This is a genomic window from Paenarthrobacter sp. NPDC092416 (assembly GCF_044755025.1).
Taxonomy (GTDB): domain Bacteria; phylum Actinomycetota; class Actinomycetes; order Actinomycetales; family Micrococcaceae; genus Arthrobacter.
The window spans coordinates 337,508-378,435 of the sequence record NZ_JBIVQG010000003.1 but is presented as its reverse complement, the minus strand read 5'-3'; the positions used below and the strand labels follow the sequence as shown (position 1 = coordinate 378,435).

General features: G+C 62.9%; 46 protein-coding genes (1 of these 46 cut by a window edge). 21 read left to right on the top strand and 25 right to left on the bottom strand.

Annotated features, from left to right (window positions below):
- Positions 1–157 precede the first annotated feature (157 nt).
- Positions 158–1,090 (top strand): class C sortase, encoded by a 933-nt coding sequence (locus tag ACIQC5_RS09575; protein WP_400280868.1) that lies wholly within the window; start codon positions 158–160, stop codon positions 1,088–1,090.
- Positions 1,087–1,866 (top strand): SDR family NAD(P)-dependent oxidoreductase, encoded by a 780-nt coding sequence (locus ACIQC5_RS09570; RefSeq protein ID WP_400280865.1) that lies wholly within the window; start codon positions 1,087–1,089, stop codon positions 1,864–1,866. Before ACIQC5_RS09575 ends, ACIQC5_RS09570 begins: the two co-directional genes overlap by 4 nt.
- On the opposite strand, the gene ACIQC5_RS09565 is transcribed toward ACIQC5_RS09570, so the two are convergent.
- Entirely contained in the window at positions 1,829–2,947 is a 1,119-nt protein-coding gene (locus ACIQC5_RS09565) for an FUSC family protein (RefSeq protein WP_400280862.1), read from the bottom strand. The genes ACIQC5_RS09570 and ACIQC5_RS09565 overlap by 38 nt on opposite strands.
- Positions 2,948–3,094: 147 nt before the next feature.
- Between ACIQC5_RS09565 and ACIQC5_RS09560 the strand changes: the two genes are divergently transcribed.
- Complete coding sequence (locus ACIQC5_RS09560) at positions 3,095–3,562, top strand: SRPBCC family protein (protein ID WP_400280859.1); 468 nt, start codon at positions 3,095–3,097, stop codon at positions 3,560–3,562.
- Positions 3,559–4,074, top strand: a complete 516-nt coding sequence (locus ACIQC5_RS09555) for a GNAT family N-acetyltransferase (protein WP_400280856.1) — start codon at positions 3,559–3,561, stop codon at positions 4,072–4,074. Before ACIQC5_RS09560 ends, ACIQC5_RS09555 begins: the two co-directional genes overlap by 4 nt.
- Here ACIQC5_RS09555 and ACIQC5_RS09550 read toward each other — a convergent pair whose 3' ends face one another.
- The 3 genes from ACIQC5_RS09550 to ACIQC5_RS09540 are packed head-to-tail and all read right to left on the bottom strand — an operon-like array spanning position 4,075 to position 6,069.
- On the bottom strand, positions 4,075–4,476 hold the full coding sequence (locus ACIQC5_RS09550) for a VOC family protein (RefSeq protein ID WP_400280854.1): 402 nt from the start codon (positions 4,474–4,476) through the stop codon (positions 4,075–4,077). It abuts the gene before it with no gap.
- Between the two features lie 9 nt (positions 4,477–4,485).
- Entirely contained in the window at positions 4,486–5,109 is a 624-nt protein-coding gene (locus ACIQC5_RS09545; RefSeq protein ID WP_400280851.1) for an FMN-binding negative transcriptional regulator, read from the bottom strand.
- 27 nt (positions 5,110–5,136) lie between these two features.
- Positions 5,137–6,069, bottom strand: coding sequence for a DMT family transporter (locus ACIQC5_RS09540; RefSeq protein ID WP_400280848.1), 933 nt, complete (start codon positions 6,067–6,069; stop codon positions 5,137–5,139).
- On the opposite strand from ACIQC5_RS09540, the gene ACIQC5_RS09535 reads away from it, so the two are divergent.
- Complete coding sequence (locus ACIQC5_RS09535; RefSeq protein WP_400280845.1) at positions 6,068–7,483, top strand: PLP-dependent aminotransferase family protein; 1,416 nt, start codon at positions 6,068–6,070, stop codon at positions 7,481–7,483. The genes ACIQC5_RS09540 and ACIQC5_RS09535 overlap by 2 nt on opposite strands.
- A gap of 136 nt (positions 7,484–7,619) precedes the next feature.
- On the opposite strand, the gene ACIQC5_RS09530 is transcribed toward ACIQC5_RS09535, so the two are convergent.
- Positions 7,620–9,239 carry an MFS transporter gene (locus ACIQC5_RS09530; protein ID WP_400280842.1) on the bottom strand — a complete coding sequence of 540 codons (1,620 nt, stop codon included), beginning with the start codon at positions 9,237–9,239 and terminating at the stop codon, positions 7,620–7,622.
- A gap of 219 nt (positions 9,240–9,458) precedes the next feature.
- Positions 9,459–10,295, bottom strand: a complete 837-nt coding sequence (locus ACIQC5_RS09525; RefSeq protein ID WP_400280839.1) for a putative protein N(5)-glutamine methyltransferase — start codon at positions 10,293–10,295, stop codon at positions 9,459–9,461.
- 402 nt (positions 10,296–10,697) lie between these two features.
- On the opposite strand from ACIQC5_RS09525, the gene ACIQC5_RS09520 reads away from it, so the two are divergent.
- Together ACIQC5_RS09520 and ACIQC5_RS09515 are read left to right on the top strand one after the other, a co-directional pair.
- Positions 10,698–10,904, top strand: coding sequence for a hypothetical protein (locus tag ACIQC5_RS09520; RefSeq protein WP_400280836.1), 207 nt, complete (start codon positions 10,698–10,700; stop codon positions 10,902–10,904).
- A gap of 106 nt (positions 10,905–11,010) precedes the next feature.
- The gene (locus tag ACIQC5_RS09515) at positions 11,011–11,271 is read left to right on the top strand and encodes a hypothetical protein (RefSeq protein WP_400280833.1); all 261 of its coding nucleotides are present in this window, start codon (positions 11,011–11,013) and stop codon (positions 11,269–11,271) included.
- Between the two features lie 104 nt (positions 11,272–11,375).
- Here ACIQC5_RS09515 and ACIQC5_RS09510 read toward each other — a convergent pair whose 3' ends face one another.
- Positions 11,376–13,910, bottom strand: a complete 2,535-nt coding sequence (locus ACIQC5_RS09510; RefSeq protein WP_400280830.1) for an ATP-dependent DNA ligase — start codon at positions 13,908–13,910, stop codon at positions 11,376–11,378.
- A 38-nt stretch (positions 13,911–13,948) separates the two neighbouring features.
- Between ACIQC5_RS09510 and ACIQC5_RS09505 the strand changes: the two genes are divergently transcribed.
- Complete coding sequence (locus ACIQC5_RS09505; protein ID WP_400280828.1) at positions 13,949–14,815, top strand: Ku protein; 867 nt, start codon at positions 13,949–13,951, stop codon at positions 14,813–14,815.
- 49 nt (positions 14,816–14,864) lie between these two features.
- Here ACIQC5_RS09505 and ACIQC5_RS09500 read toward each other — a convergent pair whose 3' ends face one another.
- The 4 genes from ACIQC5_RS09500 to ACIQC5_RS09485 form a co-directional block, all read right to left on the bottom strand.
- Positions 14,865–15,701, bottom strand: a complete 837-nt coding sequence (locus ACIQC5_RS09500; protein ID WP_400280825.1) for a carbohydrate ABC transporter permease — start codon at positions 15,699–15,701, stop codon at positions 14,865–14,867.
- A complete protein-coding gene (locus ACIQC5_RS09495) occupies positions 15,698–16,657 on the bottom strand; it encodes a carbohydrate ABC transporter permease (RefSeq protein WP_400280822.1) in 960 nt (319 codons plus the stop codon). The genes ACIQC5_RS09500 and ACIQC5_RS09495 overlap by 4 nt, the downstream gene beginning before the upstream one ends.
- A 6-nt stretch (positions 16,658–16,663) precedes the next feature.
- Positions 16,664–17,959, bottom strand: a complete 1,296-nt coding sequence (locus ACIQC5_RS09490) for an ABC transporter substrate-binding protein (protein WP_400280819.1) — start codon at positions 17,957–17,959, stop codon at positions 16,664–16,666.
- A 119-nt stretch (positions 17,960–18,078) separates the two neighbouring features.
- The gene (locus ACIQC5_RS09485; RefSeq protein WP_400280817.1) at positions 18,079–19,233 is read right to left on the bottom strand and encodes an aminotransferase class V-fold PLP-dependent enzyme; all 1,155 of its coding nucleotides are present in this window, start codon (positions 19,231–19,233) and stop codon (positions 18,079–18,081) included.
- A gap of 309 nt (positions 19,234–19,542) precedes the next feature.
- Between ACIQC5_RS09485 and ACIQC5_RS09480 the strand changes: the two genes are divergently transcribed.
- Positions 19,543–20,235, top strand: a complete 693-nt coding sequence (locus ACIQC5_RS09480; RefSeq protein ID WP_400280814.1) for a FadR/GntR family transcriptional regulator — start codon at positions 19,543–19,545, stop codon at positions 20,233–20,235.
- Positions 20,236–20,238: 3 nt separating this feature from the next.
- Here ACIQC5_RS09480 and ACIQC5_RS09475 read toward each other — a convergent pair whose 3' ends face one another.
- Positions 20,239–20,505, bottom strand: coding sequence for a Rho termination factor N-terminal domain-containing protein (locus tag ACIQC5_RS09475; RefSeq protein WP_400280812.1), 267 nt, complete (start codon positions 20,503–20,505; stop codon positions 20,239–20,241).
- Positions 20,506–20,694: 189 nt separating this feature from the next.
- Between ACIQC5_RS09475 and ACIQC5_RS09470 the strand changes: the two genes are divergently transcribed.
- Entirely contained in the window at positions 20,695–20,880 is a 186-nt protein-coding gene (locus tag ACIQC5_RS09470) for a hypothetical protein (protein ID WP_400280809.1), read from the top strand.
- A 30-nt stretch (positions 20,881–20,910) separates the two neighbouring features.
- Here ACIQC5_RS09470 and ACIQC5_RS09465 read toward each other — a convergent pair whose 3' ends face one another.
- On the bottom strand, positions 20,911–21,036 hold the full coding sequence (locus ACIQC5_RS09465) for a DUF6766 family protein (RefSeq protein WP_400280920.1): 126 nt from the start codon (positions 21,034–21,036) through the stop codon (positions 20,911–20,913).
- Positions 21,037–21,039: 3 nt separating this feature from the next.
- Positions 21,040–21,549: a DUF6328 family protein gene (locus ACIQC5_RS09460; protein WP_400280806.1), complete on the bottom strand. Its 510-nt coding sequence runs from the start codon at positions 21,547–21,549 to the stop codon at positions 21,040–21,042.
- Positions 21,550–21,663: 114 nt separating this feature from the next.
- Between ACIQC5_RS09460 and ACIQC5_RS09455 the strand changes: the two genes are divergently transcribed.
- Positions 21,664–22,002 carry a hypothetical protein gene (locus tag ACIQC5_RS09455; RefSeq protein ID WP_400280804.1) on the top strand — a complete coding sequence of 113 codons (339 nt, stop codon included), beginning with the start codon at positions 21,664–21,666 and terminating at the stop codon, positions 22,000–22,002.
- A 126-nt stretch (positions 22,003–22,128) separates the two neighbouring features.
- On the opposite strand, the gene ACIQC5_RS09450 is transcribed toward ACIQC5_RS09455, so the two are convergent.
- Positions 22,129–22,299 (bottom strand): hypothetical protein, encoded by a 171-nt coding sequence (locus tag ACIQC5_RS09450; protein ID WP_400280802.1) that lies wholly within the window; start codon positions 22,297–22,299, stop codon positions 22,129–22,131.
- Positions 22,300–22,608: 309 nt separating this feature from the next.
- On the opposite strand from ACIQC5_RS09450, the gene ACIQC5_RS09445 reads away from it, so the two are divergent.
- Positions 22,609–23,088 (top strand): Dps family protein, encoded by a 480-nt coding sequence (locus ACIQC5_RS09445; protein ID WP_400280800.1) that lies wholly within the window; start codon positions 22,609–22,611, stop codon positions 23,086–23,088.
- 34 nt (positions 23,089–23,122) lie between these two features.
- The gene (locus tag ACIQC5_RS09440) at positions 23,123–24,085 is read left to right on the top strand and encodes a DNA topoisomerase IB (protein ID WP_400280798.1); all 963 of its coding nucleotides are present in this window, start codon (positions 23,123–23,125) and stop codon (positions 24,083–24,085) included.
- Between the two features lie 66 nt (positions 24,086–24,151).
- Here ACIQC5_RS09440 and ACIQC5_RS09435 read toward each other — a convergent pair whose 3' ends face one another.
- From ACIQC5_RS09435 to ACIQC5_RS09405, 7 genes are all read right to left on the bottom strand, one after another.
- Complete coding sequence (locus ACIQC5_RS09435; protein ID WP_400280796.1) at positions 24,152–24,430, bottom strand: HPr family phosphocarrier protein; 279 nt, start codon at positions 24,428–24,430, stop codon at positions 24,152–24,154.
- 58 nt (positions 24,431–24,488) lie between these two features.
- Complete coding sequence (ptsP, locus tag ACIQC5_RS09430; protein WP_400280794.1) at positions 24,489–26,201, bottom strand: phosphoenolpyruvate--protein phosphotransferase; 1,713 nt, start codon at positions 26,199–26,201, stop codon at positions 24,489–24,491.
- 60 nt (positions 26,202–26,261) lie between these two features.
- Entirely contained in the window at positions 26,262–28,328 is a 2,067-nt protein-coding gene (locus tag ACIQC5_RS09425) for a fructose-specific PTS transporter subunit EIIC (RefSeq protein ID WP_400280792.1), read from the bottom strand.
- Between the two features lie 2 nt (positions 28,329–28,330).
- The gene (locus ACIQC5_RS09420; RefSeq protein ID WP_400280790.1) at positions 28,331–29,317 is read right to left on the bottom strand and encodes a 1-phosphofructokinase family hexose kinase; all 987 of its coding nucleotides are present in this window, start codon (positions 29,315–29,317) and stop codon (positions 28,331–28,333) included.
- Entirely contained in the window at positions 29,314–30,105 is a 792-nt protein-coding gene (locus ACIQC5_RS09415; protein ID WP_400280788.1) for a DeoR/GlpR family DNA-binding transcription regulator, read from the bottom strand. Before ACIQC5_RS09415 ends, ACIQC5_RS09420 begins: the two co-directional genes overlap by 4 nt.
- A gap of 583 nt (positions 30,106–30,688) precedes the next feature.
- Complete coding sequence (locus ACIQC5_RS09410) at positions 30,689–30,940, bottom strand: hypothetical protein (protein ID WP_400280786.1); 252 nt, start codon at positions 30,938–30,940, stop codon at positions 30,689–30,691.
- A 42-nt stretch (positions 30,941–30,982) separates the two neighbouring features.
- Positions 30,983–31,414 (bottom strand): hypothetical protein, encoded by a 432-nt coding sequence (locus ACIQC5_RS09405; protein ID WP_400280784.1) that lies wholly within the window; start codon positions 31,412–31,414, stop codon positions 30,983–30,985.
- 145 nt (positions 31,415–31,559) lie between these two features.
- On the opposite strand from ACIQC5_RS09405, the gene ACIQC5_RS09400 reads away from it, so the two are divergent.
- The 3 genes from ACIQC5_RS09400 (at position 31,560) to ACIQC5_RS09390 (ending at position 34,205) form a co-directional block, all read left to right on the top strand.
- Positions 31,560–32,297, top strand: coding sequence for a GAF and ANTAR domain-containing protein (locus ACIQC5_RS09400; protein WP_400280782.1), 738 nt, complete (start codon positions 31,560–31,562; stop codon positions 32,295–32,297).
- A 252-nt stretch (positions 32,298–32,549) separates the two neighbouring features.
- Positions 32,550–33,008, top strand: a complete 459-nt coding sequence (locus tag ACIQC5_RS09395; RefSeq protein ID WP_400280780.1) for a hypothetical protein — start codon at positions 32,550–32,552, stop codon at positions 33,006–33,008.
- Positions 33,009–33,044: 36 nt separating this feature from the next.
- On the top strand, positions 33,045–34,205 hold the full coding sequence (locus ACIQC5_RS09390; RefSeq protein ID WP_400280778.1) for a glutamate--cysteine ligase: 1,161 nt from the start codon (positions 33,045–33,047) through the stop codon (positions 34,203–34,205).
- Positions 34,206–34,306: 101 nt separating this feature from the next.
- Here ACIQC5_RS09390 and ACIQC5_RS09385 read toward each other — a convergent pair whose 3' ends face one another.
- Together ACIQC5_RS09385 and ACIQC5_RS09380 are read right to left on the bottom strand one after the other, a co-directional pair.
- The gene (locus ACIQC5_RS09385; protein ID WP_400280776.1) at positions 34,307–34,711 is read right to left on the bottom strand and encodes a VOC family protein; all 405 of its coding nucleotides are present in this window, start codon (positions 34,709–34,711) and stop codon (positions 34,307–34,309) included.
- Positions 34,712–34,759: 48 nt separating this feature from the next.
- Positions 34,760–35,206 carry a helix-turn-helix transcriptional regulator gene (locus ACIQC5_RS09380; protein WP_400280774.1) on the bottom strand — a complete coding sequence of 149 codons (447 nt, stop codon included), beginning with the start codon at positions 35,204–35,206 and terminating at the stop codon, positions 34,760–34,762.
- 25 nt (positions 35,207–35,231) lie between these two features.
- Between ACIQC5_RS09380 and ACIQC5_RS09375 the strand changes: the two genes are divergently transcribed.
- The 4 genes from ACIQC5_RS09375 (at position 35,232) to ACIQC5_RS09360 (ending at position 40,205) form a co-directional block, all read left to right on the top strand.
- Positions 35,232–35,855 (top strand): alpha/beta hydrolase, encoded by a 624-nt coding sequence (locus ACIQC5_RS09375; RefSeq protein ID WP_400280772.1) that lies wholly within the window; start codon positions 35,232–35,234, stop codon positions 35,853–35,855.
- Positions 35,856–36,073: 218 nt separating this feature from the next.
- Positions 36,074–37,075, top strand: a complete 1,002-nt coding sequence (locus ACIQC5_RS09370; RefSeq protein ID WP_400280770.1) for a LacI family DNA-binding transcriptional regulator — start codon at positions 36,074–36,076, stop codon at positions 37,073–37,075.
- A gap of 8 nt (positions 37,076–37,083) precedes the next feature.
- Entirely contained in the window at positions 37,084–37,815 is a 732-nt protein-coding gene (locus tag ACIQC5_RS09365) for an HAD family hydrolase (protein ID WP_400280768.1), read from the top strand.
- A 29-nt stretch (positions 37,816–37,844) separates the two neighbouring features.
- A complete protein-coding gene (locus ACIQC5_RS09360; RefSeq protein WP_400280766.1) occupies positions 37,845–40,205 on the top strand; it encodes a glycoside hydrolase family 65 protein in 2,361 nt (786 codons plus the stop codon).
- 41 nt (positions 40,206–40,246) lie between these two features.
- Here ACIQC5_RS09360 and ACIQC5_RS09355 read toward each other — a convergent pair whose 3' ends face one another.
- On the bottom strand, positions 40,247–40,627 hold the full coding sequence (locus ACIQC5_RS09355; protein ID WP_400280764.1) for a hypothetical protein: 381 nt from the start codon (positions 40,625–40,627) through the stop codon (positions 40,247–40,249).
- A 161-nt stretch (positions 40,628–40,788) separates the two neighbouring features.
- Between ACIQC5_RS09355 and ACIQC5_RS09350 the strand changes: the two genes are divergently transcribed.
- Positions 40,789–40,928, top strand: partial view of a type II CAAX prenyl endopeptidase Rce1 family protein gene (locus ACIQC5_RS09350; RefSeq protein ID WP_400280762.1) — the 5' end (the start) only. It continues 679 nt past the right edge of the window; only the first 140 of its 819 coding nucleotides appear in the window; it begins with the start codon at positions 40,789–40,791; its stop codon lies beyond the right edge, outside the window.

The following is a 40,928-nucleotide window of genomic DNA, read 5'->3' as shown; positions in this document are numbered from 1 at the left end:
ACTAACCACAACCAACAACAACCAGCCACAACACCGGATAGCCGCCACCGCGGCACCCGGGAATGAACGAACCCGAAGTGGGGAAGAACGCCAACAACGCGCTCTTCCCCACTTTCGGTCCACCCCACGTACCCTTACTCCCACCACAGGAACCCAGATGACCCAGTCCCCAAACCGTACGCGCCGTGGACTCAGGCACCTGACAGGACCATGGACCAAGCAGCGGTTCCTGATCGTCCTGGTTGCTGTCATCGGCGTCGGAATCCTCCTTTACCCCACCGCCGCGGCCTGGTTCTCGGACCGGGTGCACGCCACGGAGATCAGCGGCTACGTTGACTCGGTCGAAACCCTCAACCCATCAGCGAAGAAGGCCCTGTTGGACCAGGCCCGCACGTTCAACGACGAACTGCCCTCAGGACCCCTTCGCGACCCCTACTCCCTCAACGAGGCGGGGGAGCAAACCACGATCGGCGCCGGCTCGGACGCGTACAAGAACATGTTGTCCGTAGGGCCTGGCGGCATGATGGGACGCATCAGCATCCCATCCATCCACGCGGACTTGCCGATCTTCCACGGAACCGACGAAGAAACACTCTCCAAAGGCGCAGGGCACCTGTTCGGTTCCGCACTGCCCGTTGGCGGCAAAAGCACCCATAGTGTCCTGAGCGCTCATTCCGGCTTCGTCAACGCCACACTCTTCGACAACCTGGACCAAGTCAAGACGGGCGACACCTTCACGGTCACAGTTCTTGACGAAACGCTGTACTACAAAGTCGACCAAACCCTTACCGTTCTGCCCGACCAAACTGACGCCCTCCGCAAAGTCGAGGGCAAGGACTACATCACGCTCATCACCTGCACACCCAAGGGCGTCAACAGCCATCGCCTCCTTGTGCGTGGCGAACGTACCACCGCACCCGGTCCCGAAGCACAAAAGGTCCTTCCCAGCACTACAACAGATCCCGGCTTTCCGTGGTGGGCTCTCGCGATCACGGCTGCGACCTTCCTCGCGATTTTCGCCACGAAGCCGCGAAGGGAACCCGCTGAGGAGCAGCGCCCCAGGCGTTCAGCGCATAGTCTTGGCGCATGACCACTCGAGCCAACGAACTGACTGCCCTTGTCACCGGTGCCACGGCTGGGCTCGGCGCGGAATTCGCCCGCCAACTGGCCGAGTCGGGTCACCACCTTGTCTTGGTGGCCCGCGACGAGGAGCGCCTGAAAGCCAAAGCAGAGGTGCTTGAACGCGACTTCAGTATCTCGGTGGAGGTCCTGCCAGCTGACCTGACGACCGACGTCGGCGTTTCAGCTGTGGAGGACCGGTTGCGGGACGCCGCCCGGCCGGTGGATGTCCTGGTCAACAACGCGGGAATCGGACTGCTCAAGGCCTTCGAGAAAAACGAACTGGCCGAAGAAGTGCGACACCTGAGGCTTCACGTCCAAACGCCCATGGAACTGTGCCACGCTGCTCTGGAAGTCATGCTGGCTCGCGGCAAGGGGCGGATCATCAACGTGGCCAGCGTCGCTGCGTTCGCCAACAGAGGCACCTACTCTGCGGCAAAGGCGTGGCAGGTAACGTTCAGCCGCTGGGCCAACCTGGCCTACGCGGCCTCCGGAGTCCAGATCACGGCCGTGTGCCCGGGCTTCACGCACACCGAATTCCACGACCGCATGGGCATGGACAAATCAGTGGCTCCGCGCTTCCTGTGGCTCACCGCCGAACGCGTGGTCCGTGAAGGGCTGGCAGACAACATCCGCGGCAAAGCCGTGTCCATCCCGACGCGTCGGTACAAGGTGGTTAGCTTTTTTGCCCGTATCTTGCCGGCGAAACTTACGTCGGGCCCGCCTCGCCGACCGCTGGTACCGTAGTATCCGGCACTGTACCGCTTGAAACCTCGGGACCGGCAGCGCCTGGAGCACGGATCAGCACAGCCACCGCGATTCCGACCACTGCGCCCACGAACGTCTCAACCCCCCGCTCCAGCACCAGCACGCCTGGATCCAGCGGCGCGGCAAGCTGCGCGATCAGCAGGATCACGGGAGTGAAGAACACCATCGCCCAGCCGTAATGCCGCGCCATGAACAGCTCGGTGGGGAACTGGAACAGGATCACAAGGACGGCGAGGGCAACAGCGGTATGGCCGGGGAAGTACTGCAGCGGCGACAACGGGCTGGGGAAAAGCACGACGGCCACCACCGCCAATCCGAGGAACGTCCCCACGATGCGGTGGATACCGCGGTGCACGCGGCTGGGGAGGTCTGCACCTGCCAGCGGCACTGCGGCGGCCGCCATGGCCCAATGCGGGTGGCCGATACCGCTCAGCATCCCAATAAGACCGGCCGTGCCCACTGCCAGGGAGTAGCGGGCGGCATGGACGAGGGCGGCTTGGCGAAGTGGGCCGCGGAGGACCGGAACGTCGCGGGCAGCGCCAGCCACCCAGGCGCGGTGCCGGAGCCAGCCGGTGAAGCCGACCAGAATCGAAAAGGCGGCCGACGCAGCACCGATGAGTACCGCCGTCGCAAAGGAAACATCCGTGGGCACTGAAGCGCAGGCGCCCAACGCCAGGATGCCGAAGAACGGTCCGATCGGTTTGAGGCGCACGGCATCCGCGTAGAGGGAACCCGCTCCTGCGAACAGGGTAGCCACCAAAACCAGGCCCCAGGAACCAACGTGGTTGACGGAGAGGAACACCCCAATGGTGAGTCCGCCGACCAGGATCAAGGCGGCTTGTGCTTGGTGCTTGAGCCTGAGCTGATGGGTTTCGGTGCGTCCGTACATACCGGTCAGGGCGCCGAAGACGGCGTACATCATGAGGTCCGGGCGACCGATGAGGATCAGCACCAATCCCGGAACTGCGACACTGAGGGCCACGCGGACTGCCGAGAGACGGTCGTTGTTCGGCGGCCCGAGCCTGTGAAGTTCCCGGGCATGCGCCATGATTGCGGGCACGGAAACACCACCAATCATTCAGGGCTTGCGGTCGAACTGTCTGATTCGAAAATTATCAGGATGGCCGCCGGTCCCGCCATAAGCCCGGTCACAACCCGTAGTGAGCTTGGGCGCGCGGACCGCTGAAAGGTCTGGGAAGATCGAGGTATGCCCGTAGCTTTCGTGTGCCGCACCCGCGCTGCCATGCCTCCTCAGCAGCTGTTCGATCTGTCCCGAAACATCGACGCCCATGTGGGGTCGATGACCAAGAGCAGGGAAAAAGCGATCGGCGGCGTTACCACCGGCCTGATTTCGGAAGGTGAGCACGTCACCTGGCAGGCTTGGCACCTCGGAGTCCGGTTCCGCATGACCAGTCGCATTACGCGGATGGAGGCACCGGCGTCGTTCACTGACGAGCAGGTCCGCGGGCCGTTCAAGTACCTCCGCCACACGCACGAGTTCAGGCCCGACGGCAGCGGAACGCTGATGGTGGACACTGTGGAGTTCGCCGCCCCCTTCGGACCAGTGGGCCGCCTCATGGAAAAGCTGATCCTCGCCCGCTACCTGCAGAACCTGATCGAGACCCGCAACGGGTTCCTCGTCGGACAAAACCCTCCGGCGCTGGACAGGCCGTGATCAGGCTTGCGCGCGGTGATGACCTGCCGCGTTTGCAGGACATCGAGCGGGCAGCCGGAGAAGCCTTTCGGGCACTGGGCATGGACCGGATTGCGGACGACGAGCCCTTCACGGTGGATGAGCTGAGTGCCTACTTGGCCGGTGCGCGTGCATGGGTGTTCGTGGACGGACTCGACTTCCCCGTGGCCTACTTGTTGGCGGATGTGGTTGACGGCAACGTCCACGTGGAGCAGGTCAGCGTCCACCCGGAACAAGCGCACCAGGGATTGGGTCGCGAGCTGCTCCATGCCGCCCGGGTGTGGGCAAGAGGCCATGGCATGCAGCAGCAAACCCTGAGCACGTTCCGGGATGTGCCGTGGAACGCGCCGTACTACCGTCGTCTCGGTTTCAAAGAGCTCGACGCCGCCAGCTGGGGACCGGAGTTGTCCAGGCTCATGCAGCACGAGGCCGAGCTGGGGCTGACCCGCTGGCCCAGGGTAGCGATGCATCGTCCCGTGGTCCCGCCCCAGTAACTACTCCGCCACCAGCTCCACCTCGTAGCCGTCCGTGTTCACCAGATACGCGGCGTAGTGATCCGGTCCGCCTGCGTGGGGGTACGTCGACTCGAACATCGCGTACCAGCCCGCGTCGGCGCCGAGCTCCCGTAAACGGTCCACGTTTTCGCGGGTGCCGGCATGGAAGGCCACGTGGTTGAGCCCGGGCTCGGTCCGGCGGTGTGTGCTCCCGGTGCCCGCCGATGACTGCTCCACCACGATGTACGTGCCGCCGAGTTTCCAACTGCACCCTGTGGCCCACTCCTGGAAGGGCCGGTACCCCAGCCCGTCCAGCAGCCAACCCCATTCCTCCCGGGCTCGGTCAAGATGCGGCACCCAGATCTCAAGATGGTGGATCGACCCCACCGGAACGTCACGCATGCGCCGAGTCTACGAGGTCCGGGCCCGCTCCACATCGTCCGCGCTCGCCGAATCGCCCATTGCACGGAGCCCGGCAATGACACCGTCAACATCCGCCGGTGTACGGTTCTGGCTGAGTTTGGTCTTGGCCTCCACCCTGGTAATACGGAGTTCGACGCCGACAATCGCCCGTAGCTGCCCGGCAATGAACCCTTCGGGTGCTTCGTCCACGGTCCACGGGCGAGGCATGCCGGACTCATGAACGTTGGACAATTGCCGGACGTGCCTGCCAAGCCACTGGGGATCCTCATGAACCACGAGATGCCCGTACACATGGGCCGTGGAGTAGTTCCATGTGGGCACCACGCGGCCGTGTTCGGCTTTCGACGCGTACCAGGACGGCGAAATGTAGGCATCCGATCCCTGCACGATCATCAGGGCTTCACCACTGACCGGCGTGGACCACTGTGGATTGTTGCGGGCCATGTGCGCGTGCAGGGCGCCGTGTTCGCCAACGGAGGCGTCATGGACGAACGGCAGCAGAGTGGCGAGCAGACCTTGCGGGGTCATGGTGACGAGATTGGCGGCGCCGGCCCCCGCCAAAAGGGACTTTAGGGCCTCCGGGGAAGCAGCAAAATGCGCGGGGGTGTACATGGATTCTTCCTTTCGGACGTGGCGGCTTTATGGGTTCGACGGCGGGTTGAGCCTGACGCGGACGGCTGCACCTGCGCAGAGAATCACGGCGAGACCGCCCACCGCGGTGGTCCACGTCATTGATTCCCCGAGCAAGAGCGCGGCCCAAGCGATGGTCATGACGGGCTGAACCAGTTGGATCTGGCTGACTTGGGCCATGGGACCGATGGCCAGGCCGTGATACCAGGCGAAGAAGCCAAGGAACATGCTCACAACACCCAGGTAGGCGAAGGACATCCAGTGAACCGGCGTTGCGGATGTAACCCTGAAGTCCAGAGACAGGACTGTCAGCAGGATCATGACGGGTGAGGCCACTACCAGTGCCCAGGAGATGGTCTGCCACGGACCGAGTTCCCGGGCCAGCAGACCACCTTCGGCGTAGCCGATGGCTGCGGCAACCACGGCCCCGATCAGCAGCAGGTCCGCCCAATGCAGGGAGCCGAAACCACCGGACTGGAGCAGTGCGAAAGCCAGCGCTGCGATCACGCCTACTGCCGTCAGGACCCAGAACAGGCGCCGTGGACGTTCCCGCCCGCGGATCACCGCTACTGTGGCTGTGGCCGCTGGCAGTAGCGCGATGACCACAGCGCCGTGACTTGCAGAGGTGCTGGTCAGTGCGAAGGTGGTCAGGAGGGGGAAGCCCGCAACGATGCCGCCGGCCACCACAACCAGCCGAAGCCACTGAATTCCCTGCGGAAAGCGCTGCTTCGTCAGGGAAAGCGCCAGGGCCGCAAGGATGGCTGCAACTACGGCCCGGCCGGCGCCGATGAACAGGGGAGAGAGGCCTTCCACGGCCACCCTGGTGAGTGGCACGGTGAACGAGAAAGCGAAGACTCCCAGAAGGCCCCACCAGATACCGGTTGACGTCCTGGTGGATATCACTGGCCGTGAAAGCGTAGTAGCGCTACTATTGTGACTCATGAATTACGATAGCAGTTCTCGGATCGCCTCGCGAGTAAAGGAATGGATCGCAGGGGCAGCCCCGGGAGCCAAGCTGCCGTCAACGCGGCACCTCGTGGCCGAATACCAGGCCAGCCCGGTAACAGTGCAGAAGGCACTGCGGACCCTGACGGCCCAGGGCCTGATTGAGAGCCGCCCCGGAGTCGGAACATTCGTCCGCGCATACCGGACGGCCCGTCCCTCCGACTACGGCTGGCAGACCGCCGCCTTGCGCGCTGCCCAGACCGCAAGGCCCCTGAACTCCGCTGCCATGCGCAGTGCTTCCAATGACGTCATCGCTTTCCATTCCGGCTATCCGGCCCGCGAGCTGCTGCCGGAAAGGCTCGTCCGCGCCGCGCTGACCCGGGCGGCCAGGGGCGATGCAGCCCTCTCCCGGCCACCAGCGCAAGGACTTCCCGAACTGCAATCCTGGTTCGCGCACGAGCTCAGCACCTCAACGCCGGTGGGCGTCACGCCGCCCCAGCCGAGCGACGTCGTCATTCTCCCTGGGAGCCAGAGCGGACTCAGCTCGATTTTCCGGGGGCTGGTGGGGCACGGGCAGCCGCTGCTGGTCGAATCGCCCAGCTACTGGGGAGCGCTGCTCGCCGCAGGGCAGGCCGGCGTTCGGGTGATTCCGGTACCGAGCGGTCCCGAAGGCCCCGACCCGGACGAGCTGGACAGGGCCTTTGAAGAATCGGGGGCGCGGCTGTTCTACGCCCAGCCCAACTTCGCCAACCCCACGGGCGCGCAATGGTCGGCCGGGCGGGGCGAGGAAGTACTGCGGATCGTCCAGCGGCACGGTGCCTTCCTTGTGGAGGACGACTGGGCGCACGACTTTGGCATTACCGCACCGTCCGTCCCGATCGCCGCCAAGGACGATTCCGGCCACGTGGTCTACATCCGCTCGCTGACCAAAAGCGTTTCGCCCTCCATCCGCGTCGCGGCGATCATTGCCCGCGGGCCCGCGCGGGAACGGATCATGGGGGCCCAGGCGGCGGAGTCGATGTACGTCAGCGGCCTGCTCCAGGCCGCCGCGCTCGACGTCGTCACACAGCCCGGGTGGCAAACGCACCTCCGCGGACTCGGTCACCAGCTGCAGTCGCGACGCGACCTGTTGGTCACCAGCCTGCGTGAGCACGTTCCGCAGGCGCACCTCAGCCACCTGCCCAAGGGAGGCTTGAACTTGTGGTTGCGGTTGCCGGACGGGTTCGACGTCGATCAACTCACCAAGGACTGTGAAGCAGCCGGGGTGCTCATTGCTGCAGGCACGGAGTGGTTCCCGGCCGAACCCGAGGGCCCGTACATCAGGCTCAACTATGCCGGTCCCAACCCGGGCGCATTTCCGGAAGGTGCCCGGATCATCGGTGAGGCAGTCAAGGGTTTGCTGCAGGCGTAGCCGCGTTCCGTCGTCGAGCGCTTAAACGGCCGTAGCCACCAACCCAAGGAGAGCGCCTTGGGTTGGTGGCCACGGTTGGCGGCTGGTGGCCGCGAACTAGCCGTACTGCTGCGCAGAAGTTGCAGGCGAAGAGTTCCTAGGCCGGAGCCAAGTCCTTTTCGCGGCGACCGAACACGTCGTCATCGAGGGGCTGGCCGTCGAACGGCATCTCGTCCAGGTTGATGAGCGGGTTGGTGTCCTGCGTTGCAACGAGTTCGCGTGCTTCCGCCTGGGTGTCCACGCTGGGCATGGAACCCGGCAACGGACGCTGAGCGGATTCGCGCAGGAAGTAGATCGCAATCGCACCAACGATGGACGTGGCCATCAGGTAGTACGCCGGCATCATGTCGTCGCCCGTGCCTGCAATGAGCCCCTGCACGATGAACGGCGTGGTACCGCCGAAGATCGCTACAGAGAAGTTGTACGCAATACCCATTCCGCCGTAGCGGCTGGAGGTTGGGAACAGCGCCGGCAGGGCCGAGGCCAGATTGGCAACGTAGAACGTCACGGGGAACGCGATCAGCGCAAGGCCGGCCAACGTGGACCAGATCTCGCCGATGCCGATCAGCAGGAAGGCCGGGACAGCGAAGACAATAGTGCTGCCTGCGCCGATCCACAGCACCGGGCGGCGGCCAATGCGGTCGGACAGCTTGCCGGTGAGCGGGATACATACGGCCATGACAACCAGGACCGGGATGGTCAGCAGTGTGCCATGGACGGGGTCGTAGCCCTTGGAATCCGTGAGGTACGTCGGCATGTAGGAGGTCAGTGCGTAACCAACAGTATTGGCTGCGGCGGCGAGGATCATGGCCAGCACAATCTGGCGCCAGTAGGCCTTGATGATGCCAACCGGGCCCTTGGCGACGTCAGCATCCTGTGCTGCCGCGTCCTTGGCAATGGCTTCCTGTGCATCCAGGGTTGCCTGGAACTGCGGGGATTCCTCGATCTTGTTACGGAAGTACACGGCGATGAGGCCCAGCGGCCCAGCGATCAGGAACGGAAGCCTCCAGCCCCATTCCTCCATGGCAGACTGTCCCAGCGTGAGCTGCAGGAGGGACACCAGCGCAGCACCCAGGGCGAAGCCAATGTAGCTGCCCATGTCCAGGAAGCTCGCGAAGTAGCCGCGGCGCTTGTCCGGGGCGTATTCGCTGACGAACGTGGTGGCACCGGCGTACTCGCCACCGGTGGAGAAGCCCTGGACGAGCTTCAGGATGACCAGCAACGCGGCGGCCCAGATGCCGATCTGCGCGTAGCCGGGCAAAAGTCCGACGGCGAACGTACTTGCCGCCATCAGCATCAGTGTTGCTGCGAGCACCTTCTGGCGGCCCACCTTGTCGCCGAGCCAACCAAACACGACGCCGCCAAGCGGGCGGGCGATAAAGGTTGCGGCGAAGGTGCCGAGAAGGAAGAGTGTTTGGACGGATTTGTCCGCTTCCGGAAGGAAGACGGGGCCCATGGTGGTGATGAGGTAGCCGAACACGCCGACGTCGTACCATTCCATGGTGTTGCCGACGATCGTGCCGCCGAGTGCTTTCTTCAGCATCGGCTGGTCCACAACGTTCACGTCGGATTCCTTCAACCGGCGCTTCGTGCGGAGCTTCGTTTTCTTAGCGTTCTTAACAGTGGTGGAAGCAGCCGGGGTGTGGGCTGCTTCCGTGTTTCCGATGGCGTTCCTTGCGCCATCCGGAGAGACGATCTTGCTTTGGTCTATGGGCATTTGGGCTTCTCCTAGGGAGGTCATTTGCTTGCGACTTCTGCTGCCCCGCTCTGGGCAGGTGTTCAATTTTACGGGGTTTGGCGCGAAAACCCGAGTTGAGATCGGATTTTTGGGCCCATTTAGGGTGCAATTTGCCTAGATGTCTTACATCTATTTGCCCGCTCTTGCCCCGTCATCAAGCGGAAGTTGACCCGTCAGGGCACGTTGTTACCAAATTGTTTAGCTGAGCCCATGTAATGTGGCCGATTCCGGGCCAAAAGCTGATGATTTCCTCGGATCCAGTGGGTTGGATCCGAGGACCACGGTGGCGTCCAGCTCTTCGTCCGTGGCCACCGTGGGCAGCAGTCCGTGCTGCGCCATGATCCCGGCCGTTTCGGATGCCTGGGATTCCGAGGTTTCAATCAGGAGAAAACCGCCCGGCGCGAGCCACTCAGCCGCGTGTTGCGCAACCCGACGCTGGACATCCAAACCGTCAGTGCCGCCGTCGAGCGCCATCATCGGTTCGTACAGCCGGGCCTCGGACGGCATCATGCGAATCGAGCCGGTGGGTACATACGGAGCGTTGGCCACCAGCAGGTCCACTTGCCCGCGGAGACTCTGGGGGAGTGCGGCGTAGAGGTCGCCCGCAAAGGCGTGGCCGCCGCGGGGTTCCACATTGTGCCGCGCGCAATCGACTGCCGCGGGGTCGATATCGGCGGCGTACAGCTCGGCGTTGTGGGTGAGATCGCTGATGGCAGCGCCTATCGCACCCGAACCACAGCAAAGATCAACGACGACGGCACCCGGCTTGGCGACTGCGGCCGCCTGCCGTACCAGGAACTCCGTGCGACGCCGCGGCACGAAAACGCCGGGCTCCACCACCATGCGCCGGCCGCAAAATTCCACCCAGCCAAGGACGTGTTCAAGGGGCAGGCCGCTGATTCTCTGGTCCACCATGCGGTCCAAGTGTTCGTCGTGGTGGGCAGCATCGATGAGGAGTTGCGCTTCTTCTTCGGCGAAAACGCAGCCGGCAGCGCGGAGATTGGTGACGATGTCAGTGTGAAGCGTTGTAAACATGGGAGAGCCTTTCGGGAAACCGAGGGGTGCTCTCCGGGCCACTGAGTCAGGCTCGTGGTGGATTGGTTGAAGGGAGCACCCGGACTGCTGTTGCGGTAATGGGTCTCACCTCCTTGTTGCGCCTTGCCGGCCGGTAGTCGATCAGCGTGGAAATGCCATGCTAACCGAGGGGTTCACAAATCCGCGACATCTTGGCTAGGGTAGGAGGCATGGGAACACTGATTTTTGAGTAGACCGGCCTGCGTTGTTCATTGAGCAAGCCGCCGCGTTTCACCAGACAAAAATCCACGCCTGTTGAGGCTCTGCCTCCATGCCGTTCCCGTTGTCGACGCCATTTTTTCGAACCGTAACGCCATGGGTTTCGTGTCTCTTCAGGACTTCACACCTTCAAGGAGTCCACACATGACTGCCAATCCTTCCGACAACCAAACCCCGGAAACCACTGCCTCCGGTGGCATCAAGTCCAAGCTGACGGACGCCCAAAAAGCCATGCTTGCCAGCAAGTCCGGCGGCGGCGCTCCGGCTGGCTGGCAAAGCACCGGCAAGGGCCACAAGCCCACGTCCGCCAGTGGCAAGCGCGCCAAGACCGAGAAGAAAGTCCGCTGGTAAACCTTGGATACAGCTAAATCCTGGATCCGGAAAAATCTTGGAGACAACAGTCTTCTGCGGACCTAGTATTGAAAGTCCCTTCGTTTCAGTGCAGGAAGGAAGAACCATGACTGCGAATCATGCAGCAGAGAACATCAACCCCGAGGTCGCCAGCCACTTGGTGGAGTCCATGGACATGGCTCCGATGCCCGAGCCCGCAACCATTGCCGTGGCGATGAGCATGGACAAGGGCCAGGAGTGGCCGGATGGGAACGGTAAACGCCGGCACCCGAAGGAGCGAGATCTTGGCCACGGCCGGGTGGGCCAGAACGCAGCGGTGACGGCAGTCCACCGGACCAGCCGCCCCCAGATGCCGCACTCCTCCTAGCCGACATCAACCGCCCCTCACCTCAAGTAGCCAGCCCACGTAGCCAGCCCAACTAGGTCGCAGTTAAGCGCGTTTTGAGCGCTCAAAACGCGCACAATTGCGACCTAGTTGGGCTGGCTCACGTCTTTGGGGGATTTGTCCGGCCGCCAGCCACGCCACACCGGGTGCCGCAAGCGTCCGCTGCCCGTCCAATCGCCAAAAGTCACCTCGGCCACGAGCTCGGGATCCACCCAATGGGCGGTCGCCGCATCCTCGCGCGGAATGTCCACGAACGGTGAGACACCGGTGCTCCGGGACTCCACCTTCTCCAGGATGTCCCGCAGCTGCCAGTCCGTGAACCCGGTACCCACCCGGCCGACGTATCGCAGCTTAGGGCCCTCGGGTATCCCCAGCAACAACGACCCTACGGTCCCGTTCCGTGCGCCGGCACCCGGCCGCCAGCCGCCCACCACCACCTCTTGGCTTTGCTCCAGCTTGAGCTTGATCCAGGACCGGCTGCGGCGGCCGATCGCGTACCTGCCATCGGCCTTCTTCGCCATGATCCCTTCGAGGCCAAGCTCTGCAGCGCTGCTCATGAGGTCTTCGATGTCGTGCGCCAGCACTTCGGAAACATGCAGCGGGCAGTCGCCGTGCAGCCGCTCCACAAACGCGGAAAGCCGTTCGCGACGCTCGTGGAACGGCAACCCGCTGAGGTCCGCTCCGGCGTCGTACAAGAGGTCGAACAACATCAGCCGCACGGGCACCGATATCCGCGCGCGCTCGATGTCGCCCGGCTTCACCAGGTTCATCCGCAGCTGGAGCCGACCAAAGTCGGGCCGGGAACCCTTGCCGAGAGCTACGATTTCACCGTCGGCGACGAAGTTTCCGAGAGGCCAGCATGACCGGTCAGTGAGCTCCGGATATGCGGCCGTGAGATCGTTTCCATTGCGGCTCGTGAGGCGGATGGCGCTGTCGGTGCCCGTGACGAGCGCCCGGATGCCGTCCCACTTCAGTTCGAAGAGCCAGTCGCCGCCGCTGATGTCCGCAGTAGTGCCGGCCGTCGCAAGCATGGGCGTGTAGTCGGGGACGGGCTGGGGAGCAGCAGGCGCATTGGCAACGGCCTTCGCAGGACGGGCGGCAGGCGCTGCCTTCGACGCATGCACCCGACCCCCGGGTTGTTCTTTCATCAAGTGGATCAGCCACCGGTCGCCGGTGTTGATGAGCGCGAACCGCTTGGTGCCGTGAAGTCCTCCGCCCGGCTGCCCGGTGAGCGTCACGATCACTTCCTTGCCATCGCGCCATTTCTCGCACGTAAATTCGCCGCTATCCCAGATGCTCATGGTGCCGGCACCGTACTCGCCCTTGGGAATCACGCCCGCGAACTCCGCATAGCTCATGGGGTGGTCCTCGGTCTGGACGGCGAGGTTGTTGCGGTCGGGAGTCTCAGGGACGCCGCGCGGGAGGGCCCAGGATGCGAGCACGCCCTCATGTTCCAGCCGGAAGTCCATGTGGTAACGCCGGGCGTGGTGCTCTTGGATGACAAAGATCCCGCCGGGCGGCTTGGGCGCGCCAGGTTCGGGTTGATCGGAACTGGACCGTGAAGAGGACGACGACGCCGGGAACGGCTCCGGGGTCTTGTCCGGATCGCGCATCCCGACATACTTCGCGAGACGGCCTTCCACCGTCACCACCCGCTCGCGGGCTGCACCCGACCCGGCTGCCGGCCCGCCGTCGTCATCCTCAGCGTCCGGGCGGTGCGGGGGCGCATGCCGTCCCGAGATCACCGCAAAGTAGTCCTTGCCGGACTTGACACGCTTCATGACGGCGGTGAAATCCAGGTGATCCAGGGTGGCGGAGGCGAGTTCGCGCCACGTTCGGGGCGCCGCCACGGTGGGGTGGGCCTTGCCCCGCAGGGAGTACGGCACGATGGTGGTTTTGTTGCCGCTGTTCTGGCTCCAGTCCACCAGGACTTTGCCGTGGCGGAGCGTTTTCTTCATGTCGCTGACCACCAAATCGGGGTGGTCCGATTCCAGCGAGCGGGCCAATTCGTGGGCGAACGCGGATACCTGCTCCCATGTCAGCGTGCCGTCCAGCCCTGCGTAGAGGTGGATGCCTTTGCTGCCGCTGGTCACGGGGACCGGATCCATCCCCATGTCCTGCAGGATGGACCGTGCCAGCTTGGCCACTTCCACGCACTCCGGCAGTCCTGCACCGGGGCCGGGGTCCAGATCCAGCACAAATCGGTCCGGCGGCAGCATATTCCCCGCCGCGTCCACCTGCCACTGGGGGACGTGGATTTCCAAGGACGCGATTTGGGCCATCCACATCAGCGTGGCCAGGTTGTTGACCAGCGGATAGGTGTTGGTGTGTTCCCGGTGCTGGATGGTCACGCGCGGTATCCATCGCGGCACAGAGTCCTCCAGGTTCTTCTGGAAGAACATCTGCCCCGGGTGTTCGGCGGTGCCCACGCCGTTGACCCAACGCTTCCGGGTTGCGGGTCGGTTGGCGGCGGCAGGGATCAGGAAAGGGGCGACGGCGGCGTAGTACTCAAGGACTTCAGCTTTGGTGGTTCCGGTCTCGGGATAGATGATTTTGCCAAGGTTGGTGAGGTTCAGCTCGTGGCCCTCGACGTTGACGCGTTCTTGCTGCTTGCCTGCCACCTCTTCACCTCCGCCGCCTTGTGCTGTTCACTTGTTGCATGAGGGCCATATGGAAGGGTTCTATCGCGTTCGGGCTGGTCAACGTACCCGTCAAGCTCTACAGTGCCACGGAGGACCACGATATTGGCCTTCACCAGGTCCACAACAAAGACGGCGGCCGCATCCGGTATCAACGAAAATGCGAAATCTGCGGCGATGTTGTGGCTTATGAGGATATCGACAAGGCCTATGAAGAGGAAGGCCGCACCGTGGTCCTTTCCGCGGCCGATTTGAAGTCTTTGCCGGAGGAGAACAGCCGCGAGATTGAGGTGGTGGAGTTCATCCCTGCCGAGCAGTTGGACCCGATCATGTACGAGCGCAGCTATTTCCTGGAGCCGGATTCCAAGTCGCCCAAGGCCTACATGCTGCTCCGGCAGACCTTGGAGGACACGGACCGGATCGCGATCGTGCAGTATGCCCTGCGCCAGAAAACGCGGCTCGGTGCGCTGCGGGTCCGCGGCGACGTGCTGCTATTGCAGGCTCTTTTGTGGGGCGATGAGGTCCGGGAAGCCAATTTCCCCTCCCTCGAGACGGACATCAAGATCTCGGACAAGGAACTCGAAATGTCCTCGGCCTTGGTTGATTCCATGGCGCACGACTTCAATCCCGAGGAGTACACCGACGACTACCAGGTGCAGCTCCGGACGTTGATCGAGGCCAAACTGGAGAAGGGCGAGGCACTGGACACCGAGGCCACCTTCGGGGCCAAGGAAGGCGAGGCGGAAGGCGGCGAGGTCATCGACCTCATGGAGGCGCTCAAGCGGAGCTTGGACAAGAAGCGCGGCAAGGAAGCAGCGGACGACGGCGAGGCTGCCGCCGGCAAAGCTGCCGGCAAGCCCAAGACGCGGGCCAAGAAAAAGGCGTGACCCGCCGTCGGGCGCCTTGCGACACCCGACGGTTCCGGACACGCAGGAACTAGCCTTTGACGGAGCCCGCCGTCAGTCCCTGGACAATGAACTTGCTCGCAAAGGCGAAGATGGCCAGCGTTGGCACCACGGTGAGGACTGCGGCAGCGGACATTGACCCCCAGTCGATGTTGAAGCTCGAGATGAACCCGGCCAGCGCCGTCGGGATGGTCTTGTTGCTGTCGCTGTTCATCAAGGTCACCGACAAGAAGAGTTCATTCCAACAGTTAACAAAGTTGAAGACGAAACTCGCGGCGACACCCGGCAGCATGACGGGAACCAGGACCCTGAACAACGCTCCCAGCCGCGAACAACCGTCGATCATGGCAGCTTCTTCCAAAGCGTCAGGAACGTTCTCGAAGAAGCCCCGGAGCATGATGGTGCAAAACGGGATGCAGATCGCAATGTAGATAAGGATCAGCCCGGTCTTCGAATCCACAAGGCCCAGATTGGTCATCATCAGATACAGCGGTCCCAGGGCAATGAAGCCAGGGATCATCTGAGTGATCAAGAAGGCCCCCAGCACCGCGCCCCGACCTGAGAAGTGGAACCGGGCCAGGACATACGCCGAGAGCAATGAGATCAGCGTAGCCACTGACGAAGCCACCAGGGCAACCACCAAGCTGTTGAGCATGTACTGGCCGAAATCCGACTTGGTGAAGAGCCCGATGTAGTTTTCGAAGGAGAGTTGCCGGGGCCAGTAGTCCAGCGGCAATGAGTAAATAGCGCCGGGTTCCTTCAACGACGTCAGGATGATCCAGTACAGCGGGAAAACCGTGGCGACGAGGCAGGCTCCCAGGAAGACGAACTTGCCCACGCGCCCTATGAAGCTCTGCTGATTGATCATCGTGCTTCCTTTCGAGGACGGACAGCCATGAGGTAGAAGACGGCGAAGAGGGCAAGCGTGAGGACGACAATCAGTCCAAGTGCCGAAGCCTTGCCGTAGTCGCCCTCCTGGGTAATTTTGATCATGTAGGTGGTGATGATGTGCGTCTGGTCGGCCGGACCGCCGCCTGTCATGGCGAAGATGATGTCCGGGAAATTGAAGATCCAGATCACCCTCAGCAAGATGGTCAAGGCCAAGGTGGTGGCGATGCTTGGCAACGTGATGTTGAAGAACGTGCGTACTTTCCCGGCTCCGTCCAGAGCTGCGGCCTCGTACATTTCGTCGGAGACGGACTGCAGTGCGGCGAGGATCATGATGGCGAAGAATGTGACGCCGTACCAGATGTTGGCGATGATGATCGCGGTCATCGCGAAACCGGGATCCGAGAGCCACGGGATGGGCGAGCTGATGATCCCGGCCTTCATCAGCAAGTCGTTGACGACGCCAAATTCTGCGTTGAACATCCACCGGAAGAGCATGCCGATCAGGAACCCGGACACTGCCCAGGGGAAGAAGATCATGGCCTGGTAAGCACCGCGCATCCTGAACTTTCGCTTCAGGAACAGCGCCACAGCAAAGCCTATGATCACCTGTGGCACCAAAGACCCAACCACCCACACCACCGTGTTCCGGACAATGCCCTGGAATTCAGGTGTTTCCAGCAGGCTGACGAAGTTGCCGAGCCCAACCCACGAGGTGTCGGAAAGATCGTTCAGGTTCCAATTGCGGAACGCCATCTGGCTGCCGGCGATCATCGGGTAGTAGGTGAAGATGCCGACGAACACCGCCGCCGGGGCAAGGAAGATGAGCAGTGTGAAGGCTGTCCGGGGATTGAAGCGCTTCTTGGACCGATTGCCAATGCCGGCCACGGACCCGGCATTGGCCTTCTTCGGAAGGAGTTTGGTGTCGAGGCTCACTGGAACCTAGCCCGCCCACTTTTGGGACCAGTACGTGTCCCAGCTGGACAACATCTCACTGGTGGACATCTTCCCGGTCAGCACGCGCTGGAGTTCGCCGTCGGACTTCTTGATCCACTCGCTCCACCAGGACACGCTTCGCGGCTGGACGGCGGAGACATAGGTCTCGGGATTTTCCGTCATCTTGACGTAGGCCGCCCAAGGTCCGGTGCTGTAGAAACTGTCCTGCGCGGCGGACTTCAGGGTCGGCACCAAGCTGTTCTCCTTGCTGAAAGTGGTTGCCGCGTCGCCCTGGGCGAGGTATTTGATGAGCTTCAGGGCCTCAGGCTTGGCGGTGGAAGCGGCAGCAATTCCCCATCCGGCGGATGCCACGGGTTGAATGGCTTTCCCGCTCGGTCCTACCAACAGTGGAGCCACGTTCCACTGGTCTTCCTTGATGGACTTGGACTCCCGCACGGTAGCGATGACCTCAGGGTCCTGGAGCAGGAACGACGTAGACCCATTGCTGAAGCCCTGCACCATTTCCGGGTATCCCCAGGCGACCGAGGACGGGGGCGAACCCTTCTTGAAGAGATCAATGTAGAGATCCATGGCCTCCTGCGCTTTGGGGGAGGAGAAGATCGTCTTGCCGCTGGTCAGCTTGAAGGCGTTTTCCTTGTCGATCTCGTCAGCAACGTAAGCCTCGATGATGGCGACTGCGTTGGAGTTGGCGTTGGTGCCCCCTCGGAATGCGTAGCCGAACTTGTTCTCTGCAGGCTTGTTGATGGCCGACGCCTGCTCCAGCATCTCGGACCAGCTGGCAGGCGGACCAGAGAATCCGGCCTCTTTGACGACGTCGGAACGGTAGAACAGCGAAAGGCCGTAGAAGCCGTAAGGAATGTAGTAGGTCTTGCCGTTCTGCTTCGAGTACGTGACGGCGTTGTCCGTCAGGTTGTCCCAGCCGTCCCACCCTTTGAGGTCGGCGGACATGTCGTACAGCCACTCGTTGGCACCGAACGATCCTACGGTGATGTCACGAGCCTCGACGACGTCGATTCCCTTGCCGGACTGGAGCATCTGCTGGATCTTCTGGTCCGCCTGGTCGGTTGGCGGAGAGATCAGGTCAACCTTGATGTTCGGGTTCGCTTGCTCGAAGCCGGAAAGGAGCTTCTTCAAAGTGTCCGTGCGTGTCGGATTGGTGAGGCTTTCCACCATCTTCAGCGTGACTTTTCCGTCTTTGGCGGGTTCGGCGCCGCCACATCCGGCAAGTGCAAGAACGGCCGCGAGACCGGCTGCGGCAGACATCATGAATCTTGATTTCACGTGGATCCTCCAATGACTTGGTGAGCGTGGGTAATCGCTGCCCCGGTGGGGCGGCAGAGTTGGGGTGGCTAACTTAGTGACGGCGGTGGCGGCGGTGGCGGCGGTGACGGCGGTGGCGGCTAGCGGGAGCGGGCGAGCCGGACGAGCTCCGGAACCGCCCTTTCCGCAAACGTTTCGTAATCCTTGGGAGAGTTGTAGAGGTGTGCCGAGAGCCGCAGGAAGCCCTCGCCGTCGAACGTGGTGATGGCCGTTTCCATGTCCAGTCGATCCGAAATGAAGGCGCGGACGGCGTGCGAATCCTCGTGCGTGGTGGCCAGGCCTTTCGGCAGCCGGACCAGGCGAAGGGGGCCCACCGGCATGCCGACCTTGATCGATGGATCCTCACCCGTGGCGTCAGCAAAGGCGCCCCCAATCAGGGTCTGGCCGTAGTCGCACAGCTCACTGGCGTAGTTGCGGAAGGTTGCCCAGCCGTATCGTTCCTCGATGGTGTCGAATGCGGTACGGGCTGCCATCCATGCGGTCACGTCCTGCGTTCCGACGTGGTCGAAATTCTCAGGGAAGTCGTAAGGGAAGCCCCAGGAATCGATCAGGGGTTCCATCGCCGCCGCCGCTGGGCCGCGTGCCACGAGCGCCGCTGTTCCCCGCGGTGCGCAAGCGAACTTGTGGAGGTTTCCTACCCAAAACCCCTCGAAATCCGGTACGGGAAACTCCAGGACGCCCGGTGCGTGGGCTGCGTCCACCAGGACCGGCACCCCAAGGCCCGAGGCTGCCCGGGCGATCGCCTCGACCGGGAAGGCCCGGGCCGTGGCGGAGGTGATCTGGTCCACCACAATGAGGGCCGTCTTGCCGGTGACTTCACCCATGACAAGGGCACACGCGGTCTCGGCATTCGCGTCGAGAGGGATATCAGCGATCCTCACCCGGCCACGGTTCCTGCGGGCAACGCGCTCTGCGCCCTGCAACACCGCCCCATAAGCATGGCTCGTGGTCACAATTTCGGCGCCCGGCTCGAAGCTCAGCGAGTTGTACACGGTGCTGACCCCCGCGCTGGCATTGTGCACCAAGGCGGTGTCCTGAGGCTTGACGTTAAGGAACTCTGCGATCTCTGTCCTTGCCGTGGCCACCAGCTCGAACTGCCCCATAAACCACGGGCACGGATTCTGGTCCATGTGCGCCTTGAGGCTGAGCTGTTTTGCCTGGGCTGCACGGGGGACGGAGCCGTAGGACCCGTGGTTGAGATGGATCTTGGACGGCGTGAGGCTCCAGTCGGCCATTGAGGGTTCGCCCTCGGGGGTCAACATGGGATGCGGGGCCGTAAGTGGTACTGGGAACACGATGTCCTTGGTGATCGGAGAGGAGTGAATGCTCTGTAAGTTACATCACAGGCAGCCGACAAGACAACGGACAATCACCAATAGTTGTAAGATGACTTTGATAATTCTCTCCGAAAACATCGCTCTTTGATCTTCAATTTGGCATATAGGTACGATGTCTTTGCTGCAGAGGTATGACAATGCGACGTATCGATCCTTGTGCGGTGTGCGTGCGGTAGCGTGTTACGGGTATCTGAAGGAGACGACGTATTGGGTGCTGTCGAAACGGCCATGCAGGGCCTAAGAAACAAGATTGCCTCGGGCGAACTCGCGGCTGGGCAGAAGTGCCCGCCGGAAGCCGAGCTGGCAGCCCAGCTTGGTGTATCGCGGAGTTCCCTGCGCGAGGCGGTTCGGGCGATGTCTGCCCTCGGCGTGATGGAGTCGCGGCACGGCTCGGGAACGTATGTCTCTTCCCTGGAGCCGACGGTCATCCTGCAGAATTTTGCCCTCTTGGTGGACCTTCTTCCGCTGGACGGCTTGCTTGAGCTCTTTGAAATCCGCAGGCTGATGGAATCCCATGCTGCAGCTGCGGCCGCGGCGAATGCCACGCCGGAGGTTCTGGCCAAGCTGACTTCGCTCGTGGAAACCATGGAGGCTACGGACAATCCGTCCGAGTATTCCGAACTGGATTCACTCTTCCACGAGGAAATCTGCCGGGCGAGCGGCAATTCCACGCTCGCGGCACTGGTCAGCCTCTTCCGTTCCCGCGGCGGGCACTTCCATATCTTCGACGGCGACGAGGGGACAGAAGTCCGTGAGGGCAGCACGGCTGGGCATGGCGCAATCGTGGACGCGATAGCCCGCCGGGACCCAACCTTGGCCGCTACCGCTACGGCTGCACATATCGCCCAGACTGAGTCCTGGTTGAAGAAGCTGAGGCCGGCCCCTCGACTCCAGGGCTAGTTGCTAGTGGTTCCGAAGCATCGAGATGAGCTCGGACTTCTTCTTGTCGGAGTAGCCCTTGATGCCGAGCTCCTTGGCTCGCGACTTTAGCTTGTCCACGGTCCAGTCGTCGTAGTCGCCGGACTTGCCGCCTTTGCGGCCCACTTCGCTGCGCCCTTGCTTTGCCGCCGCGTTCGAAATGCGGGCTGCCTTCTCTTTGGAAGCGCCGTCGTCGCGCAGTTCCTCGTAGAGTTCCGGGTCCTTCAGGCTGGGATTCTTCTTTCCAGGCATGGTGTGATTCACTCCCTTGCGTGGGACGATCGCGGGCGCGTATCTCCCACTCTCGGTTGATGCAACGGACTTGCGCCTCGTCTTAACGCATGCCTTAACGCTAGCCAGTAGCTCGAGCGGGCTCAAGGTATTGGCACGGTCTTTGCCCTGCCTCTATCGGCCCGGTCGGCGCGGTGGGACCATTTCCATATGGGCAACGAATCAGAAGGCAGGAGGCCGTCAGCGGTTCCCGCCGGCAGCATCCATGCGGGGGAGTACATGGGCTCGCCATTGAGCCGCAAAGAGCACGAGATTGCTCGCCGCCGCGAGGAGGCGCAGCGGAAGCTGGACCAGCACTTGAGGGAAGCCGAGGCCGCGCACGCCTCCCACAAATAAGCGCTTGACGACGAGAAAGGCGCCCACGTCTCAGGCGCCCGTCTCGTAGTGCGGCTCAGCAACGGGCTTTGACTCCGGTGAACCAGGCTCCCGGAGGTAGACGGACGCGCCAACCAGCACCGCCCCGGAATGCCGCATGGCCCGACGATTCTGTATGGCTCACTCGTCTTTGATGGGGATCCTCCGTGTGGCTCTGCGCTGCAGCCACAATGGCATTCCTACCACCAGAAGAAGCAGGACAAGAACGATTGCCCCTCCGGCCATCAGCCCGGCGTTCCGGCCCGCAGTGACGTCGTAGACGAGGGCTGCGGAGCCAACGATAAGAAGGGCGACGCCCCCGAGTGCCCATTTGGTGATGGCATCGCCGTTGGCGACCAGCACGGCTTTCATCCCCCGGCGGAACAGCCTGCGGTGCACACTGACGGGAATGAGGATCAGCGCCGTGGTGAGGGCGGCGACCATCACGTTGAACAGATACAAATTGAGCTGCCAGTCGTCCAAGGTTTCAAAGCGCGATTGGAAAGGAAGCGTCAGGAGGAACCCGCCAAGGATCTGCACGCCGGTCTGCAGGACGCGCAATTCCTGAATGAGTTCCATCCAGTTGCGGTCCAGCCGCTCTTCGGCGGATTCGTTCCGGCCTGTTCTGGGAACCTGCTCCGGCTCTGCCATGCGCGCACCTCCAGCGGGGTATTGGTGGACGCTGACAATACACCGGACTACGGTCGAGTTGTCAGCATTCCTCGAAGTTTTTCGGGGCCTCGACGGATTTCCAAGGAGGAAGAAATGAGCCAGGACGAACACCGCGTCAACCCGGATGACGTTGCCGGAGGTTACGGCAGCCCCACTCCCGAGCAAGAGATGCCGGGTGCGGGGGCTGAACGGGAAACGCCGGAGCGGCCGGCACCCGGGACTGCTCCGGGACCGGGCGAGCCGCCCGAAGGAAGCCCTACTCCGGAAGACCCGGATACTCGCCCAGTACCTGAGGCGCCCGACGAGTTTCCCACGCCCCGCGATCCGGACGCAGCGCCGCCGCCAACAACAACAGGTGACCAGCCCGCCGTCGAACAGTCAGCAGATGCGCAGTCCACGGGCGGGCAGCCGCTGGGCAGCAACGGGGACTAGGTGCGCCAGAGGACTGCCCCCGGTGCGCAGCTTTGCCGCGTCGCTGGGAGCAGTCCTCTGTGTCCGCCTTTAGGGGCGGCCCGACCATCCAGTCTGGCCGGTGTGGGTCAACTGGCGGGGGTGTCGCTATACCGTGTGTCCGCGACGCCCCGAGGTGAAGCTCAGGAGCCACCCGATGGCCGCGACGACGAGAAGGATGATGCCCACCCACAGCAGCCAGTTCAAAGCGGTGTTGAAGCCGCCCACAAGAAGAAGAACAATTGCGATTACACCAGCAATGATCAGAAGCGTGTTCATGGTCCGCACATTCCTTTCCAAGGGGAATCCGAAAGGGAATCCTCGGGTTCCTCGCTATGCATACCTGCTTACTTCGTAGTGCCGGTACCTTTTGGGCGTTTCCCACGCCTTCCAGGTGCCTGCGCTGCCGTCCACTTACTGGCCCTTGAGCCTCGGCCAAGTTCGCCAGTTGTGAACAGCGACACACCTCATTGTACTACTAAGCAACCTTATGAAAAGGTGATTGAAGTCGTCACCCGATGATTGGCTTGTTGCCGGAAGGACAGGCAGCAAGGATTTCCGCTCCATGACAGTCCACGAGAGGTACACATGAAAGCGTCACAGCAGCTCGCCGACAACCTTCAGATCGTCCTGACGGACCTCATCGAGCTGCAACTCCAAGGCAAACAGGCCCACTGGAACATCGTGGGTCCCAATTTCCGGGACCTCCACCTCCAGCTGGACGAATTGGTGGCCGCAACACGCAAGTATGCGGACGATACCGCCGAGCGGATGCGGGCACTGCACGCACTGCCGGATGGCCGGAGCGGAACCATTTCCGCCGGCACGCGCCTCGAAGAATTCCCGGGCGGCCTCGTTTCCACGAAGAACGCCGTCAAGCTGATCACAGAGCGTGTGGAACGCGCCGTCCAGACCATGCGCGATGTCCACGACCAAGTGGACGAAGAAGATCCCACCACGGCCGACCTGCTCCACGAGTTCATCGCCCGCTTGGAGCAGTTGGTTTGGATGATTAACGCCGAAATCATGGGCGCGGGCGCGGCAGTGACCGACCCGGACGAAGCCTAGCCAGCCCGCCAAGGACAAAGCCAAGCAGGACACGGTGCCCAGGCTTCGGCGAAGCGACCTTTCCCAGCCCGGCATAGTTCGCCGACGCTCCGGCAAAGGGTTCAGCTATCGCCACGCAGACGGGACCCTGGCAGACACAGCGGATCGCCAGCGCATCAACGCGCTGGCGATTCCGCCTGCATGGACCGACGTGTGGATCAGCCCCATTGAACATGGGCACATCCTGGCCACAGGCGTAGACGATGCCGGACGCAGCCAGTACATCTACCATCCGCGCTGGCGGGAACGTCAGGACCTGGTCAAGTTCAAACGCGCCGCTGAGCTCGGCTCTGTCCTGCCCGCAGTCAGGCGAACGGTGACACGGCACCTGCAGGACACGTCGATGCCCGGTCGACAAACCTTGGCTGCCGCGGTCCGGTTAATGGACCTCGGAGCCCTCCGCGTCGGCTCCGAAAGTTACATGCGGAAGAACGGATCCTATGGACTCACCACCCTCCGCTGCCGGCACGCCCGCGTGGACGGGGACGATGTCCTTTTGAAGTTCCCCGGCAAGAGCGGCCACCTCTGGGACACGTCCATCCACGATCCCGCGCTCGCGGCCTTCCTGGAACCCCTTGCCGCGCGACCCGGCAAAGAGCGCCTGCTGGCCTACCAGGTGGAGGGGGTCTGGGTGGCTGTGGATGCCTCGATGATCAACGACTATCTTCATGACATTGCCGGGGCCGCTTACTCCTCCAAGGACTTCAGGACGTGGAAGGGGACAGCCGCCGCGGCGCTGTGCCTCCTGAAATCCGGGCCTGCGCAATCCAGTGAGGGCAAGACTCCGCGCCAGGCAGTTGTCCAAGCCATCAAGGAAGCTGCGGAATTGTTGGGTAATACACCTGCCGTGGCCCGCTCCGCCTATGTGGACCCACGGGTTGTTGAGGCATTCCTGTCAGGGGATTTGGAAGCCGTCAAGCCCACGGAGCCTTCGATCGCCGCTTTCCTCACCGGCTGAGGACACAGAAAAGCCTGGCGACGTGGGTGTCGCCAGGCTTTTCCGGTCTCCAGGTTTCGGGTGAACCTACTCGGCGTCGTGGTCCGTTTCGAGGATCTTCACGAGGCTGTCCAGGGCTTCATCGGCGCCTTCGCCTTCGGCGCGCAGCACCACGACGTCGCCATGTGAAGCGCCCAGGCTCATGAGCGACAAGATGCTGGCGGCGTCCATGGCGTCATCGGCCGGCTCGCCTTCGCGGGCGATCGTGACCTCAAGGTCGAGCTCGCCGGCGGCCTCGGCGAAGATCGCTGCGGGGCGGGCGTGCAGCCCGACGCGGCTGGCAATGGTGGCGGTACGTTCAGTCATTGGGTGCTCCCTTTTGCTGTGGATTGATTCGATGCTGTGAGGCGGGTTTGTGGGAAGTCTAGAGGCCGAGCTCGTCCAGGATGGGAAGCTCGCCGCGGACTGCTGCGCGTGCCGCCGCCACGCTCGGCGCCGCCAAGGCGGTTGCGGCGAGTTGCTGAGCCTGGGCCACCGTTACAGTGGCAAGCACTGCCGCGACGGCAGCAAGCGCGCGGGCGCTCATCGACAACGTCGCAACACCCAGGCCAACGAGTACGACGGCGAGAGCAGGGTCCGCGGCTGCCTCACCGCAGACGCCAACCGGCTTCGCGGTGCCAGCTGCGCCGCTGACGTGCGTGGCGCCGTCGGCCGTTAGCTTGACCAACTGCAGGACTGCAGGCTGCCACGGATCGTTCAGTGTGGCGAGCGGGCCGAGTTGGCGGTCCGCCGCCATGGCGTACTGGGTGAGGTCGTTGGTGCCCAGCGACGCGAAGCTCACCTCGCGCAGGACCGTTGCTGCGGTCAGGGCGGCCGAGGGAACCTCCACCATGACACCCGGGGTCTTCAGTCCGGCAGCGGCGCAAAGGGTAGCGAACCGCGCAGCCTCGTCCGCCGTCGAAATCATCGGGGCCATGACCCAGACCTCAGCGCTATTGGCTGCCTCAGCTGCGGCGATGGCCTCGAGTTGCCGCTCCAGGACACCGGGGGAGGTGAGGTCCGTGCGGTAACCGCGAACGCCGAGCGCCGGGTTGGGTTCGTCGGCGTTGGTGAGGAACGGCAGTGGCTTGTCCGCACCGGCGTCGAGCGTTCGGACCACTACCTTCTTGCCGGGGAACGCAGCGAAGACCGCTCCATAGGCGGAAATCTGCTCCTCCACCGTGGGTTCGTCGTCGCGGTCCAGGAAACAGAACTCCGTGCGAAGCAGGCCCACGCCCTCAGCGCCGGCGTCAGCCGCCTTGACGGCATCCGCGCCGGTGCCCACATTGGCGAGCAGCGGCACGCGGAAACCGTCGGCCATGGTGTTGTTGCCGCTGAACGCTGCCAGCGTCGAAGCCTGCGTTGCCCACGCCTTGGCTGCGAGCCGGAGGTCCTCGCCGGGCTCGGCTGTGATGGTGCCCGCGGCGCCATCTACATAGACCTCGGTGCCGTCCTCGAGGTGGTCAACGCCCAAGGCGGCGACGACGGCGGGCAGGCCGAGCGCACGGGCCAGGATTGCCGTGTGCGACTGCGGGCCACCGCTGGAAGTGATCAGCGCGAGCACCTTGGAGGGATCCAGCGTTGCAGTGTCCGCCGGGGCCAGATCCTCCGCAGCAAGGATGAACGGGACATCGGAAGCAGGGATGCCCGGAGCGGGCAGTCCCCGCAGTTCAGAGACAATGCGGGCCCGGACATCCAGGACATCCGCCACTCGCTCGGCCATGTATCCGCCCAAGCCCTTGAGCGTCTCAGCGACGGAGCCGCCAGCCTCCCAAATGGCACGTTCAGCAGTCCTCGCACCGCCAGTGGCCTCAGGGGACAACAGCTTGATGGCCGACTTCACCAGCATGGGGTCGGCGGCCATCAAAGCCGTTGCTTCCAGTACTTCCTTGCCTTCACCGCTGGCCGTAGCCGCGCGGGCCCGCAGCTCCGCCTGAACGGCCTTGGCCGCATCCTTGATGCGCTGCCCTTGCGATTCAACCGTGACATCGGCAGGGATGTTGACGTTCGCGTGCGGTTCCTGGACCGGCTTGGGCATTTGCTTTACCGGTGCCAGGACGCGCCCCGGAGCAACGCCTACGCCTGAGAAGGTCTGCATGTATCTGGTCCTCTGATTGCTTACGTGCTGTTCGGCTGACTGGGTATTGCGTGTTGGCGCTTAGACGCCTGCTGCGACGGGAACTGCCTCGGCCTCAACCGGCTTGCGGACTGCCCAGCGCTTGAGGGCAATGACCAAGAGTGCGGTGATAACCACGCCGACAGCGATCGACAGGAGGAACAGCCAGAAGTTGTCGATTGCGAAGAACACAAACGCTCCACCATGCGGTGCCTTGGACGTGACAGCGAAGGCCATGGACAGTGCGCCGGTTACGGCGCCACCCACCATGCTGGCCGGGATCACACGGAGTGGATCAGCAGCTGCGAACGGAATGGCGCCCTCGGAAATGAAGGATGCGCCCAGAAGCCACGCGGCCTTTCCGTTTTCGCGTTCAGCCAAGGAGAACAGCTTCCTGTCCAGCACGGTAGCAAGGGCCATGGCGAGCGGCGGAACCATGCCCGCTGCCATGACGGCGGCCATGATCTGCCACGGTGCCTGGTTTGCCACGGTTGCAGCGCCGAGGCCGGCGACAGCGAAGGAGTAAGCAACCTTGTTGACGGGACCACCGAGGTCGAAGCACATCATGAGGCCCAGGATGATGCCGAGGACGATTGCGCCAGCACCGGTCAAGCCTGAAAGGCCGGTGTTGAGGGCCTTGGTAAGCGCCACGATGGGAGCGCCGAGGATCAGGAACATGAGGCCAGAGGCTACAAGCGAGGCGAGCAGCGGAATGATGACCACTGGCATCAGGCCGCGGAGCCAGCGGGCAACGTTGAGCTTGCCGATCTGATACGCGATGTAGCCGGCCAGCAAGCCACCCACGATTGCTCCGAGGAAGCCCGCGCCCATGAACCCGGATACTGCACCGGCAACGAACCCGGGAGCAATGCCCGGACGGTCAGCGATGGCGTAGGCGATGTAACCGGCAAGCGCTGGAACCAGGAATCCGAGGGACAAGGCGCCGATCTTGAAGAGCACGGCACCGAGATAGGCGCCGAGAGGACCCCAAGCCAGCGCGGGGTATTCGGTCGGGAGATTCAAGAGGTTGTTCTCGGTGATGATCTTGTCGGCGAAGGCCGTGATTTCGTAGCTGCCAAGCAGGAAGCCCAAGGCAATCAAGAGGCCACCACCAGCCACGAACGGGATCATGTAGGAGACGCCGGTGAGCAGTGCGCGCTTCAGCTTCTGGCCGATGTGCTCACCCTTCTCCTCCTCGGCCCGCTCTGCCTGCTCTTCGGCGCCAAAGTGCGGAACGCGGCGTGCATGCGGGTCATCCGCAGCAGCCAGTGCTTCCTGGACCATCTTGGTGGGCTCGTCGATGCCGCGCTTGACCGGAGCGTTGATGACCGGCTTACCGGCGAAGCGCTCCTTGCCGCGAACGTCGACGTCGACGGCGAAAATCACGGCGTCGGCCGCGGCAATCACAGCCGGATCCAACGGCTTGGCGCCCGAGGAACCCTGCGTTTCCACCTGGAGATCCACGCCCATTTCCTGGGCCGCTGCAACAAGGGAATCAGCAGCCATGTACGTGTGGGCAATGCCGGTGGGGCAAGCGGTGACGGCTACGAGGCGCTTGGGTGCGGCAGGGGCGTTGCCGCCAATGGGGGCAGGTGCCTGTCCGGGCGCTGCGAAGCCAGTTGCTGCAGCTTCGGCGGGCGGAGCAGCTGCAGCCGGCTTGTCCGCCAGGGCGCCATCGACGAGGTCAACGATGTCCTGCTCAGTGGCGGCGGCACGCAAAGCAGCCGTGAAGTCCTTTTTGATGAGCGAGCGGGCCAGCTTGGAGAGGAGCTTCAGGTGCTCCTGGTCGGCGCCGTCCGGGGCTGCGATGAAGAAGATCAGGTCGGCGGGGCCATCCTTGGCGCCAAAGTCAACCTTGTGGGACAGGCGGGCCATGGCCAGTGCCGGCTCCGTGACTGCAGCAGAGCGGCAGTGCGGGATGGCGATGCCACCCGGGACGCCGGTGGCGGTCTTCTGCTCCCGGGCAAAGGCGTCTGCGAAGAGACCTTCAACCTCGGAAGCACGGCCAGCGGCGGCGACTTTGCCGGCCAAGTAACGGATGACGTCGGCGGGGGCGTCGCCCAGGTTCTGGTCGAGGGTGACCAATTGGGGGGTGATCAGCTGAGTCACTGTTAGTCCTTCTGGAGGGCCGTGATGGTTACGGCGTCGGGGGTTGTCTGGTGGACTGCGGGGACAGTGGAGCCCGGCAGCGAAGCAGCAGCAGCACCATGTGCCACGGCTTGACGAAGGCAGTCCTGGGCGGAACCGCCTTGGGTAGCAGCCAGCAAGTAACCGGCCAGTGATGAATCCCCGGCACCGACAGTGCTGACGGCTTTGATCGGCGGATGCGTGGCAAGCCACGCGCCGTCGGCCGTCACCAGGACTGCACCCTTGGATCCGAGTGTTGCGAGAACTGCGCCCACACCGCTGGCGACGACGGCGGCTGCAGCTTGGGCCGCTTTGGCCGGGTCTGCTTCCAGTTCGTCAGCTGTGGAGACATTGGTGAAACCGGCTGCGGCTGCGAGCTCTGCGAGCTCTTCCGCGTTCGGCTTGAGGAGGTCCGGCTTACCGTCCGAGTCGCCCACCAAAGCGGCCGCGAGCGGCGCCCCGGAGGAGTCGATGGCGATGCTCGGGGCTGCTGTGCCGTCGTTTCGAGAACGGATTCGGCGAGCGATTGTGGCGTAGAAGTCCGCCGGCACTCCGGGTGGGAGTGAGCCTGCGAGTACCACCCAGCTGGCGCCACGGGAGCGCTCCAGCAGCAGCCCGATCAGGGCTTCCTGCTGTTCACCGCTCAGCTCCGGGCCGGGTTCGTTGATCTTGGTGGTGACGCCATCAGGTTCGGTGAGCGTGACATTGCTGCGCAGCGCTTGACCGATGGGCAGCGCCGCAAACGGCACACCGCCGTCGTGCAGTCCTGAAAGGACAGGATCCGAGTCGGCGCCCGGAAGGACTGCAACGGTTTCGAGGCCCGAGGCCACCAGCGCACGGGAGACGTTGACGCCTTTGCCACCCGATTCCTGATGGACCGCGACGGCGCGCTGGACTTCGCCGCGGGCCAGCGGAGCCGGAAGTTCCACTGTGCGGTCCAGGCTGGGATTGGCGGTCAAGGTGACGATCATGCGATCACCACGTCGACGCCGGCGTCGGCCAAAGCCGCCGCAAGTTCTGCAGAGGGTTCCTGGTCTGTGATCAAGGTGTCAACATCCTTCAAGGTGGCGAACTGGACCAGGGTTTCGGCGTCCAGCTTGGAAGAGTCGGCCAGAGCTACAACGCGGCGGGCGGACTTGACGAAGGCGGCCTTGACCGCGGCTTCTTCGGGATCGGGAGTACTGAGCCCGAATGTTGCGTGGATGCCGTTGGCACCAACGAAGGCGATGTCCGGACGAAGTTTATAGGCGGCCTCCACGGTTGACTGCCCGACGGCGGCCTGAGTCAGGCCACGTACACGGCCGCCCAGGATCTGCAGCGCAACTCCGGGTGTGGAGGAGAGCTTGCCGGCAATCGGGATGGCGTGGGTGATGACTACCAGTTCATCGCTGCCGTTGGAGCTGGGGGAGCGCTGGGCAATCAGATCGGCCAAGGTTTCGGTAGTGGAGCCGGCGTCGATGAGGATGCTGCCCGTGGTGAGCTCGGGGATCAGGGCGAGGGCGGCGTTCGCGATGCGGAGCTTCTCCGACTGGCGCTGGACAGCGCGCTCGACGATGCTTTCCTCCCGGGTGCTCAGCCGATCAGTGGGGACGGCCCCGCCGTGGACGCGGCGCAGGTTGCCGGAAACTTCCAAGGCTGCGAGGTCGCGGCGGATTGTTTCAGTGGTGATGCTGAAACGGTCGGCGAGGTCGGTGACGCTCACCCGTCCGCGCTCGGCGACGAGTGCGGAGATCAGTTGTTGGCGTTCTTCGGCGAACACTTACCCTCCATTGCGGTAAACCATGTGTCAGTGCAGTTCATCCGTGACTGCTGTCACAACGATGTGGAATTGCTTGACTCTATCTTTGTTTATGTTGGGAAGTCAATAGAAAACAACATAAACGCAGATTCGGTTGTGTTGGCTGGGTGGGATGTGGGAGAGGGTTGCCCGAAAGGGTGTGGGACGTGGGAGAGGGTTGCCCGAAAGGGGGTGGGATGTGGGAGAGGGTTGCCCGAAAGGGGGTGGGATGTGGGAGAGGCTTCGCCGGGCACACAAAAGGGCATGCCGCACTCCCTGTAGTGCGGCATGCCCACGTCGGAACCTGACTGGGGGATTTGCCGGGTTCCGGTCTGTGGAGGAGAACTCTTCGCTGCGCCCTAAAGCGCCGGCGGCGGCTGTTCCCCAGGCTGCGGAGGTGGAACGGAGGGATCAGGCGTTGGTTCAGGAACCGGCGGTGGTCCAGGCTCCGGCAGGGGAACGGGTTCGGGTGTGGGTCCCGGTTCGCGGGTGGGATCAGGGCTCGGCGTCGGTCCCGGATCCCGGGTTGGATCGGGTTGACGCGACAAGTTCGCAGCGAGTCCGCTCATCGTGCGGCGCTCGTTCGTTGGCTGGCGGGCCGGGTCCCGGCGCTCCGGAGGGCGTCTCCCGCGATCCACTGAACGGCTTCATTGCCCCGCTGAACGCTGGCCTGGAACCTCTTCAGATCGGTCATGGGGCCGGGGTAGTCGATGGGGAGGTTGTCCGGGTCCGGAGGGTCCGGGAGTTTCCGGCGGCTGCCGGGCCGGTAGTCGGGGCCTGTCGTCGGTGACTGGTTCCGGTGGTCTTCCAGGGGCATGTTTTCTCTTCCGATAGAGGGGTTCACGATGGCGGTTTTGGATCAGTCGGGGATTTCCATGCGGAAGCCACAGGCGCACCCCAGAACGCGGGTGTTGATGTAAACCTCGGCGATGCGCTCGCGGCCGTCTGACGTGGGTCCGATGGGGGCTTGGATTCTCCTCAGCTCGCAGCTCTTGGTCTTCATTGGTTCGCCGCAGTGCAGGAACTGGCCGCCGAACTGGAGGACGCCCGGGGTCTTGCCTGGGCGGTTGAGGATGAGCGCAACCCGATGAACGGTGGCGGTCTGCTCATAGGAGTACTGGCAGGCCCGGCATTCATAGGCCACATCCACCACGTTGGGGATGGGTGGGTAGTGCGATTGGATGGTATCCACCAAGAGATACTGGTCAGAGTTGCAGCGCGCACACCAGAGCGGTTCGTCGGGTGGTTGATGGGCTTCGTCCGGGACGCGGGACGCGGGCTGGGCCGGCATGGCTGTTCACCTCTGCATTCGCAATGCGGGCGCCCGGCTGCATGAGCGAAAACCCTCTTTGTGGGCTGTAGCTAGATTCTGCACCGGGAAATCGACAGAAGCAAGGTTTCCGCCGCCCGGCCTTGACGCGTCCGTAGACTGAAGCATGGACGAAATATACGTGGATGTTTCGCTGCCCGAACAACTGCAGGATTTGGTCATCGACAGCGACGATGTTGGCGGATTTCTCGAGGATCTCGCCGTTTTCTCGGCTGCGTCGGTTTCCGAGGCTGTTGGTTTGAATGTGTTGTGTGGGATCACTTTGAACCGTCGCCGCAGGTCGGTAACGGTGGCGGGCAGCAGCCACGAGGCGAGGCTGATCGACGAAGTGCAACAGGATTTCGGTGATGGACCTTGCCTGACGGCCATGCGGACCCACAAGACTGTTCAAGTACCTGACACGGCTACGGAAACGCGATGGACCGATTACTGCACCGTCATTGCGGAGCGGGGTCATCTTTCCGCGCTGTGCGTCCCCTTGGAATTGGATGAGGGCGCCACGGCGGCGCTCAATTTTTTCGCACCCCAAGCGAACGCTTTTGACGACGCGATCGTCCGGAATTGCGAACTGTACGCCAGCCAGGCCGAGCGCTCCCTGCGGTTGGCCGTTCGTATCGGGGCCAAGCAGCAGCATGCCGAGGACCTGGAGCAAGCCATGAGGTCCCGGACAGTCATTGACTTGGCCTGCGGAATCATCATGGGTCAAAACCGTTGCAGCCAGGATGAGGCGTTCAAGATCCTGACGAAAGCATCGAACGGCCGGAATCAGAAGCTCAGCGTCATTGCCGAGGCTCTCATCAGGTCTGTTTCCAGTCAGGAGCCGGTGACACACTTCGAGCGATAGCGGCAAAAGCCGCGATCTGCTCACTTGTGACGCCTGCCACACATGAACTAGATTCGTAGGTGGGTTAAGCAGATAGCCCTTGGAGCCTCATGACGTGGAGCCATTTATGGTCCATAAACTGCACCGATTGGCAGGGCTGGGTCCTATGCCAGTCCGCCGTGTGCATACCATGCAGGCCACTTTCAGGGTTTCCGCACCCGGCGCAGTACAGTGCGTCCCCCGCGGTGATGTGTACACATTAGGAGAATGGCAATGACGCTTGGATCCCCGATTCCCGCCCCGGAACCTGCATCAGGGGTAAAGCCCTCAACCGTCGACAAGGGAATGCGCCCATGGTGCACTGTGTGCGACACGGATTCCTTCATTTTTGTCGAAACTTTGGTGGAGGCCGAAAAGAACAAGTCCGAGGTAGTGGAAGTCAGCTACACGTGCAGCGAATGCGATACGTTCTATGCCCACGCTGTCCGCTTGGACGCGTTGGCACCGGAGATCCAGATCGAATTCCTGTCCACCTCGGCAGCGGGCCTGTGGTTCAGCTGCACGCACTGTGGTGAGCCGATGACCTTGGGCCGCCCGGCGGAGCGCTTCATCGCTGCCCCGCGAAGCACTGATGATTCGGACAGCCCAAGCCTTCTTGAGGTCTATTTGCAAACCCAGGTCCTGCACTGCCGTTGCGGCTTCCAGATGGAGGTTCCACGGCACGTTGGGTAATTGCCGTCTCTGAGCAAACCGATGAGGAGGGTGGCTGTGCGGACGTTTGGCGTTGAGGAAGAGTTGCTGATTGCCGATCCCGTGGACGGTATGCCGCTGGCCCTTGCCGCAGGCATTCTCGACGTCGCGTCCCTTTCCGGGCCGCCTGCCGGCGTCGATACCGAAGAGCATGATCCTAGCGTGGGCCCGACGTTGAAGTCGGAATTCAAGCAGGAACAGATCGAGGTTAATTCCAAGCCTTGCGGAACTGCTGCCGAGCTCAGGGACGAAATCCGGGCCGGCAGGGCGCTGGCCGATTCTGCTGCGAGGACATTGGGCGCCAGGGTCGCAGCCCTCGCGACACCGCCCGAGTTTCATGCCACGCCAACGCTGGGAAACCAGCGCTACGCAACCATGGGCAGGCAATTCGGCCTGATCTCCCGCGAGCAACTCACCTGCGGTTTCCATGTCCATGTGTCCATCGAGTCGCCGGAGGAAGGCGTGGCCATCCTCGACCGGATGCGTCATTGGTTGCCGGTGCTCCTGGCTTTGAGCGCCAACTCGCCCTTCTGGATGGGGATGGACACCGGTTTTGCCAGCTACCGGACCCAGATTTGGAACAGGTGGCCCACAGCCGGTCCCATGGACGTCTTTGGTTCGATCGAGGCATACCGTGGAGTGGTTGCGGATCTTCTTGGCTCTGGCGTGCCGTTGGACGAGGGCATGATCTATTTCGATGCCCGGCTTTCCCGAGGGCAACCGACGGTGGAAATCAGGATCGCGGACGTTTGCCTCTTGGCTGAGGATGCCCTGGTCCTGGCGGTCATTGCCCGGGCCCTCGTGGAGACGGCAGCCAAGGAGTGGCGGGCCGGTGGACCGCCCTCACCCGCCTTCACGGGCATGATTCGCATGTCCAATTGGAAGTCCAGCCGCTTTGGCGTCAACCACCAACTGTTGAGTCCTGTCGACCAGCGGCCATATCCTGCGGCCGAGGTTGCCGGCTCCCTGCTCCGTCACATTGGGAAAGCGCTGACGGAGTCCGGGGACTTGGCGCTTGCTCGCCACGGAGTGGGGCAAATTCTCCGGCGCGGCACCGGAGAGAGGCTGCAGCGGCAGGCCTATGGGCGTCGGCTGCGGCTCTCCGACGTCGTCTCCGCCGCCATCGCCTCGACGCACCAGGATGGTGAGTTGTCCGACGCCGGACTGCTTAGCCTCTAAACGAAAAAAGTACGACGGCGGGACCTTCCCGTGGCTGCCACGGCGATCTCCGCCGTCGTACTTTTGTAGGTAGAGCCGTACTTCCTGGTTGTGAAACCGGACTACTGGCCCTGGTTGATGCGGATCATATTGCCCGAGGGGTCGCGGAAGGCGCAGTCCTTTGGTCCCCAAGGCTGGACGATGGGTTCCTGGAGGACTTCGGCGCCCGAGGCGCGGAGCTTCTCGAACGTCGCGTCGAGATCGTCGGTGCTGAACACGAGCATGGGCATGACGCCCTTGGTGAGCAACTCCTGGATGGCATCGCCGTCGGCCTGTGAGCGGCCAGCGTGGGGAGGGGAAAGAACCAGCTCAAGATCAGGCTGGGCGTCGCTGCCGAGGGTGACCCAGCGCTGTCCATCCGAGCCGACATCGTTCCGGACTTCCAAGCCAAGGGCGTCGCGGTAGAAGGCGAGGGACTCATCGAGATCGTTGACGGTGACGTGTGCGTACTTCAATGAAATGTTCATGTTTCACACGCTATTGCAGCGGAGGGGCGTGCGCTTCTTCAATCCTGCTCAGTGTTCACGGGCAGGTTCGGTGGCCGTTTCCCGAGCCGCCTTGTTGCCCTTGCGGTCCGGCTTGGTGTGTTGCTTTGCGATGCAGGTGGGCATCGCCTTGACTGCCTCGTGCTCGCGTGACCGGTAATCGCTGGGGGTCATGCCAACAATTTCCGTGAAGCGTGAGCTGAAGGAGCCCAGCGAGGTACAGCCGACTTCCATGCAGGCATCTGTCACGCTCATGCCGGTGCGCAGCAATGCCATGGCGCGTTCGATTCGTCGCGTCATGAGGTAGTTGTACGGCGTTTCGCTGTAGGCAGCTTTGAACTGGCGGGAGAAGTGAGCGGGGGACATGAGGGCGCCTGCTGCCATGGTGGGCACGTCCAGCGGCCGTGCATACTCCCGGTCAATAAAGTCCCGGGCGCGGCGCAGGTGGGCCAGGTTGGCCAGTTCCTGCGGTGTCATGGGGTCAGTCTACTAGGCTCATTTCATGGAATCAGTGGTTTGGTCGAAGCCGGATAATGAGCGCGCGGGCACCCCTTTGCTCGTGATGATGCACGGCTACGGGACCAGTGAACAGCGCATGGTGAACCTCTTCCCTCACCTCCCCGGCGAGTTCACTTGCGCGGCCCTCCGCGGGCCCAAGGTGATTGGCGATGACTACGGCTGGTTCCTCCTGGACTACTTCCTGACCAATGACTTTGCTGATGTCATCTCGTCCACCAATTCGGTCTTCAACTGGATCAACTCGGTCAAGGACAACCACAGCAGCGTCAGCCTGTTGGGGTACTCGCAGGGAATGGCGATGGCCAGCACCCTGTTGCGCTTGCGGCCCCAGGCCTTTCGCGCGACCGTCGGCTTGTCCGGCTTTGTCTTGGACAACGATCTCCTGGCGCTGAGCGAATCCTTTGACGCTCCTCCGCCGTTCTTCTGGGGGCGGGACAAGGCCGATCCCGTGATCAACGAGGACGCGATTGCCCATACGGAAGAATGGCTCAACGCCAACGTAGCCCTGACCGCCCGGACCTACCCGGGAATGGGCCACAGGATCGAGCCGCCGGAACTGGTGGACGTCAGTGCTTTCCTGCGGTTCTACGTACTCAATTCCCACTAGGCAGCGGCTGGAAGCCCCGGATTAGAAGGCATCCCGGCCCAAGAATCAATCCCTTGGTGAGTTTCGCGTCACATTTTCGCAATCGCCCACACTCTATTGAATGACAAAATTGTAAGCGCTTACACTTTTTCTCTGGCGGCGCACGGAAGTGCCGTCAGTCCAGAAGCAGCCGAGTGAAGAAAGGGTTGAGGCCGTGTTGCATGGTTAGGACTCACCGCGTGACAATCCAGGACGTCGCCGTCCTCTCGGGATTGTCCATCTGTACCGTATCGAGGGCGCTCCGGAACCTCCCCAACGTTTCCGAAAAAGCCCAGCGCCAAGTAGCAGACGCTGCAAGCAAGCTGGGGTACAAGGCATCAGCGGCGGCCTCGCGGCTGGCCGGCGGCAGCACTGGGTCCGTGGCAATTGTTGCCCCGACCGCTACCTCATGGTTCTTCGCCCAAGCGGTTGAAGCAGCAGAAGAGGTCTTCGGTGACTGCGGCTACGACACCGTCCTCATCAGCCTCCGCAACAAACCCAGTGTGAAACAGCAGGTCTTCGGCGATCTTGAAAGCCTGGCCCAGCGTGTGGACGGGTTGTTGCTGCTCAACATTGACCTGGCGCCGGAAGAGATGGAAAGCTTGGAAGCTTCCGGTCTGGCGGTTGCCAGCGTGGGTATGAACAGCGTTCCGTGGGACAATGTTGGAATCGACGACGAGCATGCGGCATGGCAGGCAACCTCACACCTGCTAGGGCTGGGTCACTGGGATTTGGCCGTTCTCTCGAGCAGCGACCATCAGGTTGTATCGGAGTCGGACCGCTTCCGCGGCTTCAGGCGCGCGCTGGATGAACACCACCTCACCGTCCACCCGGACCTCGTGGTGGGCGCGGAATCGAGCATCGACGGCGGCCGCCGGGCCATGACGGACCTCATCGTCCGCGGCGCACAGCCCTCGGCGGTGTTCGCTCACTGCGATGAAGCCGCCTTCGGTGCGCTGATGGCGTTGCGGGAGCATGGCTTGTCCGTTCCGAAGAACGTGTCGGTGATCGGTATCGATGACCATCCCATGAGCTGGTTCCTGGGCCTGAGCACCGTCGCGCAGCCCGTCGCCGACCAAGGTGCCTTTGCCGCCAACCTGCTGTGCGAACGCCTGCAGAACCCAGAGACCCCCAACCACCCCTCCAACCACCTGCTCGATACCAAGCTCATCGAACGCAAAACCACGCGCCACAAGCGCTGAACGGAACTATGCACATGACTGATCTTCGTAATGCCTGGACCAGCGCTTCGGCGCTGTTGTTCGACCTCGACGGCGTACTGACGCCCACGGCCGTGGTCCACGAACAGGCCTGGCAAGAGCTTTTTGACGGCTATTTGAGCGACACAGGCCACCCGCGGGGCTATCAGGAGAGCGACTACTTCGACCACATCGACGGAAAGCCCCGTTTCGACGGCGTTCGTGATTTCCTGACCTCGCGGGGCATCACGTTGCCCGAGGGCCCCACAGATGACGCTCCCTCGAACGAAACCGTCCAGGGCCTGGGCAACCGTAAGAACGCTCTCTTCAACGAAATCGTGGACACCCGGGGCGTCGAGCCGTATCCCGGCTCAGTCAAGTTCATCAATGCTGCGTTGGAGCTGGGACTTAAGATCGCGGTCGTCTCTTCCTCTCGTAACGCTCCCGCGGTGCTGAAGGCCGCAGGACTCGACCACCACTTCAGGGTGGTCGTCGACGGTCAGGTGGCTGCCGCCGTCGGGCTCCCCGGTAAGCCGGACCCGGCCACGTTCGTATACGCAGCGGGCCTGCTGGACGTGCCTGTGGAGGAATGCATCGTGGTGGAGGACGCCGTGTCCGGCGTGCAGGCCGGCGGTGCCGGTGACTTCCGGGCAGTGATCGGCGTGAACCGCGGTGCGGGCCGACAAACCCTGCTCGACGCCGGCGCGACGCTGGTGGTCGAGGACCTCAACGAACTTCTCTGACCCTACTTTTCGAAGGACTTCATCAGCCCATGGCACTCATCAGCTCCGATCGGCTGCGCTTCCCCTGCGAGCCTTGGAAGCTCGTGGAAAACATCCACGTCCCCGGCGACGAGGGCACGTTGGAAACGCTGTTCGCCCTCGGAAACGGCCACCTTGGCATCCGTGGCGCGCATTCAACGCGAGGTGACGGCGACCTCCCTGGCACGTTCATCAACGGATTCCACGAGATCTGGGACATCAAGCACGCTGAGAACGCTTACGGTTTTGCCCGCACAGGTCAGCGCATTGTCTATGTCCCAGACGCCAACAACTTCACTGTTTCGATCGACGGCGAGGCCCTGAGCCTTGCCGAATCGACCGTGCTGGACTACCGCCGGAGCGTCGACTTCGGCACTGGTGTGTACGAGGAATCCACCACGTGGGCGTGCCGCTCGGGCGCCACGGTTACCACGGTGGAGCGCCGCGTCGTCGGGTTCGATTCGCGTGGTTGCCTTGGCTTGGAGCTGTCTATCAGCGCTGACCGTGACGTGTCCGCGGACATCATCTCCGGCGTCGTGAACCGTCAGGATCAGCCAGTGGAGGACCACTCGGCCCATGACCCGCGCCGGTCCGGCCGACACGCCGGCAGGGTCCTGTTGCCGCTGCATCTGCAGGGCGCCGATGGTTCGTTGCGCCTTGCCTGGGAGACCTCCGAATCGCGGCAGCGCATCGCCATGGCCGTGGATCACTGGATCTCTGCCGAAGGCCAGCCGTTCGAAACGGTAGTGGGCGAGGACGAGTCCACCGTCCGCTACGTTTTGGCGATCCACAGCGGCGAACCGTTCCGCTTGGAGAAGGCAGTCAGCTACGTCGTGGCCGGTGCGGACACCGGCTCCGAGGACCGCGGCGAGAGCCTTGCCTTGGAGGCCGAAGAGAATCTTGTGCCGTTCGGCGACATCATGGCCCAGAGCCAGGCGCATTACGACGAGTATTGGACGACGGCCGATATTGAGGTTGGCGGGCAGCCTGAACTTCAGCAGGCCGTGCGGTGGAGTCTGTTCCAGTTGGCGCAGGCCACGGCCCGCGCCGGTGTGGCGGGTATTCCGGCCAAAGGCGTGAGCGGTTCCGGGTATGAGGGCCACTATTTCTGGGACCAAGAGATTTACCTCCTGCCGTACCTGACGTACACCAACCCGTGTGGTGCCCGGAAGGTGCTGGAATCGCGGTATGCCATGCTGCCCGACGCGCGGGTTCGCGCCAAGGAGCTCAGCGTGGACGGGGCGCTCTTCCCCTGGCGAACCATCAATGGTCTCGAAGCCAGCGCTTACTACGCCGCCGGCACCGCCCAGTTCCACATTGCCGCTGCCATCGCATTTGCGGCCAACCGCTACGAGTGGGCTAGTGGCGACGCCGGTTTCCGTGCCGAAGTCGGCGCCGAACTGCTCATTGAGACGGCGCGGATGTGGGCTTCGCTTGGCTTCTTCGGCAAGGACGGGCTGTTCCACATCCATGGTGTCACCGGCCCGGATGAATACACGGCCGTGGTGAACGACAACCTGTACACCAACGTCATGGCGCGCTTCAATCTCCGGGCCGCTGCGGCGTTGGAGCACGACGGCGTCTCGGACACCGAGCGCTTGGTGTGGCGGCAGGCTGCCGAACGTATGTCGCTGCCGTACGATCCGCACTTGGAGGTCCACAGCCAGGACAACGACTTCATGACCCTGGAGCCGTGGGACTGGAACACGCCCAAGTCCAAGTACCCGTTGCTGCTGAACTTCCACCCGTTGGTGATCTACCGCCACCAAGTCCTCAAGCAGGCCGATACCGTGCTGGCGATGTTCCTGCAGTGGCAGGACTTCACCGCTGAGGAGAAGCAGCGCGCCTTCGACTTCTACGACCCCATCACCACCGGCGACTCCACGCTGTCCGCATGTGTGCAGGGCATCATGGCGGCCGAGGTCGGGTACGGGGACGTCGCGTTGAAGCATTTCACGGATGCCTTGTTCATCGACCTGGACAACTCACATGGGAACACGATCGACGGCGTGCACATCGCGTCCACAGGTGGGATCTGGAGCTCCTTGGTCTGCGGTTTTGCCGGCATGCGTGACCAAGGCGAAGTACTGCACTTCGACCCGAGGCTGCCCGCCGAGTGGGAAGGGCTCTCCTTCCGGCTCAGGGTCCAAGGCCGTTTGCTGTCCGTGGAACTCACGCAGGGCGCTGTAGCGTTCTCGCTCGTGTCCGGCCCGGACTGCAGCGAGGTCCCGTTGCGCCTGCGCGTTCGTGGCCAGGATGTCACGGTAGGCGAGGACACGGTCACCGTGGCGATTGAGACGGTACCCGTGCCGCCGCCTTCGATCTTCCCCAGCGTCTTCCCGACGGCTGGCCTGCCGATAGTTCGCGCGTAAGCTTCCGCTTTGTCCGTCCCAAGTGGGTGGCAGCAGATGCCCTACTGCAGGGTGTTTGCTGTTGCCTGCTTGGGTTGCGTGACCGGGCGTTCTTTTGAGTGGCGCTCCTCTGCCGCGTGGCGGCGGTCCAGTTCGTCGTTGATGAGTTGCAGCAGGGCCTGTGCCGGTTCGGACAAGTGGTGCGTGTCTGCTGAGCCCAGTTGGTCGCAATGGATCAGGACGTGACGGATACGTTCCAGTTCCCGCGATGGTACCAACGGCCAGCGATGGAACAATTGCCTGACTGCAATGGCGCCGAGCAGCGCGTCAGGTTTGTTTGGTGCAACGTGGTGGCCTGCTGCTCTTCTTCGAGCAACAGTAGCCGGTGACGGCGCGACTCCATGGGCCAGGAGAATGTCGGCCTTGAGTGAATTGTGGGCCATATGGACCTACCGGAATAGTTCGTGGAAGCCGGCTGCGTGACTTATATTCAGCTTACAGAATGTGACTTACGTCATGTCAATTGTTGCGCGCTCGGAAGCCGGAGACGATGAGGGATGCGTGAACAGTTTCGCGCTACAGACTGCCCTGAGATGATGGGGGAGTGACCTCGATATCGACGGAATCACCCCGCACTGCACTTAGCTGGAAGCTGGTGCCGGCCGTGCTTGTCTCGGTCTCAGGGGTGTTCCTTTTTGGTATCGGGAGTGACCTCATGGGCTATGGTCTGTTGGCCACGGGCCT

Bases quoted from the DNA above. Each gene is read 5' to 3' on its own strand.
- ACIQC5_RS09550 (WP_400280854.1), bottom strand. From the start codon at position 4,476: ATGCGTGACGTTCCGGTGGGGTCGATCCACCATCTTGAGATCTGGGTG.
- ACIQC5_RS09515 (WP_400280833.1), top strand. From the start codon at position 11,011: ATGACTGCGAATCATGCAGCAGAGAACATCAACCCCGAGGTCGCCAGC.
- ACIQC5_RS09400 (WP_400280782.1), top strand. From the start codon at position 31,560: ATGGACGAAATATACGTGGATGTTTCGCTGCCCGAACAACTGCAGGAT.
- ACIQC5_RS09410 (WP_400280786.1), bottom strand. From the start codon at position 30,940: ATGCCCCTGGAAGACCACCGGAACCAGTCACCGACGACAGGCCCCGAC.
- ACIQC5_RS09455 (WP_400280804.1), top strand. From the start codon at position 21,664: ATGAGCCAGGACGAACACCGCGTCAACCCGGATGACGTTGCCGGAGGT.
- ACIQC5_RS09365 (WP_400280768.1), top strand. From the start codon at position 37,084: ATGCACATGACTGATCTTCGTAATGCCTGGACCAGCGCTTCGGCGCTG.
- ACIQC5_RS09470 (WP_400280809.1), top strand. From the start codon at position 20,695: ATGGGCAACGAATCAGAAGGCAGGAGGCCGTCAGCGGTTCCCGCCGGC.
- ACIQC5_RS09380 (WP_400280774.1), bottom strand. From the start codon at position 35,206: ATGACACCGCAGGAACTGGCCAACCTGGCCCACCTGCGCCGCGCCCGG.
- ACIQC5_RS09475 (WP_400280812.1), bottom strand. From the start codon at position 20,505: ATGCCTGGAAAGAAGAATCCCAGCCTGAAGGACCCGGAACTCTACGAG.
- ACIQC5_RS09500 (WP_400280825.1), bottom strand. From the start codon at position 15,701: ATGATCAATCAGCAGAGCTTCATAGGGCGCGTGGGCAAGTTCGTCTTC.
- ACIQC5_RS09375 (WP_400280772.1), top strand. From the start codon at position 35,232: ATGGAATCAGTGGTTTGGTCGAAGCCGGATAATGAGCGCGCGGGCACC.
- ACIQC5_RS09530 (WP_400280842.1), bottom strand. From the start codon at position 9,239: ATGCCCATAGACCAAAGCAAGATCGTCTCTCCGGATGGCGCAAGGAAC.
- ACIQC5_RS09525 (WP_400280839.1), bottom strand. From the start codon at position 10,295: ATGTTTACAACGCTTCACACTGACATCGTCACCAATCTCCGCGCTGCC.
- ACIQC5_RS09560 (WP_400280859.1), top strand. From the start codon at position 3,095: ATGCCCGTAGCTTTCGTGTGCCGCACCCGCGCTGCCATGCCTCCTCAG.
- ACIQC5_RS09450 (WP_400280802.1), bottom strand. From the start codon at position 22,299: ATGAACACGCTTCTGATCATTGCTGGTGTAATCGCAATTGTTCTTCTT.
- ACIQC5_RS09505 (WP_400280828.1), top strand. From the start codon at position 13,949: ATGAGGGCCATATGGAAGGGTTCTATCGCGTTCGGGCTGGTCAACGTA.
- ACIQC5_RS09575 (WP_400280868.1), top strand. From the start codon at position 158: ATGACCCAGTCCCCAAACCGTACGCGCCGTGGACTCAGGCACCTGACA.
- ACIQC5_RS09540 (WP_400280848.1), bottom strand. From the start codon at position 6,069: ATGAGTCACAATAGTAGCGCTACTACGCTTTCACGGCCAGTGATATCC.
- ACIQC5_RS09460 (WP_400280806.1), bottom strand. From the start codon at position 21,549: ATGGCAGAGCCGGAGCAGGTTCCCAGAACAGGCCGGAACGAATCCGCC.
- ACIQC5_RS09445 (WP_400280800.1), top strand. From the start codon at position 22,609: ATGAAAGCGTCACAGCAGCTCGCCGACAACCTTCAGATCGTCCTGACG.
- ACIQC5_RS09545 (WP_400280851.1), bottom strand. From the start codon at position 5,109: ATGTACACCCCCGCGCATTTTGCTGCTTCCCCGGAGGCCCTAAAGTCC.
- ACIQC5_RS09570 (WP_400280865.1), top strand. From the start codon at position 1,087: ATGACCACTCGAGCCAACGAACTGACTGCCCTTGTCACCGGTGCCACG.
- ACIQC5_RS09405 (WP_400280784.1), bottom strand. From the start codon at position 31,414: ATGCCGGCCCAGCCCGCGTCCCGCGTCCCGGACGAAGCCCATCAACCA.
- ptsP (WP_400280794.1), bottom strand. From the start codon at position 26,201: ATGCAGACCTTCTCAGGCGTAGGCGTTGCTCCGGGGCGCGTCCTGGCA.
- ACIQC5_RS09420 (WP_400280790.1), bottom strand. From the start codon at position 29,317: ATGATCGTCACCTTGACCGCCAATCCCAGCCTGGACCGCACAGTGGAA.
- ACIQC5_RS09395 (WP_400280780.1), top strand. From the start codon at position 32,550: ATGACGCTTGGATCCCCGATTCCCGCCCCGGAACCTGCATCAGGGGTA.
- ACIQC5_RS09355 (WP_400280764.1), bottom strand. From the start codon at position 40,627: ATGGCCCACAATTCACTCAAGGCCGACATTCTCCTGGCCCATGGAGTC.
- ACIQC5_RS09435 (WP_400280796.1), bottom strand. From the start codon at position 24,430: ATGACTGAACGTACCGCCACCATTGCCAGCCGCGTCGGGCTGCACGCC.
- ACIQC5_RS09385 (WP_400280776.1), bottom strand. From the start codon at position 34,711: ATGAACATTTCATTGAAGTACGCACACGTCACCGTCAACGATCTCGAT.
- ACIQC5_RS09535 (WP_400280845.1), top strand. From the start codon at position 6,068: ATGAATTACGATAGCAGTTCTCGGATCGCCTCGCGAGTAAAGGAATGG.
- ACIQC5_RS09520 (WP_400280836.1), top strand. From the start codon at position 10,698: ATGACTGCCAATCCTTCCGACAACCAAACCCCGGAAACCACTGCCTCC.
- ACIQC5_RS09485 (WP_400280817.1), bottom strand. From the start codon at position 19,233: ATGGCCGACTGGAGCCTCACGCCGTCCAAGATCCATCTCAACCACGGG.
- ACIQC5_RS09360 (WP_400280766.1), top strand. From the start codon at position 37,845: ATGGCACTCATCAGCTCCGATCGGCTGCGCTTCCCCTGCGAGCCTTGG.